At 35.1% G+C, this 57,671-nt stretch carries 48 protein-coding genes and 1 pseudogene (1 of these 49 only partly in view); 30 read left to right on the top strand and 19 right to left on the bottom strand.

The window, feature by feature from the left end; translation table 11 throughout:
* The first annotated feature begins 26 nt into the window (after positions 1 to 26).
* Positions 27 to 1,610, top strand: coding sequence for an FAD-dependent oxidoreductase (locus tag ACFX5D_RS03425; RefSeq protein WP_379856857.1), 1,584 nt, complete (start codon positions 27 to 29; stop codon positions 1,608 to 1,610).
* Between the two features lie 336 nt (positions 1,611 to 1,946).
* Here the strand turns inward: ACFX5D_RS03425 and ACFX5D_RS03420 are convergent, their stop codons facing one another.
* The 11 genes and pseudogenes from ACFX5D_RS03420 to ACFX5D_RS03370 all read right to left on the bottom strand — a co-directional run bounded on the left by ACFX5D_RS03420 (position 1,947) and on the right by ACFX5D_RS03370 (position 11,654).
* Positions 1,947 to 2,351, bottom strand: coding sequence for a hypothetical protein (locus tag ACFX5D_RS03420; protein ID WP_379856856.1), 405 nt, complete (start codon positions 2,349 to 2,351; stop codon positions 1,947 to 1,949).
* 648 nt (positions 2,352 to 2,999) lie between these two features.
* Complete coding sequence (gene proC, locus ACFX5D_RS03415; RefSeq protein ID WP_379856855.1) at positions 3,000 to 3,776, bottom strand: pyrroline-5-carboxylate reductase; 777 nt, start codon at positions 3,774 to 3,776, stop codon at positions 3,000 to 3,002.
* A 50-nt stretch (positions 3,777 to 3,826) separates the two neighbouring features.
* Positions 3,827 to 5,236: a magnesium transporter gene (gene mgtE / locus ACFX5D_RS03410; protein ID WP_379856854.1), complete on the bottom strand. Its 1,410-nt coding sequence runs from the start codon at positions 5,234 to 5,236 to the stop codon at positions 3,827 to 3,829.
* Positions 5,226 to 6,005 carry a 16S rRNA (adenine(1518)-N(6)/adenine(1519)-N(6))-dimethyltransferase RsmA gene (gene rsmA / locus ACFX5D_RS03405; RefSeq protein ID WP_379856853.1) on the bottom strand — a complete coding sequence of 260 codons (780 nt, stop codon included), beginning with the start codon at positions 6,003 to 6,005 and terminating at the stop codon, positions 5,226 to 5,228. Before rsmA ends, mgtE begins: the two co-directional genes overlap by 11 nt.
* Positions 6,006 to 6,063: 58 nt before the next feature.
* Positions 6,064 to 6,306: pseudogene (locus tag ACFX5D_RS03400) on the bottom strand (ORF6N domain-containing protein).
* 196 nt (positions 6,307 to 6,502) lie between these two features.
* Complete coding sequence (locus ACFX5D_RS03395) at positions 6,503 to 6,814, bottom strand: DUF4286 family protein (protein WP_379856852.1); 312 nt, start codon at positions 6,812 to 6,814, stop codon at positions 6,503 to 6,505.
* Positions 6,815 to 6,880: 66 nt separating this feature from the next.
* A complete protein-coding gene (locus ACFX5D_RS03390; RefSeq protein ID WP_379856851.1) occupies positions 6,881 to 8,659 on the bottom strand; it encodes a tetratricopeptide repeat protein in 1,779 nt (592 codons plus the stop codon).
* A 54-nt stretch (positions 8,660 to 8,713) separates the two neighbouring features.
* Positions 8,714 to 9,295 (bottom strand): LOG family protein, encoded by a 582-nt coding sequence (locus ACFX5D_RS03385; RefSeq protein WP_379856850.1) that lies wholly within the window; start codon positions 9,293 to 9,295, stop codon positions 8,714 to 8,716.
* A 29-nt stretch (positions 9,296 to 9,324) separates the two neighbouring features.
* Positions 9,325 to 10,596: a serine--tRNA ligase gene (serS, locus tag ACFX5D_RS03380; RefSeq protein WP_379856849.1), complete on the bottom strand. Its 1,272-nt coding sequence runs from the start codon at positions 10,594 to 10,596 to the stop codon at positions 9,325 to 9,327.
* 233 nt (positions 10,597 to 10,829) lie between these two features.
* Positions 10,830 to 11,369, bottom strand: a complete 540-nt coding sequence (locus ACFX5D_RS03375; RefSeq protein WP_379856848.1) for a DMP19 family protein — start codon at positions 11,367 to 11,369, stop codon at positions 10,830 to 10,832.
* Positions 11,370 to 11,483: 114 nt separating this feature from the next.
* Positions 11,484 to 11,654 carry a hypothetical protein gene (locus ACFX5D_RS03370; RefSeq protein WP_379856847.1) on the bottom strand — a complete coding sequence of 57 codons (171 nt, stop codon included), beginning with the start codon at positions 11,652 to 11,654 and terminating at the stop codon, positions 11,484 to 11,486.
* Positions 11,655 to 11,774: 120 nt separating this feature from the next.
* Between ACFX5D_RS03370 and ACFX5D_RS03365 the strand changes: the two genes are divergently transcribed.
* Both ACFX5D_RS03365 and ACFX5D_RS03360 read left to right on the top strand, forming a co-directional pair.
* Complete coding sequence (locus ACFX5D_RS03365; protein ID WP_379856846.1) at positions 11,775 to 12,104, top strand: nucleotidyltransferase family protein; 330 nt, start codon at positions 11,775 to 11,777, stop codon at positions 12,102 to 12,104.
* Positions 12,073 to 12,405 carry a HepT-like ribonuclease domain-containing protein gene (locus ACFX5D_RS03360; protein ID WP_379856845.1) on the top strand — a complete coding sequence of 111 codons (333 nt, stop codon included), beginning with the start codon at positions 12,073 to 12,075 and terminating at the stop codon, positions 12,403 to 12,405. Before ACFX5D_RS03365 ends, ACFX5D_RS03360 begins: the two co-directional genes overlap by 32 nt.
* A gap of 46 nt (positions 12,406 to 12,451) precedes the next feature.
* On the opposite strand, the gene ACFX5D_RS03355 is transcribed toward ACFX5D_RS03360, so the two are convergent.
* Positions 12,452 to 12,979, bottom strand: a complete 528-nt coding sequence (locus ACFX5D_RS03355) for a hypothetical protein (RefSeq protein ID WP_379856844.1) — start codon at positions 12,977 to 12,979, stop codon at positions 12,452 to 12,454.
* A gap of 620 nt (positions 12,980 to 13,599) precedes the next feature.
* On the opposite strand from ACFX5D_RS03355, the gene metG reads away from it, so the two are divergent.
* From metG to ACFX5D_RS03330, 5 genes are all read left to right on the top strand, one after another.
* Complete coding sequence (metG, locus tag ACFX5D_RS03350; RefSeq protein WP_379856843.1) at positions 13,600 to 15,660, top strand: methionine--tRNA ligase; 2,061 nt, start codon at positions 13,600 to 13,602, stop codon at positions 15,658 to 15,660.
* A gap of 57 nt (positions 15,661 to 15,717) precedes the next feature.
* Positions 15,718 to 16,404, top strand: a complete 687-nt coding sequence (locus ACFX5D_RS03345; protein ID WP_379857213.1) for an HAD family hydrolase — start codon at positions 15,718 to 15,720, stop codon at positions 16,402 to 16,404.
* A gap of 333 nt (positions 16,405 to 16,737) precedes the next feature.
* Positions 16,738 to 18,009, top strand: coding sequence for an OmpA family protein (locus tag ACFX5D_RS03340; RefSeq protein WP_379856842.1), 1,272 nt, complete (start codon positions 16,738 to 16,740; stop codon positions 18,007 to 18,009).
* 184 nt (positions 18,010 to 18,193) lie between these two features.
* On the top strand, positions 18,194 to 18,823 hold the full coding sequence (locus tag ACFX5D_RS03335) for a CatA-like O-acetyltransferase (protein ID WP_379856841.1): 630 nt from the start codon (positions 18,194 to 18,196) through the stop codon (positions 18,821 to 18,823).
* A gap of 39 nt (positions 18,824 to 18,862) precedes the next feature.
* Positions 18,863 to 19,381: a ferritin gene (locus ACFX5D_RS03330; protein WP_379856840.1), complete on the top strand. Its 519-nt coding sequence runs from the start codon at positions 18,863 to 18,865 to the stop codon at positions 19,379 to 19,381.
* Positions 19,382 to 19,777: 396 nt separating this feature from the next.
* On the opposite strand, the gene ACFX5D_RS03325 is transcribed toward ACFX5D_RS03330, so the two are convergent.
* Entirely contained in the window at positions 19,778 to 20,110 is a 333-nt protein-coding gene (locus ACFX5D_RS03325; protein ID WP_379856839.1) for a single-stranded DNA-binding protein, read from the bottom strand.
* 186 nt (positions 20,111 to 20,296) lie between these two features.
* On the opposite strand from ACFX5D_RS03325, the gene ACFX5D_RS03320 reads away from it, so the two are divergent.
* The 5 genes from ACFX5D_RS03320 to ACFX5D_RS03300 all read left to right on the top strand — a co-directional run bounded on the left by ACFX5D_RS03320 (position 20,297) and on the right by ACFX5D_RS03300 (position 26,443).
* Complete coding sequence (locus ACFX5D_RS03320) at positions 20,297 to 21,826, top strand: carbon-nitrogen hydrolase family protein (RefSeq protein WP_379856838.1); 1,530 nt, start codon at positions 20,297 to 20,299, stop codon at positions 21,824 to 21,826.
* Positions 21,823 to 22,173 (top strand): hypothetical protein, encoded by a 351-nt coding sequence (locus ACFX5D_RS03315; RefSeq protein ID WP_379856837.1) that lies wholly within the window; start codon positions 21,823 to 21,825, stop codon positions 22,171 to 22,173. Before ACFX5D_RS03320 ends, ACFX5D_RS03315 begins: the two co-directional genes overlap by 4 nt.
* Positions 22,174 to 22,190: 17 nt before the next feature.
* Complete coding sequence (locus ACFX5D_RS03310; RefSeq protein WP_379856836.1) at positions 22,191 to 24,593, top strand: M20/M25/M40 family metallo-hydrolase; 2,403 nt, start codon at positions 22,191 to 22,193, stop codon at positions 24,591 to 24,593.
* A 76-nt stretch (positions 24,594 to 24,669) separates the two neighbouring features.
* On the top strand, positions 24,670 to 25,500 hold the full coding sequence (locus ACFX5D_RS03305) for an SDR family oxidoreductase (RefSeq protein WP_379856835.1): 831 nt from the start codon (positions 24,670 to 24,672) through the stop codon (positions 25,498 to 25,500).
* 1 nt (position 25,501) lies between these two features.
* Entirely contained in the window at positions 25,502 to 26,443 is a 942-nt protein-coding gene (locus ACFX5D_RS03300; protein ID WP_379851746.1) for a DMT family transporter, read from the top strand.
* 54 nt (positions 26,444 to 26,497) lie between these two features.
* Here the strand turns inward: ACFX5D_RS03300 and ACFX5D_RS03295 are convergent, their stop codons facing one another.
* Positions 26,498 to 28,561, bottom strand: a complete 2,064-nt coding sequence (locus tag ACFX5D_RS03295; protein ID WP_379856834.1) for a M13 family metallopeptidase — start codon at positions 28,559 to 28,561, stop codon at positions 26,498 to 26,500.
* A gap of 119 nt (positions 28,562 to 28,680) precedes the next feature.
* Positions 28,681 to 30,744 (bottom strand): M13 family metallopeptidase, encoded by a 2,064-nt coding sequence (locus tag ACFX5D_RS03290; protein ID WP_379856833.1) that lies wholly within the window; start codon positions 30,742 to 30,744, stop codon positions 28,681 to 28,683.
* 139 nt (positions 30,745 to 30,883) lie between these two features.
* Here ACFX5D_RS03290 and ACFX5D_RS03285 point away from each other — a divergent pair, with 139 nt between their 5' ends.
* The 7 genes from ACFX5D_RS03285 (at position 30,884) to ACFX5D_RS03255 (ending at position 40,596) form a co-directional block, all read left to right on the top strand.
* A complete protein-coding gene (locus ACFX5D_RS03285; RefSeq protein WP_379856832.1) occupies positions 30,884 to 31,549 on the top strand; it encodes an SCO family protein in 666 nt (221 codons plus the stop codon).
* 169 nt (positions 31,550 to 31,718) lie between these two features.
* Positions 31,719 to 31,964: a FeoA family protein gene (locus ACFX5D_RS03280; RefSeq protein ID WP_073211342.1), complete on the top strand. Its 246-nt coding sequence runs from the start codon at positions 31,719 to 31,721 to the stop codon at positions 31,962 to 31,964.
* Positions 31,958 to 34,060, top strand: coding sequence for a ferrous iron transport protein B (gene feoB / locus ACFX5D_RS03275; protein ID WP_379856831.1), 2,103 nt, complete (start codon positions 31,958 to 31,960; stop codon positions 34,058 to 34,060). The genes ACFX5D_RS03280 and feoB overlap by 7 nt, the downstream gene beginning before the upstream one ends.
* Positions 34,061 to 34,066: 6 nt before the next feature.
* Positions 34,067 to 34,192, top strand: coding sequence for a FeoB-associated Cys-rich membrane protein (locus tag ACFX5D_RS03270; protein WP_379856830.1), 126 nt, complete (start codon positions 34,067 to 34,069; stop codon positions 34,190 to 34,192).
* Between the two features lie 477 nt (positions 34,193 to 34,669).
* Positions 34,670 to 37,531 carry a TonB-dependent receptor gene (locus tag ACFX5D_RS03265; protein WP_379856829.1) on the top strand — a complete coding sequence of 954 codons (2,862 nt, stop codon included), beginning with the start codon at positions 34,670 to 34,672 and terminating at the stop codon, positions 37,529 to 37,531.
* Positions 37,532 to 37,602: 71 nt separating this feature from the next.
* Positions 37,603 to 38,124, top strand: coding sequence for a YfiR family protein (locus ACFX5D_RS03260; protein WP_379856828.1), 522 nt, complete (start codon positions 37,603 to 37,605; stop codon positions 38,122 to 38,124).
* An 18-nt stretch (positions 38,125 to 38,142) separates the two neighbouring features.
* Positions 38,143 to 40,596, top strand: coding sequence for a PAS domain S-box protein (locus tag ACFX5D_RS03255; protein ID WP_379856827.1), 2,454 nt, complete (start codon positions 38,143 to 38,145; stop codon positions 40,594 to 40,596).
* Between the two features lie 8 nt (positions 40,597 to 40,604).
* On the opposite strand, the gene ACFX5D_RS03250 is transcribed toward ACFX5D_RS03255, so the two are convergent.
* From ACFX5D_RS03250 to ACFX5D_RS03240, 3 genes are all read right to left on the bottom strand, one after another.
* Positions 40,605 to 41,021 (bottom strand): hypothetical protein, encoded by a 417-nt coding sequence (locus ACFX5D_RS03250; RefSeq protein WP_379856826.1) that lies wholly within the window; start codon positions 41,019 to 41,021, stop codon positions 40,605 to 40,607.
* Positions 41,022 to 41,069: 48 nt separating this feature from the next.
* The gene (locus ACFX5D_RS03245) at positions 41,070 to 41,723 is read right to left on the bottom strand and encodes a metal-dependent transcriptional regulator (protein ID WP_379856825.1); all 654 of its coding nucleotides are present in this window, start codon (positions 41,721 to 41,723) and stop codon (positions 41,070 to 41,072) included.
* Between the two features lie 107 nt (positions 41,724 to 41,830).
* Complete coding sequence (locus tag ACFX5D_RS03240) at positions 41,831 to 43,702, bottom strand: Nramp family divalent metal transporter (RefSeq protein WP_379856824.1); 1,872 nt, start codon at positions 43,700 to 43,702, stop codon at positions 41,831 to 41,833.
* 91 nt (positions 43,703 to 43,793) lie between these two features.
* Here ACFX5D_RS03240 and ACFX5D_RS03235 point away from each other — a divergent pair, with 91 nt between their 5' ends.
* From ACFX5D_RS03235 to ACFX5D_RS03220, 4 genes are all read left to right on the top strand, one after another.
* On the top strand, positions 43,794 to 46,070 hold the full coding sequence (locus ACFX5D_RS03235) for a TonB-dependent receptor (protein ID WP_379856823.1): 2,277 nt from the start codon (positions 43,794 to 43,796) through the stop codon (positions 46,068 to 46,070).
* Complete coding sequence (locus ACFX5D_RS03230; RefSeq protein ID WP_379856822.1) at positions 46,071 to 46,538, top strand: thioredoxin family protein; 468 nt, start codon at positions 46,071 to 46,073, stop codon at positions 46,536 to 46,538.
* A 35-nt stretch (positions 46,539 to 46,573) separates the two neighbouring features.
* On the top strand, positions 46,574 to 47,725 hold the full coding sequence (locus tag ACFX5D_RS03225; RefSeq protein WP_379856821.1) for a lycopene cyclase family protein: 1,152 nt from the start codon (positions 46,574 to 46,576) through the stop codon (positions 47,723 to 47,725).
* Positions 47,726 to 47,846: 121 nt separating this feature from the next.
* Entirely contained in the window at positions 47,847 to 48,257 is a 411-nt protein-coding gene (locus ACFX5D_RS03220; RefSeq protein ID WP_379856820.1) for a BrxA/BrxB family bacilliredoxin, read from the top strand.
* A gap of 94 nt (positions 48,258 to 48,351) precedes the next feature.
* Here ACFX5D_RS03220 and ACFX5D_RS03215 read toward each other — a convergent pair whose 3' ends face one another.
* A complete protein-coding gene (locus ACFX5D_RS03215; protein WP_379856819.1) occupies positions 48,352 to 50,502 on the bottom strand; it encodes a PAS domain-containing protein in 2,151 nt (716 codons plus the stop codon).
* Between the two features lie 352 nt (positions 50,503 to 50,854).
* Between ACFX5D_RS03215 and trhO the strand changes: the two genes are divergently transcribed.
* The 6 genes from trhO to ACFX5D_RS03185 form a co-directional block, all read left to right on the top strand.
* Entirely contained in the window at positions 50,855 to 52,222 is a 1,368-nt protein-coding gene (trhO, locus tag ACFX5D_RS03210) for an oxygen-dependent tRNA uridine(34) hydroxylase TrhO (RefSeq protein ID WP_379856818.1), read from the top strand.
* 185 nt (positions 52,223 to 52,407) lie between these two features.
* Positions 52,408 to 53,700 carry a PSP1 domain-containing protein gene (locus ACFX5D_RS03205; RefSeq protein ID WP_379856817.1) on the top strand — a complete coding sequence of 431 codons (1,293 nt, stop codon included), beginning with the start codon at positions 52,408 to 52,410 and terminating at the stop codon, positions 53,698 to 53,700.
* Positions 53,684 to 54,163 carry a gliding motility lipoprotein GldH gene (locus ACFX5D_RS03200; RefSeq protein ID WP_379851767.1) on the top strand — a complete coding sequence of 160 codons (480 nt, stop codon included), beginning with the start codon at positions 53,684 to 53,686 and terminating at the stop codon, positions 54,161 to 54,163. Before ACFX5D_RS03205 ends, ACFX5D_RS03200 begins: the two co-directional genes overlap by 17 nt.
* Before the next feature lie 9 nt (positions 54,164 to 54,172).
* On the top strand, positions 54,173 to 56,482 hold the full coding sequence (locus ACFX5D_RS03195; protein ID WP_379856816.1) for a penicillin-binding protein 1A: 2,310 nt from the start codon (positions 54,173 to 54,175) through the stop codon (positions 56,480 to 56,482).
* 135 nt (positions 56,483 to 56,617) lie between these two features.
* Positions 56,618 to 57,319 carry a CoA transferase subunit A gene (locus ACFX5D_RS03190; protein ID WP_379856815.1) on the top strand — a complete coding sequence of 234 codons (702 nt, stop codon included), beginning with the start codon at positions 56,618 to 56,620 and terminating at the stop codon, positions 57,317 to 57,319.
* 2 nt (positions 57,320 to 57,321) lie between these two features.
* Positions 57,322 to 57,671, top strand: partial view of a CoA transferase subunit B gene (locus ACFX5D_RS03185; protein WP_379856814.1) — the 5' portion only. 310 nt of this gene lie beyond the right edge of the window; the window shows 350 of its 660 coding nt (coding positions 1–350); it begins with the start codon at positions 57,322 to 57,324; the stop codon falls past the right edge of the window.

Below are 57,671 nucleotides of genomic sequence, written 5' to 3'. Positions count from 1 at the left end.
AAAACCCACCACTAAAAAAGTCTCAAATGAAAACTCCTGATACTACTTCCGAATTTGAAAATGGTACTATAACCTCTGGAAATAATCTTTCTTATTGGTTTTCATCGTCCATAAAACCACTAGCTTTTGAGAAATTAAACCAAAATATTGATACTGATATTTTAGTTATAGGAGGTGGTATTGCAGGACTTACAACTGCGTACTGTCTTGCAAAGGAAGGACGTAAAGTGATTTTGGTTGAAGACGGATTTATTGCAAGCGGTGAAACTGGAAGAACTACTGCTCACCTTACGTGTGCGCTGGACGATCGTTATTTTGAATTAGAAAAAACTTTCGATGAACATACTGCAAAATTAGCAGCCAGTAGTCACATGGCTGCTATTGAATGGTTCGCAGATACCATTAAACATCATAAAATTAATTGTCATTTTAAAAGAGTGGATGGCTATTTGTTTTTACACCCTTCTGATACCAAGGAAACATTAGAAAAGGAATACGAAGCTACAAAACGTGCCGGACTTATTACTGAGATGCTAGATTCTGTTCCGTCCATTGCAGCTGAAAAAGGAAAGCGGTGTCTTAAATTTGCTGATCAGGCCCAGTTTCATATACTTCTTTATATTAAAGGTTTAGCTAGTGCCTTCATAAAATTGGGAGGAGAAATCTTTACACAAACAAAAGCCGAAAATATCACGACTGAAGGTGCTACTGCAAACGGTTTTAAAGTAAAAGCAAATCACATTGTAGTTGCAACTAACACTCCCATTAATGACTGGGTAAAAATACATACTAAACAATGGCCTTATCGCACGTATGTGATAGCTGCCAAAGTTCCTAAAGGAAAACTACCTTATGCATTGTGGTGGGACACTGGTGATTATAGCTCAAAATGGCTAGCAAAGCCCTATCATTATGTCCGTTTGGAAGAGTTTGATGAGCAGTACGACATATTGATTGCAGGTGGAGAAGACCATCGTACAGGTCAGGCAGATGAGGAGAATATCAAAGAGGAAGACCGATACGCTAAACTGGAAAAATGGACAAAGAAACATTTTCCAGCCATTGGGGCTATCGAATTCAAATGGTCTGGTCAGGTAATGGAACCTCTTGATTCATTGGCATTCATTGGCAAGAATCCAGGTGAAGATAATATTTACATTATTACAGGTGATTCGGGTAACGGTATGACATACGGAACGCTTGGCGGAATGATTATCACCGACATAATTACCGGAAAAGAAAACCCCTTGATTAAAATATACAGCCCATCTCGCTTTACATTAAAAACTACTGCTGATTACTTACACGAAGTTGGAAACATGGTAGCGCAATATGGCGACTGGTTTACTCCCGAAGATATAAAAGAAATAGGCGATTTAAAATTAGGTGAAGGTGGAATCATTTCATTTGGATTAAAAAAAATTGCAGCATTTCGTGACGAACAGAATAATGTTCATCTCTCTTCCGCAGTTTGTCCACACTTAGGAGGTATACTACAATGGAATGCTGACGAAAAAACATTCGATTGCCCTATGCACGGCTCCCGTTTTACCAATGAAGGCAAAGTAATAAATGGACCTGCAACTTCTGATTTAAAAAAAATATTATGAACAAAGAACATAAAATTTAACATTGTTGTGATTGTTTGGCAACTTAAGGCACTTGGCCTTTTCGATGGATTGATGAAATATATTTATAAAAATATCTGTTGACCCCACTACTAAAAACAAGATCGTAAAAGCTGTGCGTAGGTTTCTGATTTTATGCTAATTTACAATCCTCTTGTTAAATACAAACGCCTAAAGTTTAACACAAAGTATTTTGTGAAAAGTTGCGCCAATGTCTCTGACTTTTCGCCATTTTACAATCCAGTTACTAAATACAAACGCCTTAAAGCCTCCTGACCTTTTAACAGAATTTCAATAGTGAGTGCATTTGGCAAAAGACTAATCCTCCAAAACATTAACGATAGGTTTATCTGCTTTTTCTGTTTTTAAAAAACCCGAATCATAGATAAAATTACTTGCGCTTGAATAAAGATAATGTGATGCTTTATCAAAAAGTCCTTCCCCGACGGGATTTAAATGAATGAAATCTAATTTTGACCACATGAATTGATTCGCATAAATTTCTCCTGCAGGATTGACATATTGCCAAAACTGATGATTTTTGCTTCTCGTATGACTTTCTGTAGCTAATTTGGATCGCTCCAACATCCAATCTCTCCGGTTTTCGGGACTATTTTGTATTTTATCTAAAATAGTCTTTGCCATGAATTTTTTAAAATATCGCATCAAATCAGGTACTTTACCTTCACGGGATTGAACTATTATATGAATGTGATTACTCAAATTATATACAAGATTTTTAAAGAATTACGTTTCTATAATTAATTATGAAAATTGCGCAAAGTCAGAGACATTTGCGCAGCTTAACGGATTATATTAATGATTTAAAAACACTTTATATAAAGCTAATGAACACTATGCGCAGCTGGTGGAGATTTGATAATGTATTATTTGATTTTGATAAATTGGGAGCGTTTTGTGGGATATGGTCACTTTAAAAAAAGACCTATTGATTCACAATGTAAATTCGTCAAAATAAGATTAGATTTTATTTGAAAACTATTTTTTTGATGCGAATTGATGCGATAATGATCCGTAAATGGAAATGCTTCCGTATAAAACTAACAAAATCATCCTTACTAGCCATTTGGTCTGATTTTTTTAAAGCTTACTTTTTAAAATATATGATTTTTTTTATAAAAAACACAGACTGTTTTTCTTCATAAACTCATGAAAAGGAATAATGAATGATTGCAGATTTTTAATTTCTGATGTAAAAAACACATACACAAACTATACTTTGGTGCGGGAGAGATAGAAGCAATCCACCGCGGCGGAGCGGATAGCTGGACGCCAATAAAAAAAAGGTCTTCTCAACAGTTACGATGAGAAGACCCTTTTTTTTTAATGTGCTCACTCCCCAAATGGCATTTATCCTTTAATTTGTTTTAAAGAGGTTTTGATTCCACGTATCAATGACGAACTGAATCCGTGCATTTCCATTTCGTTTAATCCCGCAATGGTACAACCCTGTGGTGTCGTTACGCGGTCAATTAATTGTTCGGGGTGAATTTGTTCTTCCATGATCATTTCGGCAGCTCCTTTTACGGTTTGTGCTGAAATGGCCAGTGCAGTTTGCCAGTCAAATCCTATTTCGATTCCAGCTTGCATCGAAGCACGAATGTAGCGCAAGGCAAAGGCGGTTCCGCTGGCCGCAAGAACCGTGGCCGCATCCATCAATTTTTCGTCAATTATTGGAGCTGTTCCTAAATCCTGGAAAAGAGCAACTACGTTTTGTGATTTCTCTTTGTCCTTTTCATGAAAAGCAATACAGGTTGCCGATGCGCCAAATTGTGATGCAATATTCGGCATGATTCGGATAGCGCTATTGCCAACACCTATCTTATTTTGTAAATTTTCGATTGACAGTCCACTCACGGCCGAAGCGATTACTTTGTTAGAAATCACAGGAAGAATTTCTGCCAAAACAGTATCTACCTGATACGGTTTTATGGTCAGAATAATGATATCTGCGTCTTGAATTTCATGTTTATTATCTGTAGAAACAGTCACGCCTGATTGTTCTAAATAAAGAATGCTTGTCGTATTTCTTCGCGTTATGGTAATTTGATTTCTTTGTGAAAATTTTGACAATCCTTTTGCAATAGCGACTCCTAAGTTTCCTCCGCCAATTATATGAATTTTCATGCTGGTTGTGGTTATTGTGTTAGTTAATAGTTCACGAATTCATACCCTTCTTATAATAATTTGCCCTTTAATAATAAAGAGGCGATTGAAAAATAAATAACTAAACCCGTTACATCGACTAAGGTCGCTACAAATGGCGCTGATGATGTTGCAGGATCTAGTCTAAGTTTTTTTAATAAAAATGGAATCATTGAGCCTGAAAGCGTACCCCATAAAACGATAAAGACTAATGAAAGTGAAACCGTCATTGCGATAGCAAACCAATGAATTCCATATTGGTACAATCCTGTTTGTTGCCAAATCATAATTCTAATAAAACCTACAATCCCTAAGATAGAGCCCAATAAAAATCCTGATGCAATTTCTTTTTTCATTACAAACCACCAGTCTTTTAAGTCTAATTCTTTCAATGCCATTGCACGAATAATCAAAGTTGCGGCTTGTGAACCAGAATTTCCTCCACTCGAAATGATGAGAGGAACAAAAAGTGCTAAAACTACTGCTTTTTCTATTTCTCCTTCAAAAAATCCCATTGCAGAAGCTGTAAACATTTCTCCTAAAAACAAAACGACTAACCAAGTGGCGCGTTTTTTTACCATTTCGAAAAGTCTCGTTTGCACATAAGGCAATTCAAGGGCTTCCAACCCCCCAAATTTTTGAATATCTTCAGTATCTCTTTTTTCAATTTCATCTTTTATGACGTCAATAATATCATCTATAGTTATTCGACCTACCAAACGTCCCAATTCATCCACAACAGGAATTGCCTCTAAGTCGTACTTGTCCATAATTCGAGCCACCTCAACATCTGCCGTTTCGACATCTACATAATTTAGTTTTCGGATGTAAAATTCACTAATAGGTGTTTTAGTAGTTGGTGCCGTTAGCAAATCCTTTAGCGACAAACGACCCCTAAGTTTGTTGTCATCATCCACCACATAAATAGAATGCACTTTAGAGATGTTCTCTGCCTGAATTCGCATTTCCTTTACGCAAGTAAGCACATTCCAATTCTCATTAACTTTCACCAATTCTTTGTGCATGATTCCACCCGCAGTGTCCTCGTCATAACGCAACAAATCAACAATACCTTTGGCGTGTTCTACATCTTGAAGTTCTGATATTACCTCTGCTTTTCTATCCTTGGAAAGCTCTCCAATAATATCAGCGGCATCATTGGTATCGAGTTCATCAAGCTCTTCGGCAATTTCTTTTGGTGAAAGTCTACTTAATATCTTCTCCCGCAAATCATCTTCCAGTTCCAGAAGAATTTCGGCCGTTTTTTCACTGTCTAATACTTTAAAAATATAGGTAGCTTCATTAATATCAATTTCGTCAAGAATTTCTGCAAAATCAGCATGATGCATATCATTTAACAAAATTTCCAACTGCTGGTTGTCCTTAGTTTGAATGAGTTGAGCTATTTGTTTAATAAGCTCTTTGCTGATTTTAAATTCCATCGGCTTCTATTTTTTGGGTAAGTTCTATGAACTGTTCTACACTTAGTTGTTCTGGTCGAAGATCAAAAACAGGATCCTCTCTCAGTTTATCTGACAAATTTAAGGTTTTTAAACTGTTACGCAAAGTCTTTCTACGTTGTTGAAAACCCGTTTTTACTACCGTGAAAAATAATTTTTCGCCGCAAGGCAAACTATAATCTTCTTTTCGGCGTAAACGCAAAACTCCTGATTTTACTTTCGGTGGCGGAATAAATACGTTTTCATCTACAGTAAATAAATATTCGGCATCATAAAATGCCTGTACCAAAACCGACAGAATTCCATATGCTTTTGTTCCCTTTTTTTCGCAAATGCGCTGCGCCACTTCTTTCTGGAACATCCCGGCAAATTCCGGAATTTGGTGGCGATATTCTAATGTTTTAAAAACAATTTGTGTCGAAATATTATATGGAAAATTCCCAATGATAGCGAATTGTTTTCCTTCAAAAACTTCGTTGATGTTGTATCTCAGGAAATCTTTAGAAATAATTTTATCTTTTAATTTTGGGTAATTTTCGTCTAAATACGTAACTGATTCCGTATCGATTTCTATAACGTAGGTATTGATTGGCTTGTCCAATAAATATTTAGTCAAAACTCCCATTCCCGGACCTATTTCTAATACATCATCATATCCCTCTAAATTCAACGTGTCAGCAATGTCTTTTGCAATGCTTTCGTCTTTCAAGAAATGTTGTCCGAGGTGTTTTTTTGCTTTTACTTTTTCCATTTTATTTTTTTCTCGCAAAGACGCAAAGGCGCAAAGCAGTAGTTTTATATTTTCTATTCTATTTATTGAGGACACTTGAACGCATCAATACACCGTGTTCTGTAAAAATATAAGGCAATTTTCTATTCCCTCCCCAACTTGAAGTCGCAATTTCGTTAAGTTGAAACATAAAATCTTCAGGAAACCTAGTTGAATTTCTTTTAACTTATTCATTCAACCTTTTAGTTTCAACCCCGTAAAGCGCTGCCAAATCACGATTCAGCATTACTTTTTGGTTTCTGATGAAGTAAATTTTATTCATTACCACATCATCGGGAACTAAAGAAATTTCGTTACTCATAAATGAACTTTTTATATTTTTAATAATTGGAAATCATAAATTGTGTCCTCCAATTATATCTATTTTAACAATCCGACTTGATTTCGCAAATTTTGACTTCAAGATTGTGGTTCAAAACGATAACCCGCATATGAATGCTTGGTTTCTCGCAATGACGTTAATAATCCGCAATCAACTCTAATTCCGTTCTAAAAGCAAGCATTTTGTCTCCAAATAACTTCGCTCCTTCTTCACGAAAAGCCGGTGCGTTCTCCAGATAATATTTCTCCAAAGTTTCTTTGCTGTCCGTCGTGTATTGAACAGAATAAGTGACGCCTCCCAATTCTTCTTCAATTAGCACCCGCACCATTCTTGCTGATGAGAATTTCCCTGTAGCCAGAATTTCAGGAATGTGTTTGTGTTGCATCCAAATCATCCATTGATCGTGAACGCTTTGATGTATGTTTGTGGTAACGTTGTATATTATCATTATTGTTAATTTGGTTAATCGGTTTATAGGTTAATCGGTTAAACAATTAACCGATTAAACATTAACTTATAAATTTGTATCGCCTCTCAGTTGCCTGAATGTCTTTCTGGCATCAACAAAATAAATACTGTCCTGATGATTGAAAATTATCTTTTCGTATAATGGTTTTGCTTTTTCGGGCAAAATTAATTGTTTGTTATAAATTTCTGCCGAAAAAAACAATGCTTCGTCAACATAAATCCCATCACTATGATGGTCTATAATACTTTGATATTGGCTTAAAGCCAAAGTAAAATCACCCAGTTTTTCGTAAATTCTTCCTAATCGCAATAACGTAACCGCCTCTATTTCCTGCCCTTTGTAATTTTTTAATATCGTCTGAAATTGAGCTTCCGCTTCCTGATTCCTGTTTTGATATAAAAGATAATCTCCTTTTGCAAATTGCTTCAAAGCCGTTTGTGTCGAATCTGCAACGGTGTTATCATTAATCAAAAGAAAATATTCCAAAGCATCATTTGCAATCAATTGTGTATTAGCCGATTTCAGTTCCTTAAATTGTCTTAATGCCCAGACAAAATCAGTCTTGAAATAACTCGTTTTTGCCGACTTTAAACTGGCTTCATGCGCAATCACATCATTTTTTAAATCCAATTCAATTTGGGAATAATAAATCAACGCTTGATTGAATTTTTCTTCATAAAGCAAAATATCTGCTAATTCCATTTTGGCTTGAGCCACATCATAATCATTCAATTCCAACTCTAGTGCTTTCGTAATTATTGCTTTTCCATCTTCCGGTTTTTTTAAATTAAAAGTAACAAAATGCGCTTGAATCAGCTGCAAAGATAAGGTAAAAGGACTTATTTCATATTGTTTGAGTAAAGCCTGTAATTCTGCATTGATGGCAGCAAAATCTTTTTCTTTAGCCTTCCCTATTTTCATTTTTATCAAATAGGAATTGGCTTGAATCAACAGTTCTAAATCTTTTGTGTTTTCCAAAACGAAACCAAGAATCTCCTTTGCCGCGTCCTGATTGTCTTCCTCAATAGCCAATTGTCCTAAATTGACAATATTAGAGAGTGATTCCGGGTCGCGTTTATAAATTGCTTTTTCTTGGATAAATGCTTTTTCAAATTCTTTTTTCTGTACATAATACCAACTCAAATACCGATTCCAGAAAATATCCTGATTTTTTTGCGTTCTTATAATTAATGCCTTGCGCAAGGTTTCATTAAAACTGGCATCTCCCTCATCAACCATGAAACGAGCCAACTGATTTTGAATCATTATCGAATTTTGTGGATTTGCAAAGGCTTCATTTAAGAAGGTTGAAATCATCATTTCGGCATTACCCAATTGCCCATAAAGCAGTGCTATTTGATAATTAAAATTTAAATTAGGTTCTAATTCCGTAGCGGTTTGGTAGGATTTTAAGGCGTAATCTAACAATACTTTTTTCTCAAAAGAATTAGAAATACCATAAACCTCATTTGGATTTTTCTTGATTCGTTCTAATGCCTGATCGTAGAAATTTTTGGCTTTTGCATCGTTTTTCTGCAACTTAAAGTTATAACCTAACTCAACAAGAAGATTGCCTTGATTGTATTTGTTTAATCGTGTTTGTATCGCTTTCTCTGCAACATCAAACTGCTTTAACTGCTGGTAACAGTCAATTGTTCTTAGAAAATATTGTGTGTTTTGTGGTATGTTTTCTAATAATTCTTCATAACTGATTTTTGCTTTTTCAAAATCACCTTTATCATAATAATACTGCGCCAATTGTTCGTTTTGCGCGAAAGCGAATAGCGATAAAAACAGGTGTATTAAGATAACTATTTTTTTCATTTTTTATCTGTTTTTCTAATTCAGATTTAGGTTTTGGAATAAACATTGGTGTCTTTATTCATTTCCCTTTTTAATCCATTTTCCAACTTCCGGCGCCGTGTAATTTTCCATTTTGTTCAGCAATTCCTCCGCAGTACCACTAACCAAAATCATTTTTTGATTGATTTCTTTTAGAAAACCGCTATCGACCATTTTTTGGATGAATTGCAATAATAAATCATAAAATCCATCAACGTTTAAAATTCCAATGGGTTTCTTATGAAGTCCCAGTTGCCCCCAGGTGAGCATTTCGAAAAACTCCTCTAAAGTTCCAAATCCACCAGGCAATGCAATTACGCCATCGCTTAATTCATTCATTCTGGTTTTTCTTTCGTGCATGCTTTCTACAATGATTAATTCGGTCAAATTATCGTGAGCCACCTCTTTAGACATCAAAAAACGAGGTAAAACACCAAATACGTTGCCGTTTTCACTCAAAACACCATTTGCAACCGCACCCATTAAACCAACTTTTGCGCCACCGTAAACCAAATCAATATTCTTCTTAGCCATTACACTTCCCAGTAAGAAAGCTTGAAGCTCATAATTTTTTTCATTCCCAAAACTGGAACCACAGAACACCGTAATTCTTTTCATCAACAAAATATTTTTCAGTAGTGTTTTAACTAATTGATACTATCAAATCCACAATATGGACGCAAAACCTCCGGTATTACGATTCCTTCCGGAGTTTGGTAATTTTCTAAAATTCCAGCCAAAACTCGTGGCAAAGCCAATGAACTTCCGTTTAAGGTGTGTGCTAATTGATTTTTTCCGTCTTTATCTTTAAAACGTAATTTTAAACGATTCGCTTGAAAAGTTTCAAAATTTGAAACCGAACTGATTTCTAACCAACGGTCTTGCGCGGTAGAAAACACTTCGAAATCATAGGTCAAAGCTGCTGTGAAACCCATATCACCGCCACAAAGACGCAATATTCTATATGGTAATTTCAATTCACGAAGAATATTTTTAACGTGTTCCACCATTCCATCCAAAGCTTCGTATGATCTATCCGGATGTTCTACACGAACAATTTCCACCTTATCAAATTGATGCAAACGATTCAACCCACGCACGTGCGCGCCATAAGAACCTGCTTCTCTACGGAAACATGGCGTGTACGCCGTAGTTAGAACCGGCAATTCATTTTCGTTAAGGATTACATCACGGAATAAATTCGTCACCGGAACTTCAGCGGTTGGAATCAGATATAAATCATCGGTTTTATCATGGTACATTTGCCCTTCTTTGTCTGGTAATTGTCCCGTTCCGTAAGCCGATGCTTCATTTACCATGTGCGGAACCTGAACTTCGTTGTACCCTGCAGCGGTATTTTTATCCAAGAAATAATTGATTAAGGCGCGTTGTAACTTGGCTCCTTTTCCTTTATACACCGGAAATCCTGCGCCAGCGATTTTTACTCCCAATTCAAAATCAATGATATCGTATTTTTTTACCAATTCCCAATGCGGTTGTGCGCCTTCGTGTAAAACTGGAATCTCCCCTTCTTCAAAAACGTTTAGATTTTCCTCTGGTGTTTTCCCATTAGGGACTATATCGGCAGGAAGATTGGGTAACGTATATAATTTCTCTAAAAGTGCTGCAGCAAGTACATCAGCAGTTTCGGCTAATTTCCTACTTTTCTCTTTATTTAAAACTGTTTTTTCTTTTAAAATTGCGGCTTTAGCTTTCTCTCCAGCTTTCATCAATTCGCCAATATCTTTAGATAATTTATTAGATTCGGATAAAATTCCGTCTAACTCTACTTGCGTAGCCCGACGTCTCTCATCCAGTTGTACCACTTCTTCAACAACACTTGTAGCATCGATGTTTCTCTTTGCCAAAGCGGTGATTACTTTTTCTTGATTCTCTCTAATAAATGCGATTTGTAACATAGTTGATTTTTTTAACGCTAACTTTTATAATAATGAAAGCAAATTTAGGGAAATGTTTGGTAGAAATGAGGGAAAGTTTGTCCAAAAGTCGCAAGTCTTAATGCCTTAAAGTCAAATGTAGCGATTATTACCCGATTAGTATTGCATGTGATTTACAATCAATCGAATAAAATCAGCAACCAACTAAACGCAATAAGAATGAGACCTTAAGACTTGCGACTTTTGACTTTAGATTAGTCTCTTTTAATCTCATGCCCTACAAATTCTTCTAAAGTGGCAAACATGTCGTCAACAGAAAGGACTTCGAAATCTGGGTGGGTTTTAAGAAAATCAGCATTCAGCGTATTTAGGTTTTCTTCTATTTCGAAAAAAGCGTCGTTGTTGAGTAAATCTCGAATAGGATTTACTCCTTCCAATTTTCCTTTCAGGAATTTATTCAGCTTAACACTGCTCATTAATTTTACTTTTTTGGAGTGCTGTTGAAACAATTCCAAATGTTTTTCGGCGCCAATCAATGCCAAACCTTCTTCAATCAATTCGTTCAGTTCTTTATCCCAACCCGAATTGTGTACAAATTGAGCAAAATTTCCTTCGGTATATTGCGACGTATAATAATCTAAATAATAACTCATCAAAGCATCTTCGTGAATCAAATCATCATTTATACCTTCCTCTCGCATTAAGTTGATTACCGAAATATTAGAGTGAATAACATCTTTGAGATTTTCACTGTTCATTGCTGTTTCTGAAATAATTATTCTACCGAATTCCATAGGTTTTGTGTTTGAATATTTGCTGCAAATTTCAGGTAAAATAGTGAAGAATCGAAAAGTTTTTTTTTAGCAACAGATTGCACAGATTAACGCAGATTGGATTTGCGTTACCATTTAACTGACATCAGATTCATTACTAATCTTTTTCTGATTCATTTTTGTAACCAACGCTTTTAAACGCAACGCTTTTTCTTTTTTTTCTTCTTGAAGTTTAGCCTTTTTACGATTGAGCAATTTGGTATGTAAAGCCTTATTTTTGGTATTTTTTTCAGGTCCTTTTGCCATGATATATACTCTTCATTGATTACGGTTACAAATATATAAAAGACAGCTCTCTTTCTGGATGTGTTATCTGTAAAACAGAAAACATCTTTTAAAAAAATAAACTATCTTAGCAATATGAAAATGAAAGAGTCTATACAAATGAAATTAGCGGAATTTTTAGCATTATGCAAAAGACATAATGTTAAAAATATTTATGCTTTTGGTTCTGCTGTGACAGAAAATTTCAATGATGAATCCAGCGATATTGATTTACTAATCGAAATTGATACTGAAGACCCAATCGAGCGTGGGGAAAATTTGATGAATATTTGGGACAAACTCGAAGAATTTTTTCAAAGAAAAGTTGATTTATTGACTCATTCATCCATTAAAAACCCAATTCTTAGAAAAAATATAGACTCTACAAAAATTTTACTTTATGACGGAAAAGAGCAAAAAGTATCTTTCTGACGTCTTAATGGCAATAACCTTAATTCGCGAATTTACTATTGACATTACTGATTTCAATACGTATGATAAAGACAGAAAAACTCAAAGTGCAGTCGAAAGACAATTGGTAATTATTGGAGAAGCTCTGAACAAATTAAAACTGATTGAAAATGAATTTGTAATTGAAAATGGCAAACAAATTATTGGCTTTCGCAATCGTTTGGTTCACGCTTATGATAGCATTGATAATTCAATAGTTTGGGCAATAATCAATCGTCATTTAGAAAATTTGAAAACCGAAATCGAAAATTTAGAAAACTAAAGTTGTAATAGCACACAACGAAAAAATAGCTGTTGTGCGATGCTTATTAAAATGGTTTACATTGTTCAATTAATAGTTTTTCAAAATCAAAATTAGTTACACCAAATTCTATTAATTTTTCACAAAAATCTTCAACGCAAAAAACAGTATCATTCTTTGTTTTAAACTCTCTTAATGTAGTATTATGAATCGTTTCGATATTATTTTGAATAAAGTCATTAACATCCGTTTTTAATAAAATTTTATGTCCATAAAAATCCCTTTCAAATTCTTGTTGCTTTGATAAATTAATTTGTTTTATAATTGGAATACATTCTATTATGACAATATCATTCAACTCGTAATTTCCGCTTATATTTTTTTTAAATCCACACCCTTCGATCATTTTATCATTAATATATGGAGTTTTAGTTGGATGTCCTATTTGACTAACTTTGTAAATCTTATATTCAGTGTTTTCAATTAAGTCTTTTATTTTTATATCAAATTCGTTAATCTTTAAAATTTTGACTGGAATATTTTTACCTAAATCGGTATTACGTATTTCTTTGTATTCGTTTTCTTTTATAATCATTTTGATTGCTTTTTAAGGTTATTCTACAAATTTACACGACGAAAAATGATTTAACAAATTGCTTATTTTTGAATTGTTATCCCACAGCAATCGTATGTAATTATTTTATGCTTTTGTTTGTTTTCGATTTTTATTATTTCCTGAAATAGAAAATCTCGATCTTCCTGATTGACTGTACAGTGCTTATACCCTACAATATCCATTTTCGACATATCAAGAACGGATTTTAATCCGTTTAAAATAAAACAAAAGGAATAAAGTGCTATTGGCCGAGCCTACGGCTTTTATAGGTGCGTAAAAGTTCCGTAGGAACGATTCATATTGTAGCAACGGATTTTAATCCGTTGGCAGTTGGCAGGTATCAATAATAAGGAATAAAGTTCCGTATGAACGACACCTATTAAATTATTGGTAAAAATGCATCGAAAACCCAAATGCCCTAGCCCCGATAGCAGTGAAAATCCTTTCTATTATTTCTTTAAAAATAGAAAGATTGTAATGGATAGCGGGAAATAGCTCCAAAAAACACGGACAATTTCTCCTAAGTACAGACAAGTCGCGACTTGTCCCTTCGTCCTTATCATAAAAAATCTTATTTTTGCACTCAATAAAATTGAATCATGATACAGAATCCAAAAAGATATACCATTACAGCGGCATTGCCTTACACGAACGGACCGATTCACATTGGCCATTTGGCGGGTGTTTACGTGCCTTCGGACATTTATTCCAGATATTTAAGATTGCAAGGAAGAGACGTTTTGTTTGTTTGCGGAAGCGACGAGCACGGCGTGGCGATTTCGATGAAAGCCAAAAAAGAAGGCATTACGCCACAGGAAGTAATCGATAAATACGATGGAATTATCCGTAAATCATTCTCTGATTTTGGAATTTCCTTTGATAATTATTCTAGAACTTCGGCTAAAATCCATCATGATACCGCTTCTGAATTTTTTAAAAAGCTGTATGATAAAGGTGATTTTATCGAAGAAGTAACCGAGCAATTGTATGATGCAAAAGCGGATCAATTTTTGGCCGACCGTTTTGTGGTGGGAACTTGCCCAAAATGTGGCAACGAAGAAGCCTACGGCGATCAATGCGAAAAATGTGGCTCTACATTAAACGCAACGGATTTGATTAATCCAAAATCGACCATTACAGGAGAAACTCCGATTATGAAAGCAACGAAACACTGGTTTTTGCCATTGGACCGTTATGAGGATTTCTTGAAAGAATGGATTCTCGTTGGACATAAAAACGACTGGAAACCGAATGTTTACGGGCAAGTAAAATCATGGATTGACGGCGGATTGGAACCTCGCGCGGTAACTCGTGACTTGGACTGGGGAATTGACGTACCGGTTGAAGGTGCTGAAGGAAAAAAATTATATGTGTGGTTTGATGCGCCGATTGGCTACATTTCTTCTACGAAAGAATGGGCTTTGCGCGAAGGAAAAGATTGGGAACCGTACTGGAAAGATCAGGATACAAAACTGGTTCACTTTATTGGGAAAGACAATATTGTTTTCCATTGCATCATTTTCCCGGCGATGTTGAAAGCCGAAGGAAGTTATATTTTGCCGGACAATGTACCTGCGAATGAGTTCTTGAATTTAGAAGGAAATAAATTGTCGACTTCTAAAAACTGGGCGGTTTGGCTGCACGAATATTTGGAAGAATTCCCAAATCAACAAGATGTTTTGCGATATGCGTTGACCTCAAATGCACCGGAAACAAAGGATAATGATTTTACCTGGAAAGATTTTCAGGCGAGAAATAATAATGAATTGGTAGCGATTTACGGGAATTTCATTAATCGTGTAGTGGTTTTAACCAATAAATATTACAACGGTCTTGTTCCGCAACCGTATGAATTTTCGGAAGTGGATGAAGCTACTTTGACGGAATTGAAAGCGTATCCGGCTGTGATTTCAAGTTCTTTGGAGCGTTATAGATTTCGTGAAGCGTTGAGCGAATTGATGAATGTGGCTCGTTTAGGAAATAAATATTTGGCCGACGAAGAGCCTTGGAAAGTCATCAAAGACAATCCGGAGCGCGTGCAAACACAAATGTATGTGGCGTTGCAAATTGCAGCTGCGTTGAGTTCACTTTGCGAACCGTTCTTGCCATTTACAGCTAAAAAATTGTCAAGAATTCTAAAAATAGAACATCCGTTGAACTGGAATTCTGTTGCTCAAAATTCTGATTTGATTCCAGCTGGTCACCAAATTGGAGAAGCCGAATTATTGTTTGCCAAAATTGAAGATGAAGAAATCCAGAAACAAATAGACAAATTGGAAGCCACTAAAACCGCCAACAAAGCAGAAAATAAAATAGCCGAACCACAGAAAGAAGCAATTCAATTTGAGGATTTTGCCAAAATGGATATCCGTACAGGAACGATTCTGGAAGCCGAAAAAATGCCAAAAGCCAACAAGCTTTTGATTTTGAAAATAGATACCGGAATTGATGTACGTACGATTGTTTCAGGAATTGCGGAGAGTTTCAAGCCAGAAGATATAATAGGAAAAAAAGTCACTGTTTTAGTGAATTTGGTACCAAGAAACCTTCGTGGTGTGGAAAGTCAAGGAATGATTTTAATGACAACAAATGCCGAAGGAAAACTGGTTTTTGTAAATCCGGACACGGATGGTGTAGCTAATGGAGAAACTATAAATTAAAGAAATTCAGAACCCTTTTAGGGTTTAAAACCTTAAAAGGGTTATTATATGTATACTATGAGCCTAAAAGTAATTGCGTTCGATGCCGATGATACCTTATGGATCAACGAGACCTATTTTGACGAAACCGAGAAGAAATTCTGTGGTTTGATGGAAGATTATTTATCACATCAGGGAATTTCTAAAGAATTATTCAAAGTAGAAATCGATAATTTAAGATTGTACGGTTATGGAATCAAGGGTTATATTCTTTCGATGATTGAAGCGGCGATGACTATTTCAAACCACACACTTCCTATAGAAATCATTGAAAAAATCATTCAATACGGAAAAGAATTGCTGGAAAAGCCGATTGTTTTACTGGATGGAGTGGAAGAAACTTTAGAAACTTTACACGGTAAGTACAAATTGGTTGTTGCTACTAAAGGTGATTTATTAGACCAACGCCGAAAATTGCATAATTCCGGTTTAGGCCATTATTTTCATCATATCGAAGTAATGTCAGACAAGCAGGAAATTGATTATTCTGATTTGATAAAACGATTAGAAATAAAACCAGAGGAGTTTTTCATGATTGGAAATTCCTTAAAATCGGATATTCTACCAGTTTTAGCCATTGGCGGACATGCCGTTCATATTCCTTTTCACACGACCTGGGCACACGAAAAAATCGACCACAAAGTAGAACATGAAAATTTTAGTACTTTCGAAAAATTAACTGATGTTTTAAACCAATTAAAGTAATCCTAACCTATTGGCCACAAATAGTTAAATCATTTGAAAAGCAAGCGATAATATAATTTATTATAAAAAAAAAATTAATCCTTTACTTCGATGAACTCCTAAAATAAGCAGTATCTCACGTATGAAATCTATTTTTTTATTGCTTCTATAATTTTAAAAAAAATAAATATTTTCTTGTTTTAATGCTCAAAATATTGATTATCAGATTGTTATTATACATAAATCTTTTTTATCGTTACAGAATAATTATTAATCCTTGTATAATTAACAGTTTGGGTTTTTTAATTAAATATTGTGATGTATTTTTGCATAAATTAAAAATTGAAAACAATTATGAAAAAAATCATACTTTCGTTAGTATTTGCTTCTGTTATGACCACTATGAGTGCTCAAACAGAAACTGTAAAAAGCACAGAAGCATCAGTTGAAACTCCTTTTAACAAATGGTCTGTAGAATTAGCTGGTGGTTTTAACAAATACCAAAGACCAGCAACAGCAGGTTATTCAACTTCATTAATAAGTCCATACGTTGTAGACTTAGGAGTTCGTTACATGCTTAACAACAAATTCGGTTTTAAAGCTGATTTTGGTTACAACAGCTTCACAAATAAAGCGGAGTCAAAAAGTTTTGATACTAAGTACTATAGAGTAGACTTACAAGGTGTTGCTAACTTAGGAAGAATCATGAGTTTTGAAACTTGGACTAAATCTATTGGTTTATTAGGTCATGCTGGTGTAGGTTTATCATTCTTAGAAAGAAAAGATCCTTCTTACTTAAAAGACAGAATGGGTAATTTCATGGCAGGTTTAACTGGTCAAATCAAATTATCAGATAGAATTGCATTAACTGGAGATTTTACGACTATCATTAACGCAAAACAAAATCTTGCTTTTGACGCAGCTAGTTCATCTAACACTAGAGGTTTTGGTGGAATTCTTTTTAACGGTACTGCAGGCATTACAGTTTACTTAGGTAAAAACGTAAAACATGCGGATTGGGTTATCGATAATGAAGGTAAATTTGATGCAATTGATGCAAGATTTACAGCTATCGAAAACAAAATGTTAGATTCTGACAATGATGGTGTAGCTAATTATTTAGATCAAGAACAAAATACTCCAGCTGGAGCAATGGTAGATACTAAAGGTAAAGCAATCGACAAAAACAACAATAACGTTCCTGATGCAACAGAAGATTACATCATGAAAAATTACGCTAGTAAATCTGGTGACACAACTGTTGTATACGATAACGAATTGATCAAAAGCTTAATTAATGGTGGTTATGTAGCTGTTTATTTTGATTTTAATAAATCAAAACCAACTAACGTTTCTACAGAAGGTACTGATTTTATCTTAACTTACTTAAGAAACAATCCTACTGCATCAGTTGACATTATTGGTCACGCTGACGAATTAGGAAGATCTGCATATAATGATAAATTATCTAATGCAAGAGCTGTTAATGTAAAAAACACTTTAGTTAAAGCTAAAGTTGATGCATCAAGATTGAATGTAATCGCTGCTGGTGAAGATACTTCAGTTGATAAAGATTCAGACAGCGCAAGAAAATTAGTTAGAAGAGTTACTTTCAAAGTAAAATAAGCTACTTTCTTAATATTATTAAGCCCTAAAGGAAATTCCTTTAGGGTTTTTTTATATCCTAAAACTTCCTTCTAAAGGATATTAACTTCTCCTTTTGAGTGACAATTTACAATTAACCTGAAAAATCAATTTATGGATTAAAAGTATTGCTGTACTTTTGGTTTATAAATAAAATTAAAACATCTTGAAAACACTTTTAGATATCGATAGTTGGAATAGAAAAGAACACTTTCTGTTTTTCAAACAAATGGAAGAACCTTTTTTTGGCGCCACTGTCCAAATTGATTGCACAAAAGCCTTTCAAACTGCAAAAGAGCTAAATAGTTCCTTTTTCATCTATTACTTACACAAAACATTAATTGCTATCAATACGATCGAATATTTTAGATATAGAATCAATGCGGATACAATCTTTATTCATGACTTTATAAATGCCTCGGCAACAATTGGTCGAGAGGACGGAACTTTTGGATTTTCTCTAATAGAATATAATTCTGATTTTACTGTTTTTCAAAAAACTGCCTTGACAGAAATTGAACGTATTCAAAGTACTACTGGTCTTTTCACCAGAAATTTCGAGGAGGACAATGTAATTCATTTTTCAGCAATTCCTTGGTTGAACTTCACCTCGCTTTCACATGCCAGAAGCTATAGTTTTCTTGATAGTAGCCCTAAAATATCTTTTGGCAAAATGATGGTTGCAGAAAATGGGAAAAGAACCATTCCTATGTCGGTTCATGTTCATCACGGATTAATGGACGGATTACATTTAGGTCAATTTGTAGATTATTTTCAAGAGATTATGAATCAGTAAATTAAGTTTTTTTTGTAACTTTACTTAAAACATACTAGCATGTTATCAAAAAATATAGAACAAGCATTGAATATTCAAGTTCGTATCGAGGCTGAATCATCCCAAACCTATCTTTCTATGGCTTCTTGGTCAGAAACACATGGTTTAGAAGGAATTTCAAAATTTATGTATGCCCAATCTGATGAGGAGCGTACACACATGCTTAAGTTGGTGAAATACATCAACGAACGCGGAGGTCATGCTAAAGTATCTGAATTAAAAGCACCAAAAACCAGCTACGAAACGTTCAAGAAAATGTTTGAAGAACTTTACAAACATGAAATTTTCGTTTCTGATTCAATTAATGAATTAGTTCATCTTTCGTTTTCCGAAAAGGATTACGCAACACACAACTTTTTGCAATGGTACGTAGCCGAACAAATAGAAGAAGAGGCTCAGGCTAAACTTATTTTAGATAAAATAAACCTAATTGGAGATGATAAAGGTGGTTTGTATTTATTTGACCGAGATATTCAGCAGATGGCTTCAAACAGTTCTGCATTCAAAGAGTCTAAATAGTCAAACACACTTTAGAATCCATAAATAATTCCACTTGATTTTAACTTCATAGAAATTGAGTAAGAAAAAGAAAAATAAAGACAAGAAAAAGGATAAAAAAGAGCATTCTGAAAAGAACGCCACTAAGGGCAAACTCAAATCAAAATGTTGCGAAAGCTATAAAAAAGGGGAAGACAAGCGATGCAAACGGTGCCCTGGATTTGATTTACGGAAGAAAAATAGTGATCCTTACAAGTAAATTCTTCAACAGGTCGTGGGAAAAATGAATTACCAGAAAAAGAACAGCCACGTCTCGAAGTAGGAGAATGCAGCTGTTTTTCATAAGGTTATCCTATTTTTTTTAAAAATTTTATTTCCTAGCAAATCACTGCTGTGAATGATTGCTGAATCTTAATATTATTTCCCTAAAAGAAGCACGTCATTAACCACAACTTCTGTGAAATAGCGTTTTTCTCCGTTTTTATCCTCGTAACTTCTATGAGCTAATTTACCTTCGATAGCTATTTCTTTTCCTTTAGTCACATATTTTTCTATAATTTCGGCCGTTTTTCCCCAAGCCACTAATTTGTGCCATTGGGTTTCTTCTATCTTTTCTCCCTTGTCGTTTTTATAGCTTTCGTTTGTTGCTATTGTAAAATTGGCAAGTTTTTTTGCTCCGTCAAAATTTTTAATTTCCGGATCATTTCCTACGTGTCCAATTAACTGTACTTTGTTTCTTAATGCATTCATGGCGTGTAAAATTTAAATGTTAGTGTATATCTTTTATTTGTTGAATCGCTATTTGATTTCAACAGGGCAAAGATGCGATGGGTTCCGAAATTTATTCGGTAGATAACTACTTACTTTCGGTTGTAACTGTTTGTAACCGTTTGTAAATGGAATATTTTGATTATATTTGATGAGAATCAACTTCTTATGCAAGCAAAAATAAAAAAAGTAGAATTACGTAACTTACAGATTGAAGACTATAAGGAGTTAAAAAAATCAATGATAAAATCTTATCCAGAGCTAGAAAACTCCTACTGGAAAGAAGAAGATATTGACAAAATACTTTTCATGTTTCCCGACGGACAACTGGTAATTTTAGCAGACAAAAAAGTGGTAGGTGCTGCATTTTCAATAATTGTAGATAAAATTTTAGTTGATAAAAATCCTGATTACGCAAAAATAACAGGGAATTTTACTTTTGCGACACATAATCCAAAAGGGGAAATCTTGTACGGAATTGATGTATTTATTCATCCAGATTATAGAGGTTTGCGACTTGGCAGAAGATTATACGATGCCAGAAAAGAACTGTGTGAAAAATTGAACCTAAAAGCTATCGTTTTTGCAGGACGGATTCCAAATTATAACAAACACGCTGAAGAACTGACTCCGAAAAAGTATATCGAAAAAGTAAAACGGAAAGAACTACATGACCCGGTACTCTCGTTTCAATTAAGTAATGATTTTCACGTGATGAGAATTATGAAAAATTATCTACCAGGAGACATCGATTCAAAAGAATTTGCCGTTCTATTAGAATGGAACAATATTTATTATGATGAAAGCCCCCAGTTAATAAACACCCAGAAAAGCATCATCAGAATTGGATTAATCCAGTGGCAAATGAGATCCTTAATAAACTTGGACGCTTTATTTGAACAAGCAGAATTTTTCATTGATGCCATTTCAGGCTACAAAAGTGATTTCGCCCTTTTTCCTGAGTTATTTATTGCTCCTCTTATGGCAGATTACAATCATTTATCAGAACCTGATGCTATTAGAGAACTTGCCAAATATGCAGATCCCATTCGCAAAAAATTTCAGGAACTTGCCATCTCTTATAATATTAATATCATTTCGGGAAGCATGCCTTATTTAGAAAATGGCACTTTGTATAACGTTGGATTTCTTTGTAAAAGAGATGGAACCTCTGAAATGTATTATAAGATTCACATTACTCCAAATGAAGTTTTACATTGGGGAATGAAAGGCGGTTCCCAAATTAAAACTTTTGATACCGATTGTGGAAAAATAGGAATTATGATTTGCTATGATGTCGAATTCCCGGAACAATCAAGACTAATGGCCGATGAAGGAATGAATATTTTATTTGTACCCTTTTTAACAGATAACCAAAGTGGTTACATAAGAGTCAAACATTGCGCGCAGGCCAGAGCCATAGAAAACGAATGTTATGTCGCCATTGCCGGATGCGTTGGAAATCTTCCAAAAGTGAACAATATGGATATTCAATATGCGCAATCAGCCGTCTTTACACCTTCGGATTTTGCATTTCCAAGCACCGGAATAAAAGCGGAAACCACTCCTAATACTGAAATGACTTTGATTGTAGACGTGGATTTAAATTTACTTAAAGAGCTGCACGAGCATGGAAGTGCCCGAATCCTAAAAGACCGTCGCACTGATTTGTATGAAATTAGAAAAATCAATCCATGAATAAAACCTGCCTTGAATGTGGAGAAAAGATTGTAGGTCGCGAAGACAAAAAGTTTTGCAGCGACGGTTGTCGCAATGCCTACAATAATAAGATAAATAAAGACAGTACGAACTTTATGCGTAACATCAACAATAAGTTGCGCAAGAATTACCGAATTCTATCCGAACTCAATATTGAAGGAAAATCAAAAACGACTCGGGCCAAACTCTTAAGCAAGGGTTTTGATTTCGAGTTTTTTACTAATATTTTGCATACCAAAACAGGAAATACCTACTATTTCCTATATGACCAAGGCTACATGGTTTTGGACAATGATTTTTACATACTAGTTAAAAAAGACATTTAGAACCCAATTCTATTTAAATGAAAAAAGATTATTCCTCAATTTTTGCCAGTTTATTTATCCTAATGATTCTGGGATTCATATACTTTACAATGATGCCACACTGGATTTCTAACGAAAACGAATCGCTTTCCGAATTTTCGACCAAAAGAGCTCTGATACACGTGGAAGTCTTATCAAAACAACCTCATTATGTAGGAACCCCGAATCATCAAGTAGTGGCTGATTATCTTATAAAAGAGCTCCGTCATTTAGGCCTACAAACGTCAATTCAGGAAGGATTTACCCTTAGTGACTGGGGGAATTTGGTGAAATCAAAAAACATATTGGCTCGTATAAAAGGCAACTACAGTTCTAAAGCCTTGCTTTTACTTTCGCATTACGACAGCGCACCCCACTCCTTCTCACATGGCGCAAGTGATGATGCATCAGGCGTGGCAACAATTCTGGAAAGTGTCCGCGCATTTTTGCACACTAACAAAAGACATAAAAATGATATTATAATTCTATTTTCGGATGCAGAGGAATTAGGTTTAAATGGCGCCGCACTTTTTGTAACTCAGCATCCATGGGCAAAAAATGTAGGTTTGGTTTTAAATTTTGAAGCACGTGGTTCTTCCGGGCCTAGCTATATGTTGATGGAAACTAACAAAGGAAATCAAGGACTGGTAAAAGAATTCGCTTCCGCAAAAGCGACATTTCCTGTTTCGAACTCTTTAATGTACAGCATTTATAAAATGTTGCCAAATGACACCGATTTGACTGTTTTTAGAGAACAAGGAAATATTCAGGGTTATAACTTTGCCTTTATAGATGATCACTTTAACTATCACACTGCTCAAGATGACATTAAACACCTGAATAAAAATACATTGGCTCACCAGGGAACTTATTTGATGCCTTTTCTTAATTATTTTTCGAATGCTGATTTGAACACCACACTAGCTGCTGCTGATGATGTTTACTTTACGATTCCCTACACTTTCATATTTTATCCTTTCAGTTGGGTTTTGCTGATGGTGGTAATCGCTTTGACACTATTTATTTTCCTCTTGTTTTTAGGACGAGCCAAACACATTTTGTCATTCCGAGAAATTGCTCGCGGATTTATTCCATTTTTGGGCTCCATAATTATTACCGGATTAATCACATTTTTTGGATGGAAAGCATTGTTGAAAGTCTATCCGCAATACAATGATTTACTCAACGGATTTACCTACAATGGTCATGCCTACATTGTCGCTTTTGTCCTTTTGGCTGTCGCAATTTGTTTCACATTTTATCAGCATTTTTCAGCCAAGAAAGTAACAATGAATCATTATGTGGCTCCATTACTCATTTGGATTATCATTAATGGATTTATTGCTTTTAGTTTACAAGGAGCAGGATTTTTGATTATTCCCGTTTACTTTGCACTAATTTCTTTTGGAATTTTTATTGTGACTCAAAAGTCAAATAAAATACTAAATCTTATCTGCGGCATTCCAGCCTTATTAATAATAGCACCATTTATCCAGATGTTCCCTGTCGGTTTGGGATTAAAAGTATTGTTTGGAAGTGCGCTACTTACCGTTTTAACTTTTGCATTATTGCTCCCTGTTTTTGGGGCTTTCGCCAAAAAAGGAAGGTGGTCCTCCGTATTTTTCATACTCGCAATTGCCTTTTTTGTAAAAGCACATTACAGCTCCGGATATGAATTTGGAAAAGCAAAATCTAACAGCTTGTTGTATGTATATAATAAGGATACCAACAAAGCCAGTTGGATGACCTACGATACCAATCTTGATTCCTGGACCAAAAATTATCTAGGCGAGAAGCCGAAACAAGCAACCGCAATGGAAGATACGCCATTGTTTAGTAAATACAATTCCAAGTTTACGTATCAAGCTGATGCTCCCATAAAAGTTCTCGAAAAACCAACTATTGAATTTCTTGAAGATAGAATTATTGGAAATCAAAGGTATTTGAAAATGAGGATTTCACCCAACCGAAAAGTAAACCGTTATGACATTTTTGCCAATGAAAAGATGACTCTCCACAATTTTAAAGCAAATGGCGCAAGCACTTTAGGCCAAAAAGGTTCTAAATACAAACGAAACGGGAAGAAGATTTTGAGTTACTACGTGATAGATAATTTACCATTGGAAATGCAGTTCAGCATGGATGCCACAACCAATTTAGACATGGCCTTAATGGAAAGCTCCTTTGACTTAATGACAAATCCATTGTTTTCGATGAAAAAAAGAGAAAATTGGATGATGCCAACCCCATTTATTTTGAATGATGCGGTTGTAATTAATGAAAAAATAAAATCCAGTCCAGTAGTTGTGGTTGTAAAACCTGTCGTTACCCCAACTAAAAATTATATTAAAAAAGAACCTCTAATAATACTAACGGATAGCCTTAAAGTTCCAAAAATTTAATGAAATTTGCAACAATAAAAGAAGTCAGCATATTATGACGGCACAGAAGTAAACAAAATTGGTTACAATAAATAAAATGGCAAAAATTAGTATCCTAGGTTGCGGTTGGTTGGGTTTGCCTTTGGCGAAAGCCTTGCTAAAAAAAGGATTTTCAGTCAATGGATCGACGACGAGTTCTGAAAAAATTTCAGTATTAGAAAATGCGGGACTCCATCCTTTTTTAATAAATGTCATCCTGAGCCCAGTCGAAGGGTCGCTTGGCAACAAAAGTGTTTCGGGTATTATTGAAACTTTTTTGCAGGAAAGCAATACTTTAATCATTGACATTCCGCCAAAACTGAGAGGACCCAATAAAGAAAATTTTGTCGGAAAAATAGAATCATTGATTCCATTTATAGAAAAATCCTCTGTTGAAAATATTATTTTCGTTAGTTCTACATCTGTTTATGGAGAACAAAATGAAATTGTGACGGAAGAATCTCCATTGAATCCAGATACGGAAAGTGGCAAACAACTAGTTGCGGCAGAACAGCTTTTGCAAAGTAACGATAATTTCAAAACTACTGTACTCCGTTTTGGGGGATTAATTGGCGACGACCGACATCCCGTAAAATTTCTTGCTGGTCGTGAGAATATTGATAATCCGGATGCACCGATAAATTTGATTCATCAGGAAGATTGTATTGGCATCATTCTAAAAATTATTCAAAACGATTCTTGGAACGAAACCTTCAATGCAGTAACGCCTTTTCATCCTTCCCGCTCCACTTATTACGCTCAAAAAGCTGCTGATTTGAATTTGGTTTCACCAAAATTTAATCATAAAAATACTTCTGTTGGAAAAACCATTTCGACTAACAAGATCGAGACTATTTTAAATTACACTTTTACCAAACCAAATTTATAACGTGAGAACTAAAATTAAAAATGCGGTTTCGTCTAAAGTGAACTCGATTGGATTACCAATATTAGCTTTATGCTGGGTCAGTCTTTTTTGGGGCACCACTTGGATTGCTTCGAAAGAAGGAGTAAAACACATGCCTGCTTTACAACTCGCCGCTATCAGACAATTTATTGGCGGTTTTCTCTATATTTCCTTTTTCTTGTTCAAGAAGACTCCTTGGCCGAAAGGAAAACAATGGAAAACAATTATAATCCTGAGTATCCTAAATTTTGTTTTAAGCAACGGACTTAGCACTTGGGGAGTAAAGTATATCAGTAGTGGTTTAGGAGCTATCATTGGCGCTATTGTACCGTTATGGATTGTTATAATAAGCTTTTTTAGAGGAGAAAGACTGGCAAGATTAGCTGTAATTGGTTTAATAGTGAGTTTTGGTGGTATTTGTCTAATTTTTTACGATCATCTGAGCGATTTTATAAAACCCGACTTTAGATTTGGTATTTTTATTTCACTTATTTCAACCTTAACATGGGCTTTTGGAACTTTGTACACTAAGAAAAAAGCGGCAAGTTTTAATCCTTATTTTAGTTTAGGATTACAGATGTTTCTCTCCAGTATTTTGCTTTTTGCTTATACTGGAGCCACTGGCACATCAGTAGCCTTAAGTTCTATCCCTGCCATTTCCTGGTGGTCAATTGCTTATTTAGTTGTTTTTGGCTCTGTTCTTACTTTCATTGCTTTTATTTATGCGCTGCAACATTTACCAGCACAAATAAGTAGTATTTATGCATATATAAATCCAATTATTGCTGTTATTTTAGGCGCTGTTATTTTTGGAGAAACGCTCAATGCTTCCATTGCGATAGGTGGTGGTGTAACCTTATTTGGATTATATATGGTGAATTATTCGTTGAGAAAAGGACGGAATCAAAAAGTAGCTAACAAATAAAAAAGGTCCCATCTGCATACACAAATGGGACCTTTTGTTATTATAAAATAATTATTACCAGATTCGTACTCGTTTTTCCGGTGCAATATACATTCCGTCATTGGCTTGAATATTGAAAGCCTGATAGAACGTATCTACATTTTGCAAAGGAACATAAGCACGATACATTCCTGGTGAATGTGGGTCTGTTTTGACTTGGTTTTTCAATGCTTCATCACGTGTTTTTGAACGCCAAATTGTAGACCAAGAAATGAAGAAACGTTGTTCTGGTGTGTATCCGTCAATTAATCCCGGATTTCCATTTTCTTTCAGATACAATTGCAAACCATCATAAGCTGCATTCACTCCACCTAAATCTCCAATATTTTCTCCAAGCGTAAATTTACCATCCACAAATGTTCCCGGTATTGGCTGCAAGGCACTATATTGTGCGGCAAGCGCTCCTGTTAAAGCGGAAAATTGTTTCAAGTCTTCTGCTGTCCACCAGTCTACTAGATTTCCGTCAGCATTGTATCTCGCTCCTGAATCATCGAAACCATGTGAAATTTCATGACCTATAACGCCTCCAATTCCACCATAATTTACCGCTTCATCGGCTTGATAGTTGTAGAAAGGCGGCTGTAAAATAGCGGCTGGAAATACAATTTCATTATTAGATGCATTGTAATATGCATTTACAGTTTGTGGTGACATCCCCCATTTTTCTTTATCAACTGGCTTGTTCAATTCGGCTATGTTTTCATCAAAACGCCATTTTGCCATGTTTTTTGCATTGTCAAAATACGTTCCGCCTTCTTGTGGACTTTTAACTGTCAAGGCCGAATAATCTTTCCATTTATCAGGATAACCAATTTTTATTCTTGATTTGTGCAATTTAGCAAGCGCACTAATCTTTGTTTCCGCTGACATCCATGACAAATTATTGATACGGTTCTCGAAAGCTAAAAATATGTTTTTAATCATTTTTTCTGCTTTGACTTTGGCTTCAGCTGGAAATTTTTTCTCTACATATAATTTTCCTAAAGCTTCTCCTACTGCTACATTGATCGTTTGAAGCGCTCTTTCGTCACGTGGTCGTTGACTTATTGCACCTGTTAAAGTTCTTCCGTAAAACTCCCAATTGGCATTTTCTATATTTGTTGATAATTGGCTAGAAGCCCTATTCAATAAACTCCAACGCATGTATGCTTTCCAATCTTCTACTTTATTTTCTTTAAAAATAGTTTCTAAAGCAGCCATGTATTTAGGTTGAGATACGATTACTGTATCTGCTTTTGCCAAACCAATTTTTGTAAAATAAGTATTCCAGTCGATAGATGGAGTTAATTTCTGAAGATCCTTAATGCTCATTGGATTATAGGACTTACGACGGTCCCGTCTTTCTACTCTGTCCATCCTTGGTTTAGACATTGCAATTTCAAGCGCTAGAATTTTTTCCGCATTCGTTTTTGCAACGGCTGGTTTATCGCCAAGATATCGCAACATTTTAGCAACGTGTAATACATATTTTGCACGCTTCTCCTTTGAATCGGCATCATCAGAAACATAATAATCTCTGTCTGGTAAGCCTACGCCTCCAGGGCCTAAATTAATTACGTTTCTATTACTGTTCTTTGCGTCCGTTCCAACACTGGCACCCATAAATCCAATACCACCGATAGGTTCCATTTCGATTAATAATGCTTCTAAGTCTTTAGTGTTTTTTACTGCATTTATCTTTTTTAAATAGGGTTTTAACGGATTTATACCTAATTTATTTCTTCCAACAGTATCTAATATCGATTTGTATAGATTGATCGCTTTTCCTTGATCCGTATTGGATTTATACGCAGGATTTGTTGTGGCCTCTTTTAAAATTGCCAAAGCATCATTATCAGTCTTTTGACGTAATTCATCAAAACTTCCCCATCTTGTTCGGTCACTTGGAATCTCCGTATTGTTCAACCAAGTTCCATTCACATACCGAAAGAAATCATTGTTTGGTTTTACACTTTTATCCATGTAATTAACGTTAATTCCTGGCTCTTTAGTTATCGGAGTGTTTTGTGCCTGACTAATTGTAAAACCTAAAATTGCGGGAATTACAAAAAGGAAATGCTTATTCGTGTGTTTTTTCATTTTTAATAGTTAATTAATTATTAGGGTAATCTCCCAATACAATTTTTAATTTATAATAGGAGATAAATCGATTTTATGCCGTGTTGTGTGAATTGTATTTTTTTTTAAAATAATATCAATTACCAAATTTTCACTCGGTTACTTGGTTCAACATACATTCCATCACCTTTTTGAATTCCAAAAGCTTTATAAAATTCATCTAGATTTTGAATTGGCACATAAGCACGATACATTCCCGGAGAATGTGGATCTGTTTTTACTTGGCTTTTTAAAGCCTCATCACGCATTTTTGTACGCCAAACAGTTGTCCAAGAAATAAAGAAACGTTGTTCAGGAGTGAAACCATCGATTAATCCTGGATTTCCATTATCTTTTAAATACATCTGCAATCCATCAAAAGCAGCATTTACTCCGCCTAAATCACCAATATTTTCACCCAAAGTAAATTTACCGTCCACATGAATTCCAGGCAATGGCTCCAGAGCGCTGTATTGATCCGCTAACGCTGTCCCTAGTGCAGTAAATTGTTTTAAATCCTCTGCTGTCCACCAGTCTACAAGATTTCCCTCCGCATTATATCGAGCACCGGAATCATCAAATCCATGAGAAATTTCGTGTCCTATCACCGCTCCAATTCCACCATAATTAACTGCTTCATCCGCTTGTTGATTATAAAAAGGCGGTTGCAAGATAGCTGCAGGAAATACAATCTCATTATAAGAAGGATTGTAGTAGGCATTTACTGTTTGTGGTGACATTCCCCACTCCGTTTTATCAACTGGTTTTTTAAGTTTATCTAGCGATTCTTGAAAATTCCAACGAGAAAGATTTTGCACATTTTCAAAAAAACTTCCTCCCTCTTGCGTAGTTGCAATTTTCAAAGCAGAATAGTCTTTCCATTTATCTGGATACCCAATTTTGATGGTAATCTTATTTAATTTCTCAACTGCTTTAACTTTAGTTGCTTCAGACATCCAAGTTAAATTGTTGATTCTGTTTTGGTAGGCTAAAACCACATTTTTGATCATTTTCTCTGCTTTTGCTTTTGCTTCAGCGGGAAACATTTTTGCAACGTATAATTTCCCTAAGGCTTCCCCAATAGTGCTATTAACGGTTTGCAAAGCTCTGTCTTCACGAGGTCTCTGTTTGATTGCGCCTGTCAATGTTTTTCCATAAAAATCAAAATTAGCGACTTCTATTTTAGTTGACAATTGACCACTGGCTTTATTAAGTAAGGACCACTTTAAATATTCTTTCCAGTCCGCTACCTTGTTTTCTTTAAAAACAGTTTGCAGCGCTTTCATGTACCTTGGTTGGCTAACGATTACCGTATCTAATTTTGCAAAACCGATACCTGTAAAATAATTTTTCCAGTTGATTGCAGGAGTCATTTTCTGTAAATCGGCAATAGTCATCGGATTGTATTGCAATCTGTCATCTCTACGTTCTACTCGATCCAGTCTTGGCTTAGACATTGCTGTTTCTAAAGCCAGAATTTTAACGGCACTTTCCTTTGCCTTTGCAGGGCTTTCACCAATGAACTGTAGCATTCTCTCTACGTGAAGTACGTATTTATCTCTTTTTTCTTTAGAATCTTTATCCTCAGAAGAATAATAATCTTTATCCGGCAACCCTAATCTTCCTACTCCAAGACTTACAGCGTTTTTTTTGCTGTTTTTTTCATCGGCACCAACTCCAATTCCAAAAAAGCCAATCCCACCTACTGGTTCCATTTCAACCAATAATTTTTGTAAATCCTGAATGTTTTTTACCGCATCAATTTTTGCCAAATATTTTTTTAACGGTTCAATTCCTTTTTTATCTCTTGCTACGGTATCCAAAACCGATTTGAAAAGATTTATGGCTTTCCCTTGATCCGTATTTGATTTGTACATTGGATTTTTTGAAGCTTCCTTCAAGATCGTCAGCGCATCCTTATCTGTTTTTTTAAGCAATTCATTAAAACTCCCCCATGAAGTTCTGTCACTTGGAATGTCTGTTTTATCAAGCCAAGCCCCGTTTACGAATCGGAAAAAATTATCGTTTGATTTGATTTTTTTATCCATATTCGAAATATCAATTCCTGTATTCGTTTGTGCAGAAACATTCTGAGCCTGACTTACCGTGAGTCCAAATATTGCAGGAATCACAAAAAGAAATTGTTTGTTAAACTGTTTTTTCATTTTATATAATGGTTTAGACGTTTCTACAAACTTATTGATATTTTTTTTAATTTTTTGTTAAATTTTACATTGAAACTACTTTTTGTTAAATACTCCAAATTAAGAGCTCCTTTTCGTATTTTTGCACCAAATTACTCTTATGAAATCTATTTTATATAAATACCGAAAGTTCCTTGGTGTTTTATTAGTCTTTTCTATTATAACGATTTACTTGTTCTATGTGGCGCTTAAACCAAGCAAATCACTACCTGTTTTTAATCCCGCAGATGTAAACCCGGAATTAGTAGATAGTAGCGTTCAATATAAAAGCAAATACCACACGATTGCTGATTTTTCGTTCGTAAATCAAAATGGAAAAACCATTACACAGAAAGATTATGAAGGAAAAGTTTATGTTGCTGATTTTTTCTTCACAACTTGTGGTTCAATATGCCCAAAGATGACGACTAATTTAGCCGAAGTTCAAAAAGCAATCATAAATAACCCTAAGGTAATGTTGTTGTCACATACCGTTTTTCCAGAAACGGACAGTGTTTCAGTCTTGAAAGCCTATGCTCTAAAAAATGGCGTCGTTGATAGCAAATGGAACTTAGTTACCGGTGACAAGAAAGCTATTTATACAATGGCTAGAAAATCCTATTTGGCTGTCAAATTAGGAAAACCGGAGCAATTGTATGATATGGTTCATACCGAGAATTTTGTCTTGGTTGACACCAAAAGAAGAGTACGAGGTTTTTATGACGGCACGAAAAAAGAAGACATGAAACGTTTGATAGAAGATATCAATTTTTTGTGCACAGAATAAAAGACAATTAAAAATTTAGGTTCCAACCGTTACATTTCAGTATCAGTGCAATAAGTAGCTACAAAACAGTAGTTTTAATTTGCCGAAAAAAGGCACAAAAATGATAATTATCATTTGTTTTGGTATTATAATATGTACTTTTGCAATCTTAATTCAATCTAAATAAGATTTGCGAACTACGATACATTCTCTCAAAAAAGGCGAAAAAGCTATTATCAAAGATTTTGATATTGACACCGTTCCATTGAAGCTATTAGAAATGGGTTGTTTACCAGGAAACATGGTCGAATTACTTCAAATTGCTCCTTTTGGGGACCCTCTGTATTTGAACATTAATAATGGCTCCCATGTTGCCATACGTGTGGAAACGGCGAGAGAAATCGAAGTTGAAATAATCAAAACCAACTTATGGTAAGCAATCGCAACATTAACGTGGCTCTAATAGGAAATCCGAATGTAGGGAAAACTTCTGTTTTTAATCAATTAACCGGTTTAAACCAACAAGTAGGTAATTATCCTGGAATAACCGTTGAAAAAAAGATAGGATTTTGTAAGTTGCCCAACAATGTGAAAGCTAATATTCTGGATTTACCAGGCACATACAGCTTAAATGCAAGTTCCATTGATGAGAATGTTGTTATCGAATTACTATTAAATAAAAATGACAAACTGTATCCAGACGTCGCGCTTGTGGTTACCGATGTAGAAAATTTGAAACGCAATTTATTGCTTTTTACCCAAATAAAAGATTTACAAATCCCAACGATCTTAGTCATAAACATGGCTGATAGAATGGAATACAAAGGAATAACACTCGACATTCCTTATCTTGAAGAACACCTAAAAACCAAGATTGCGTTGATTAGTTCCCGAAAAGGTTTTGGAATTGATGCGTTAAAAAAATTGATTGTCACGTACAAAACAATCTCCTCGGAACCCTGTTTGAACGCATCCATTATTGATCCGGAATATTTCAATACGTTACGCAAAACATTCCCGAATCAATTATTATATAAATTGTGGTTGGTAATTACACAGGATGTGAATTTCCTGAATTTAGATCGGAATGAAATTAGAAGTTCGTTTACCAAATCACACTCGGATTTGAAACGTTTACAACAAAAAGAAACCATAAAACGCTATCAGTTTATCAATGATGTGCTGAAAGTAGGATTGAAAATTGATGAAACTGTCGCTAAGGATTTCCGTAGCAAACTGGATCGTGTTCTCACCCATAAGGTTTGGGGTTACGTCATTTTCTTTATGATTCTGTTTGTGATTTTTCAATCTATTTTCGAATGGTCGAAAATCCCAATGGATTTTATCGATAGTACTTTTGCTTCGCTGAGCACTCTTGCTGCTGAAAAATTGCCTGCCGGAGTTTTAACTAATTTAATTTCACAGGGAATCATTCCAGGAATCGGGGGGATTTTAATATTTATACCACAAATTGCCTTCTTGTTTATGTTCATTTCCATTCTGGAAGAAAGTGGCTATATGAGCAGAGTAGTTTTCCTTATGGATAAAATCATGCGAAAATTTGGTTTGTCCGGTAAAAGCGTTGTGCCGCTTATCTCCGGAACAGCATGTGCGATTCCTGCAATCATGGCAACCAGAAATATAGAGAATTGGAAAGAAAGGCTTATTACCATACTTGTAACACCATTTACAACGTGTTCCGCAAGATTGCCGGTGTATGCCATCATAATAGCATTAGTAATTCCTGACACGCGTGTTTTTGGAATATTGAATATGCAGGGAATGACCTTGATGCTGTTGTATCTTTTGGGTTTTGGAATGGCAATTTTATCGGCTTATATTTTAAATAAAATTCTAAAAATAAAAGGGAAAACATATTTTGTTGTTGAAATGCCTAATTATAAATTACCGCTTTTTAAGAACGTGGGAATTAATGTAATTGAAAAAACGAAGGCATTTGTTTTTGGAGCAGGTAAAATCATTTTGGCCATTTCAATCGTTCTATGGTTTTTAGCTTCTTATGGTCCTGGGGGGAATTTCAACAACGCTGAAACAATTGTTATTGAAAAAACGAAAGACAAACCGTTGTCAAAAACAGAATTTGAAAATGCAGTTGCTTCACAAAAATTAGAAAACTCCTATATTGGTTTAATGGGTAAAACAATCGAGCCTGCGATTTCACCTTTAGGTTATGATTGGAAAATAGGAATTGCTATTATCAGTTCATTTGCGGCCAGAGAAGTATTCGTGGGAACATTAGCGACCATATACAGTGTTGGCGGAAGCGACAATGAAGTGACCATAAAAAACAAAATGGCTGCTGAAATCAATCCGGCAACCGGAGAAAAGATATTCAATTTTGCATCCGGAATATCATTATTATTGTTTTATGCCTTTGCATTGCAATGTGCCAGTACACTCGCCATCACAAAAAAAGAAACCAATAGCTGGAAATGGCCTTTGGGACAACTGATTTTCATGAGTGGCTTTGCTTATGTTGTAGCATTAATTACCTATCAAATTTTAAAATAAACGAGTATGGATATTCAAGAAATCATTGCCTTTATTGCACTTGGAATTGCACTAGCTTTTTTAATTAGAAAATTCGTCTTGAAGAAAAAATCTAAAAAAAATTGTGGCGATGACGATTGCGGCTGTCATTAAAAGTGTTTTCTAAATTTAAGTACTTACCACCATATTAACTTGCCTTGATTTTAAAAATACAAGTCCGCATAAGTTTTTCCTAAAAAACTAAAATCTAATCTTTTATTCAAGCTATTTAATATAAATTAACTAAATTTACATAGCACAAAAGTATTGTTTTAGACTCAAAATCAGTCACTTCCATTTTTAAACTTTCAAAATAATGACCTCTGATTTGAATTTGAATTTATTAAACATTTTACACATAATATCAAGACGTTTAGCTTTACTCCTTCGTGGCAATTGCAATTAAATAAATACAACTAAATTGGTAATTGGCATTTTCTAATCATTTAAAGGAGAAAACTACAAGAAACCTCGATTTTATACCTATTCATTGGTCACTAAATTATTTATTTAAGTGACTCATTGAATACTTCTTACATTTAATATGTTGCAATTGATTTCAAGTCAAAAATGAACCAATATCAACTAATTATGAAAAAATTTGCGTTACTACTATTTACACTAAACATCACATTTCTTTTTGCTCAAAAAGAGATTAGTGGTTTTGTTATAGATAACGCCGGTATGCCTTTGTCTGGAGTTAATATTATTGAAAAGGGAACTAGCAATAATGTTTCCAGCGATATTAATGGGGCCTATCTTATAACCGTAAAAGAAGGAGCCACTTTGGTCTTTAGTTACTTTGGCTTTTCAAAACAAGAATACGAAACGACTGATTCTACTTTAAATGTTGTCTTTTCTGAAGGTGACGGACAAAGTGCAAGCGACGTAATCATCACCGGTACAAGAACCGCGCCCAGAAGTAGCACTACAACTGCTCTTCCTATTGATGTATTGTCATCTTCAGAAATAACATCCTCGGGACAAATCACTTTTGATAAAGTATTACAATACAAAATCCCCTCTTTCAACACCGTTCAAACTCCTGTAAATGATGCCACTTCGTTACTTGACCCTTATGAAATTAGAAATATGGGACCTAGCAGAACCCTCCTACTTGTTAACGGAAAACGGAAAAACTTGAGTGCTCTACTTTATGTCCAAACATCACCAGGTCAGGGAGAAACTGGTGCTGATCTCTCTGCGATCCCAATTGACGCTATCGAACGCGTCGAGATTCTGCGTGATGGAGCATCACCACAATATGGCTCTGATGCCATTGCCGGCGTAATAAATATTATTTTAAAAAAAACGACCGATAATGGATCCGCAACCCTAAGGACAGGAATTACGTCTGAAGGAGATGGCAAAATGCTAGGAGTGAGTTTGAACAATGGATCTACAGTAGGCGAAAAAGGTTTTGTTAATTATACTTTAGATTTTTCCAAAGTAAACCTAGCAAACAGACCCGGAAAAGTAGATGCAGAAGGCGATTTTAATGATTTTGTTAAAATAAACCCAACGACATATCGAAGCTATGTTAACACTGACAATACTCTTGGCGGTACCGATATAAGCGGAATGAATGATAATCAAATAAATACTGTTTTTGAAGATTATAAAGACACTCCCGACTATAACGCAAAATTCTCCATTATAAATCAAGGAAACATCACTGGACGAAAAGCCGTTGATGATTTTTTAAAAGAAAAACCGGACGGTGGCAATATCAATGGTTCTCCGGAAACAGCGGCCATAAAATTCGAGATAAATGGCAACTTTACTTTAACCAATGAAACCCAACTGTATTATAATGCTGCTTATGCATACAAAAAAGTAAACTCGTTTGCGAACTACAGAACGCCTTATTGGAGATCCATAAAAAACCCATTTGAAAATAGCAGTATTCCAAATTGGAGTATTTCCTCTGTTTATCCGACCTATTTAAAAGATTTCTTTGGTGATGGCACAGTGGGCTTCTACAAAGGATACCATCCCACATTTACTGGAGACTTAAACGATTATAATGCCACCTTAGGATATGTATCCATTAGAACCGGATGGAACGTTGATTCCAGCATAACATTTGGCGGTAATTCGCAAACTTACACGGTAGAAAACTCCCAAAACAGATCGGCTACAAAAAACTCTGACGGAACAAATATCTACCGGGAGAACAGTTCCATATCATTTAAACCTGGAGGAGCTTCATTTAAACATATTGTGGGCAACTTGGACATTTCTAAAATACTATCTGACAAAATAAGCGTTGGTTTTGGATCTGAGGTTAGAACGGAAACCTTTACAATTACTGAAGGTGATAAGGCTTCATGGGATGGAGAAGGTGTCGACTCCTTTTCGGGCAACAGACCAGAAAATTCAGGAAAATGGAATCGATATAATTTAGGAGGTTATTTTGATTTAGCGTACGATTTCAATAAAGATTTCTTCGTAAATGGTACCATTCGTTATGAAAAATACAGTGACTTCGGGTCAGCAACTGTTTGGAAATTAAGCTCCAGATATAAATTTAACAAAGATAAAATTACGCTAAGAGGCTCCGTTTCTACTGGTTTTAGAGCGCCCACATTACATCAAATTTTCTCGCAAAAATCACAAAATTCCTTTGTAGCTGGTCAGGGCATACAAATTAACGGATTGATAAATAATATTTCAGCACAGGCACGACTTTTAGGAATACCCAAATTAGACGCAGAAAAATCAATTAATATATCTGTTGGTGTTGGAGCCAAACCTTTAAAAAACATAAATTTTACAATAGATTATTACAACATTAAAGTAAAAGACAGAATCATCTTGGGAGACAATGTAGCCACCCAATTTGGAAGCGTTGCCTGGTTTGAAAACTCCTTTAATTCCAGAACGTCAGGCGTCGACGCCGTTATGAATTACAGCCCAATAAAACTAGGAATAGGAGAAATAGGATTCAATTTATCAGGAAACGTAACATTCGAAAACAAAAGAATTTCGCCGGTTGCCAGCGATAATTTTGGCGCAACACTTGACGCTTTGACGTTTACGTCAAGACCCAAAACAAAATGGATTTTGGGCGCCAATTATAAAATTAAAAAATATGATTTGTCCCTTAACAACACTTATTTTGGAAAAACAACATTCAAACAAGACGGTTTGGATTCTAATTTAAGAACGGAATTTACTCCAAAACTAGTTACTGATTTAGGAATTAATTATGCTGCGACTGATAAATTAACAGTGGCTATCAACATCAATAATTTGTTTAACGTCTTGCCTCAATGGAAATTTAAGGCAGAAAATGCTGCCGGCACAACAATTTTAAATGATCCAGCGCAAGTCAAATCACAATTTAACCTGATTACATTCAATGGCCGTTATTCTCAAATGACCTATGAAGGATATCACTTTAGTCAACTGGGAACTTTGTTCAATTTGTCATTAAATTATAAATTTTAAAATTAGCATTATTTAAATAAACAGGATTAATTTTTCCAATTCACGTCGAAACTTCGTTAAAATAAAATGTCATGACACTTACAAATAACATCTTTTTTTGGGGAGTAATCATCACAATGATGGTAGGAAATCCAATAGCAGCACAAGAGAGTGCCGGGGGAAAGGAATATGCTTTAAAAGCTGCTTTCCTGTATCGTTTTATAGATTATGTTAATTGGAAAGATTATTCCAAGAATCAAACTTTTAAGATCGCCATTCTAGAAGAAAGTCCAATTACCGCCTCTTTACAAGGTATTCCTAAAACTAAAAAAATTGACATTAAGGAATATAAAAATTTAGATGAGATCAGCTTTTGTAACATTCTGTTTGTTCCTTACGACAGTACCGTACCAATTGAAACCATTCTTTCTAAATTTTCAGGAAAGCCCGTATTGATCGTAACAGAGCGAAATGGAAATGGAAAAAAAGGGGCGCATATGAATTTTGTTATAGTCGACAATAAATTAAAATTTGAAGTAAATCTAAAAGCAATAAATAAAGCCGGAATTGGCATCAGTTCGTTTCTATTACAGCATGCTATTATTGTCCAATAATACGAAAAAACATTATAAATGATGAATCTACGTAATATCTCGATTAAGAATAAATTGGTACTAATGCAGGTTTTTACCTCCGCGTTTGTATTAGGAATATGTATTACCGCATTTGTACTTATAGACATTAAAGGATTCAAGGACCGAAAAATTGTCAGTTCAATTGCTATTGCGAAAGTGGTAGGCTTCAATAGTGTTTCCGCTTTAGAATTTCTTGATAATGCTGCGGCAAATAAAATACTATCGGAACTAAAAGTGCAAAATGATCTTTTAAATGCAAATATATTGGACAGAAACGGAAAAGTCTTTGCATCCTACGCTAAAAAGGGGACCAATCCAAAATATCAGTTTGTTGTACCTGCGATGGATCAAAAAAGCTTTTTGTTTACCAGTAAAAACCTTTTTGTTTACAGCAAGATCAAAAAAGATAGTAAAACAATAGGATTAGTATGCATCCGCTTTGAATTATCGGAATTGAATAAAATAAAAATGGATATTTTGAGTCTGGGAGTTGTTTTATTAATTGTCGGGATAGGACTGGCATTTTTAATTGCCATTATCATAAAAAAATACATATCAAAACCCTTGCTGAACTTGGTAAAAGTGATACAGCAAATAAAGGATACAAATGATTATACAACCCGTACGATTGTTGAAGGGAAAGACGAAATCAGCACCCTTTCATTAGGACTTAATGACATGCTTTCCACTATTGAGAAAAGAGATAATGAAGTGGCACAATCCAAAGAACAGTTAAATGAACAAAACACACTATTACAATCCGTTATTCAAAATATGGGTGATGGATTAGTCGTTGCTGATGAAAATGGAAAATTCATCATTTGGAATCCTGCTTCTGAAAAAATAATTGGCATTGGACTGCTCGATATACCCGAAGAGAAATGGGCTGACACCTACGGCATATTTTGGCCTGATACTAAAACTATTTTAGGTACTGATGACCTTCCTATAGTTAAAGCATTACATGGCGAGGAAGTGGAAGACATGGAAATATTTGTACAAAATTATAAAAAAACTGTAGGCAATTTTGTCATGATATCTGCCAGACCCTTAAAAGACTCGGCTGGTAAGATCAATGGGGCAGTAGCTGTTTTTCATGATATCACGGAACGAAAAAATTCGGAAAATGAAATTAAAAAACTAAATGAGCAACTGGAACAAAAAGTAACAGAGCGGACTGCCCAACTAGCAGAAGCCATCGAAACCCTTCGTAAAAGCGAAGAAAAATATCGTGAAATTGTTGAAAACATAAGTGATGTTGTGCATACTTCCGATTACAAGGGTTATTTTACCTATATCAATCCTGCCTGTAAAAAACTAACTGGTTACACCCAAGATGAACTTACAGGAAAACATTTTTCAGAGCTGGTTGCTCCCGAGTGGAAAGACCGTGTGGCGGAGTTCTATTTAAATCAATTTAAAAACAAAGTAGATGAAACTGTATTTTCATTTCCCATTCTTACCAAATCAAGAGAACTAAAATGGGTAGAACAAACGGTGATGCAGTTAAGAGAAGGTAATAGGATAACTGGGCATAAATCTATTCTGAGAGATATTACGGCACGCAAAGCTGCGGAACAAAAACTTAAAGAAAGCGAAGGTCAATTACAAACTATATTTAACGAGGCGCCAGATGCTTTAATTGTAATAAATGACGAAGGAATCATTATGAGATGGAATCCGCAAGCCGAAAAAATATTTGGCTGGACAATTATAGAAGCCTTAGGTAAAAAAATGCATGAATTAATTATGCCAAAACAACATCGAGAAAATCATTTAAAAGGGCTTCAACATTTTATAGACACCGGCGAAGGACCCATCCTTACTAAAACATTTGAAACCACAGCAATTAACAAACAAAATATTGAATTTGATATTGAGTTGACAGTATCACAAGCTACCATTTTAGGCAAATACATTTTTATTGCTTTTGTTAAAGACATTTCAATAGGCAAAAAACTAGAAAACGAGAAAATAGAAGCCGATAAATTAGTGCAACTTAACGAATTAAAATTGAAATTGATATTAGAGAATATTGGTGAGGGCATTATTGTTACTGACAGCCAAAAAAGAATTGTTTTATCCAATCATATGGCGGAAGAAATTATAGGGATTAAACAAGACTCCTCAGCCCCCACTACTCTAGATTGGTCAACTAAATATAATTTATATTATCCTGACGAAAAAACCGTTTTCCCAGCCCAAAATCTTCCTTTGGACAAAGCCTTAAAAGGAGAGTCAACTGATGACGTTGAAATAATAATTGAAGATTCAGAAACTAAAACTAAAAAACGGGTCGTCATTAGCGGCAGACCAATTATAGATGACAATAATTATGTTATAGCAGCAGTTGCTAACATAAAAGACATCACCTATTACAAAGAACTGGAAGTAGCTCTCGAAGAAAGTGAGCAGAAATACCGAAAATTAATTGGTTTTAAAAAGGGATAAAAACAGACTTACTTTACATACCCGATTTTTATATAATAGTCTTTTTTGTTACCGACGACACCTTGCTTCGGATAAGGAAAAACACCCACAGTTTTTATTTTTCGCTGCTTTACGGGAAGATATTTAGAAAACCATTGTTTGTTTTCCTCTATGTTTTTCATCGAAAAGACGATCGTTTTTTCCTCAACTAATTTTGAATCTTTATAGAGTGACACAATGGCTGAAGCCTCGCCAGCCCATACACAGGTCACTCCCTCCGGACAACGGGAATCACTTACTAATTCTTTAAAAACAATTTGACAGCCACTTTTTTTAAGGCATTTCTTTTGGGTGATTTTTACATATTTAATATTTTCCTTTGGCGTGTTTTGTGCAAATGCCAGAGAATTAAATACGATTAGAAATAGCAGTAATACCTTTTTCATAATTGAATTATTTTTAATTTAGTTCTTTCAAAGATAACGCCATATTTTCTAATTCAACTTCACAAAAAGATTACTGGCAATTTTATTTGAGATCGTCATATCATTAGTATCTACATTTATTTTTACTGAAAGGTCGAAACTTTCTTTTGCTATGATTTCGATTTTAGAACCCAATGCAATTCCTTGCTTATCTAAATATTTAAGAAATTCTGAAGAAGTATCTTTTACGCCAACGCATATTCCTATTTGATTTTCATGTAATTCAGAAAGCAGTTGCTTTTCAATTTTGATGATTCGTCCGTTCACATCCGGAATGGGGTCACCATGTGGATCTTCTGTTGGGTTTCCCAGAAAATCATCGAGTTTATTGATGAGTTTTTCAGATTTTATGTGTTCCAATTGTTCTGCAATATCATGCACCTCATCCCAAGAAAAATTAAGTTTTTCGACCAGAAAAACTTCCCAAAGACGGTGTTTCCTCACAATCATTTTTGCAGATAGTTTCCCCTTTTCAGTTAGCGAAACCCCTTGGTATTTTTTATAATTAACGAAGTCTTTTTCGGCTAATTTCTTAAGCATATCAGTAACTGAAGATGCTTTGGTTTCCATTTTTTCGGCAATCGCATTGGTGCTTACCTCTGAATCCGAAATAATAGTTAAATGATATATAGTTTTAAGATAGTTTTCCTCTGAAAAAGTCATTTGATTTTATATTGATGATTAAGGTATTCTTTTTTTTTTTTTAGCCTCAAGAAGCGAACTGGCAAGGTAAATAGCTTTCAATTTTGAAACAAGATTGACCAAAAAAATTAATTTTTTACGACTAGTAATGGAATTGTTATTTTGTGTCGCAATTTATCAACAGTAGTTCCAAAAATTAAATCCTTGAATCCAGTATGTCCGTGCGTTCCCATGACCAAGATATCAAAATTTCCTTCATTGATGATGTTAGGAATCACTTTACTTGGTTTCCCAAATCCCAGTTTTGTCTGTACTTTAAATCCTTTTTCCGATAATATATTTTTGTATTCGTTTAATAATTTTTCGTCGATTAAAGTTTCATGATCATCAATTTTTTCGCCATATACTAGTGCTCCAACAGTTTCTACCACGTGAATTAAGGTGTATTTCGCATCAATTCCACCTAATTGAAAAGCGTTGTTTAATGCTACTTCATCAGCGCTGGAAAAATCTACCGAAACAGCAATTTCCTTTTTGCTATAGATTCCCGTTTTAGAAAATTGCAATTTTAGATTGTGCGGCGAATGGTTTAGAATGCTGGTTTTTGTTTTGACAATAAATGGGTTGAATACAATATAAAGCAACAAAATCAAGAAACCAAATGCTAAAGGAACTACCGTAAACCATAATATAATGGGTTTATCAGCAGTTTCAAGCCAACCGTTTATTTCATCAAAAACTAATTTTGCATTCAGCGAAACGATAATGGTTGCCACAATCCAAGAAGTAATTTGGGTAACTTTACCAATGTGAAATCCCTTCATTTTTGATTTGTCGCTTACAAAATGAATCAGCGGAATAATCGCAAAACCCAATTGCAAACTCAAAATCACCTGACTTAAAATCAGTAATTTTCCTGTGACGCTTTCGCCAAAAATAGAGATTACAATTACGGCTGGAACAATGGCGATTAATCGGGTGATTATTCTTCGAACCCAAGGTTGGATTCGTAAATTTAAATAGCCTTCCATAATAATTTGACCGGCTAATGTTCCGGTAACGGTCGAACTTTGTCCTGCCGCAATCAAAGCCACGGCGAATAATATTGGTGCCCATTTACTCCCTAAAAGCGGTGCTAAAAAGCGGTGCGCATCTTGAATTTCGGCGACTTCGAACATGCCGTTTTTATAAAATGTGGCTGCAGCCAATATTAAAATAGCGGCATTTACAAAAAAGGCCAGATTTAACGCAATAGCGGAATCAATGAAATTGTATTTTAAAGCTTGCTTAATCCCCGCATTGCTTCTATCGAAATTTCTGGTTTGCACCAATGAGGAATGCAGGTACAAATTGTGTGGCATAACCGTTGCCCCAATAATCCCGATGGCGATATAAAGTGCTGCTTCGTTAGGCATGGAAGGAATCAATCCTAATAAAACCTTGTCCACCTCAGGCTGGGCAAAAATCATCTCAAAAATAAAAGAGAACCCAATGATTGCAACCAATACAATGATAAAAGCTTCCATTTTTCGGATGCCTTTATTGATTAGAAAAAGCAATAAAAAAGTATCTAAAACAGTTATTATTACCCCTTCAATGAGGGGAATATCAAATAGTAAATTGATTCCGATAGCCATTCCCAAAACTTCGGCAAGGTCACAGGCAGCAATAGCGATTTCGGCAAGAAAATACAGGATGTAATTGATAAATGGGGAATAGGTTTCCCGTGACGCTTGCGCCAAATCGCGTTGAGTAACAATTCCCAATCGTGCGCTCAAACTTTGCAACAACAAAGCCATCATATTACTCATCAATAAAACCCAAAGCAAGGCATAACCAAACTGGCTTCCACCGGCAATATCAGTGGCCCAATTTCCCGGATCCATATAACCAACACTGATTAAATAGGCTGGTCCAAAAAAGGCTAATATTTTTCTGAACACTGATTTTTTATCCTGTGTAACTACCGATCCGTGAACTTCTTCTAAAGATTTTCCCATGGCTGTTTTTAAATTATTGATACAAAAGTAATTAAAAAATTTGTTTTGCAAAATATAATTTTTAGCTTTGTCTAAATTTAATTTAAGCATCGTGAAAAAAATATTTATTTTATCCCTTTTTCTTGTTGTAGACTTCAGTTATGCACAAGAAAAAACTTTTGTTTCAGGATTCGTCTCATCAGAAAAAAAAGCGATTCCTAATGCAAGTATTGTTATAATGGAAACTAATTATAAAACTAAATCCGATAGCTTGGGCAACTATACATTAAACAATATTCCAGAAGGCACTTATAAAATTCAGGTTGTAGCCAACAGTTTTCAAATATCCAGAAAAAATATAATCGTCAAAAAAGAGGGAAACACAATTGTAGATTTTGAACTCTCCAATACTGAAAACCAACTGAACGAAGTAGTTGTTTCAGGAACTTTAAAAGCGGTAAAAAGACTGGAAAGTGCCGTCCCAGTTGAAGTTTATTCCCCTATATTTTTCAAAAAAAATCCTACCGCAAGTATTTATGAAGCACTTCAAAACGTAAACGGAGTCCGACCGCAACTTAATTGTGGTGTTTGTAATACCGGTGACATTCACATTAACGGACTGGAAGGGCCTTATACTTTGGTTTTAATAGACGGGATGCCCATTGTAAGCAGCTTATCAACAGTATACGGATTATCCGGAATCCCAAATTCCTTGGTAGAAAGAATTGAAATTGTAAAAGGTCCTGCATCTTCATTATACGGCAGCGAAGCTGTGGGTGGTTTAATTAATATCATCACTAAAAACCCGATAAATGCACCATTATTTTCCGCGGATGTTTTTAGTACTTCATGGCTGGAAACCAATATTGACGTAGGTGTAAAATTGAATGCTGGTAAGAAAGCAACGGCGTTATTAGGTCTAAATTATTTCAAGTACAACAATAGAATTGATAACGATAAAGATGGATTTACCGATGTTTCGCTCTCCAACCGAATTTCACTTTTTCAAAAATGGACTTTTGATAGAAAAGAAAATCGATTGTTCACTATTGCTGCACGTTCGGTCTATGAAGATCGTTTTGGCGGAGACATGCGCTGGGAGAAAAAAGACCGTGGAGGAGACGAAATTTACGGCGAAAGCATCTATACAAAACGGGCGGAACTTATAGGAAGTTATCAATTGCCATTTCAAGAGAAACTGATGCTTTCATTTTCTGGAAACGTCCATTACCAAGACAGTCGTTACGGCCTGACAAACTATATAGCCAACCAAAAAATTGGTTTTATGCAATTAACTTGGGATAAAAAATCAGGAAAAAATGACCTGCTCACAGGAATAGCAGCCCGTTACAATTATTATGATGACAATACTCCTGCGACAGCAGCTCTTGGAGATAACAATCCGGAGAAAACTTGGTTACCCGGTATTTTTGTTCAAGACGAAATCACGTTCACTGAAAAACACAAACTATTATTAGGAATGCGTTATGATTACAACTCCTTTCACGGAAGTATTTTGACACCACGATTAGCCTATAAATGGAAATTGAATGACAATAATATTCTTCGTTTAAATACTGGAACGGGTTTTAGAGTAGTAAATTTATTCACTGAAGACCATGCAGCCTTAACAGGTGCTAGGGAAATTGTAGTTGCTAATAACTTGAAACCGGAACAATCTGTAAACGTAAATTTTAATTACATCAAAAAAATAAATTTTGGCAATGGTACATTTATTGGAATTGAAACGGCACTTTTTCATACCCGATTCAGTAATAAAATTGTTTCCGATTATAAGACTGATCCCAATAAAATAATTTATGACAACATCAACGGATACGCAATAAGCCAAGGAATAAGCACCAATATAGAAATCAATTTCCCTAACGGATTAAAAATCATAGCAGGCGCTTCCTTACTTAATAATAAAAATGTTGAAAACGGAATTAAAGAAACACCTTTTCTAACCGAAAATTTTACTGCAACATGGAGCGTATCCTATAAAATAAAAACGATCGATTTGAATATTGACTATACCGGAAATGTATATGGACCAATGAAATTACCATTATTAAGTCCTTTAGACCCTCGAAGTCCAAATTCACCCACATATAGTTTACAAAACATACAACTTACCTATTCTGGTTGGAAAAATTTTGAGTTCTATGTCGGAATTAAAAACATTTTGAATTTTCTGCCAAAACAGAATAATCCATTTTTGATTTCCAGAACAAATGACCCTTTTGACAAAAATGTAACCTACGATTCTAATGGACAAGTACTGGCCACACCACAAAACCCTTACGGATTAACATTTGACACTACTTATGTCTATGGACCTAACCAAGGTATTCGCAGCTTTTTTGGACTGCGTTATAATTTAAAGTAAATGAGAAAAAAACTTCTATTACTGTTACTTTTATTTTCGGTGATTCCATCTGGTTTTGCACAGCTAAACTTGGTTTCTTTTGAACAAATAGATAGTCTGCAAAATATTGAAAAAAGGAAAGTTGTCGTTTTTATTCATACCAATTGGTGCCAATTCTGTCATGCAATGAAAAACACGACTTTCAAAAACGAAAGCATCATAAAGGAACTAAACAATACTTTTTATTTCATTGCTTTCAATGCTGAAGAAAAACGAACAATCATCTTTAACAACGCTATTTTTAAGTTTAAATCTACGGGAAATACTTCCGGAATTCATGAACTGGCGATGCAACTAGGAACCATTAACAAACAGCTGAATTATCCTGCTTTATGTGTTCTAAACAGTAAAAACGAAATCATTTTTCAAGATAACAACTACATAAAACCAAAAGAGTTTAAACTCCTTTTAGAGAAACTAAAAGAATAAAATGTCTATTTTTGGTGTAATTGTTAAAATTCCCAATGAAACACTTCGATTACATCTTTACTGGAACTGGACTATCGGCTTTGATGACCATTTATAAAATGGTGCTTTCGGGACAATTCCAAGACAATAGCATGCTGCTCATTGATGAAAACGCTAAAAAAACGAACGATAGAACGTGGTGTTTTTGGGATAAAAATGGCACTGTATGGGAAGATTCAATTTCAAAAAAATGGAATTCCGCTTTATTTGCCAATGAAGACTTTCGTCGGAATTTAGATTTAAAACCGTATCAATACAACATGGTACGCGGCTTGGATTTTTACAACCAAGTATTTGATTTGATTTCGAAACAAGAAAATATCACTTTTGTCAATCAAAAAGTAATCGAAATTGAAGAATCCGAAAATATAATTTTGATACAAACTGATTCGGAAAGCTTCTCCTGTTCAAAACTATTCAATAGTATCTACAACAAACGAAAAGCCGAAAATCAAACTAAATATCCTGTTTTACAGCAGCATTTTATGGGTTGGTTTATAAAAAGCGAACAGCCTGTTTTTAATCCTGGCCAGGCTACATTTATGGATTTTTCAGTAGAACAAAGAGGAAATACGCGCTTTATGTATGTATTGCCCACTTCCGGGACCGAAGCTTTACTGGAATATACTTTGTTTTCTCAAAATCATCTTGAAAAAGCGGAATATGAAACTGAAATCAAAAAATACATTCAAAATCTTGGTATTACTACTTACGAAATCATAGAAAAAGAACAAGGAAGTATTCCTATGACCTGTTATCCTTTTTGGAAATTAAACACCAAAAATGTCATTAATATAGGTACCGCCGGCGGTTGGACTAAAGCCAGCACTGGGTATACTTTTAAAAATTCTAATAAAAAATCTACTGAATTGGTTTCCTTTCTTCAAAGAGAAACCGACTTTACCAAGTTTCATAAAAGAACCAAATTCTGGTTTTATGATTTATTACTTTTAGATATTTTAGACCGTAAAAACGAAATCGGCTCCACCATTTTTTCTTCATTATTTAAAAAAGGAAATTCGCAATTAATTTTCAAATTCTTAGACGAAGAAACTTCATTAAAAGAAGACATTCAGGTCATTCTAAAATGCCCCAAAATGCTATTTATTAAAGCTATTTTTCATGTCGTTTTCAAAACAATGAAATAACAATCAAACAATAACAAAACTTTATAATTCAACTACTATTCTTGAATGTAAACTTTGTAACTTTGCAAGCCCGTAGTTTCGGGATAAACAAAAAACGTTAAACTTTTTAAATAAAAAAGATATGTATCCAGAAGAAATGGTAAAACCGATGCGTGCTGAATTAACTGACGCAGGTTTTCAAGAATTACATACCGCTGACGCAGTTGAAAACGCAATAAAATCGGAAGGAACCACTCTTGTAGTCGTAAATTCTGTTTGTGGTTGCGCAGCAAGAAATGCACGTCCAGGAGCAAAAATGAGCCTAGACAATACTAAAAAACCAGCTCATTTAATTACGGTTTTTGCAGGTGTTGACAAAGAAGCAGTAGATGCAGCCAGAGGATTTATGTTTCCTTTTCCTCCATCATCGCCAAGTATTGCATTATTTAAAGATGGTGAATTAGTTCACATGTTAGAGCGTCATCACATTGAAGGTCGCCCGGCAGAATTAATCGCTGAAAACTTAAAAGACGCTTTCAACGAATACTGTTAATCCAGTAAAAAATTAAATTCAAACCATCCACTAGCTGGATGGTTTTTTTATATTTATAACGCTTATTAAAAAAGTGCGCTAAGATTTTTTTTAATCAAATCGCTGTTTCGCCACCTTTTCTAAATCCTATAAGCTGCCTGTATTTTAACTCTGTTTCTTTTAATTCTTGTTCGAGTTGTTTGTATTTACTGATGTCTTTAATGGTGACAACTGCAGCAACAACTTTGTTATTTTGATCCACTAGTGGTCTTCCACTAATGAGCACCCGTTTTTTTTGCTGAGCAACTGGATTCCACAGCACTACTTCCACATCATCAGTGATTTCACCGTTCAACGCCCGTTCCATAGGTAAATTTTGCGAAGGAAAAATAGTTTTTTCATCCGGAAAATACAATTCAAAATGGTCCGTCAAATGAGATGATATTTTTTCATCTTCTTCAATTCCAAAAATTTCATTGGCCATTTCATTGGCTAACACTATTTTTTTATCGGCATTGGCAACAATAACCCCTTCCCCAATATTTTCTACTATCAGTCTCAATTTTTCTTCATTTTCATAGAGATCATTTATGGCAGTTTGTTCTTCATCTTCTAGTTTGACCATTTCTGTAACATCCCGCCCAACGGAATAAAATACCCCCTGCTCCAGATCCATATTGCTATTCCAATCCAACCATTTATAGGATCCGTCTTTGCACAAAAATCGCGTTCTAAAGTTGACAACAGGTTCACCTTTTAAATGTTTAGATAATATTTCAGTAGCTGTTGCCTTGTCATCAGGATGAATTAAATCCATAAATTTCACTCGATCCATATCCTCCTGATTATAACCAAGTGTTTTGGTGAACGCCTTATTAATTTTAATAAAATGGTCTCCTTTAGCCACAGTAAGAATATCGAATGCCATATTAAAAAACATATTGGATATTTTTAAGGATTCCTCATTTTGTATTTTTTCCGTAACATCGCGAGCCACAGCATACATCATCCCTGTCTGGACATCAATTGCACTGGACCATTCTAACCATTTATAAGATCCGTCTTTACAGAGCGCTCTCGCTCTATAATTCAGCATAGTCCCGCCATTTTTTAATTTTTCAATTGCTTCAGTAGATGCTTTAAGATCATCTGGATGTGAAAAAGACAGAAATGGTTTGTCATTTATTTCTTCTGGACTAAAACCTAGAATTCTTGTAAAAGCCGGATTCACTTTTATAAAGTAATCTCCTTTGGCGACCACAAACAATTCATACGATAAATTAAAAAATTTATCGGCTTCTGCTATGGAATTTTCATTTGCTTTCATATCCGTAATATCTCTTGCAACGGCATATAATAGCCCTGTTGAAACATCCGGATAAACGGACCAGAGAATCCATTTGAACGATCTATCCTTACATATATATCTATTTTCAAATTTTAACGACACAATACCTGTTTGAAGTTTTCCAACCTCTTTTTTGGTAATTTCAACATCATCAGGATGAACGTACGAAAGAAAGGAATGACTTAAGAGCTCGTCTTCAGAGTAACCTAAAATTTTACTGACCGCAGGGTTTATTTTTATGAATTTATCAGCTGAAGCAATAATCAACATATCTAATGACATATTAAAGAATTTATCAGCTGATTTAGAGGATTCTTCCAGTTTTTTTCTATCTGTAATATCGGTAGAAATCCCTCCCACGGCATAAACCCTGCCATTAGAATCAAATAAAGGAAATTTGACGGCAATATAAGTATGTGGCCCATCCGGCAGCTCAATCGTCTCTTCTGATTTTAATTCTTTAAGTGCTTTTACCACTTCGAAATCAGAATTCCGATAGGCATCAGCCACATTCTTAGGCAGAAAATCTTCATTTGTTTTACCTATAATTTCTTCATTCGAAATCTGAAATAAAGACTCAAATTGCTTATTAATCAGCAAATATTCGCCATTTATTTTTTTTATAAAAATGGGATTAGTGGTATTATCAATTATGGACTGAAGGAGTTGTTTGTTTTCTAAAAGTAGATTTTGAGAAATAGCCTTAGCTTTTAATTGCGCCCGAATAATAAAGTACACCACGATTAACAAAACAACCGAAAGAAAAAAAAGGAAAATTTCTATCCAATTCAACCTCGAATCCATCGTCTCATCTCTTTCCTTGCTAAGTCGTGAAATAAAAATCCAGCCTGATGCAATTACAACAAGTACATTGATGACAAATCCTAGGAATATTTTCTTTTCAAAGGAGATTTCCATAACTCTAAAGTATTAAATTCAACGTCTGACAAGCTTAACAAAAATAAACTTACACACTTGAAAGTTACTCAATTATTTTTACTTTTCAATCATGGTTGTACGATATTATCATGCCATATATTCAGAGAAATGAACCAATAGAGCCAATTTACCGAAAATTTATACACCATTTTTCCAACAAATAGTTCCTTTTTTTAGAGCTAATCCAGCTATCATTCCAATCTATGCTAAAAGCATAGGGTTTTCCCGTCCATCTGAACTAAAAAACTTAGACCTTTCACAACTTTGCAACTCAGCAACTTTTTCTTTACTTTTGCAAAAATAATTTTCTCAACTTAAAACTGTTTATAGCATGCAACTGTATAACACATTAAGCGCAGAAGAAAGAGCCATCATGATCGATGATGCCGGGAAGCAAAGGCTAACTTTGTCTTTCTATGCTTATGCGCACATCCAAAATCCAACGCAATTTCGCAACGAATTATTTCTGGCGTGGAATCCTTTAGAGGTTCTTGGTAGAATTTATGTCGCCACTGAGGGAATCAACGCCCAGTTATCACTTCCGGCTGATAATTTCTATGCGTTCAAAGATGCTATTGAAGCCTATGATTTCATGAAAGGCATTCGGCTGAACATTGCGGTAGAACAGGATGACCATTCATTTTTGAAACTAACCGTAAAAGTCCGCGATAAGATTGTGGCTGACGGTTTGGTTGATGAAACTTTTGATGTTACAAATATCGGAATTCATTTAAAAGCCAAGGAATTCAACGAATTACTGGACGACCCAAACACCATTGTGGTCGATATGCGTAATCATTACGAAAGTGAAATTGGGCATTTTACCAAAGCCATAAAACCAGATGTTGATACCTTCCGTGAAAGTTTACCAATCATTGAAGAACAACTTTCTGAACACAAACAAGACAAAAAAATACTGATGTACTGCACTGGAGGAATTCGATGCGAGAAAGCCAGCGCTTATTTTAAACACAAAGGTTTTGAAAATGTGTACCAACTTGAAGGCGGGATTATTGAATACACCCGTCAGGTAAAAGCCGAAGGTTTAGAAAGTAAATTCATCGGGAAAAACTTTGTCTTTGATCACCGCTTGGGTGAAAGAATCACGGACGATATTGTTTCTCAATGCCATCAGTGTGGAAAACCTTGCGACGTGCATACCAATTGCGTAAATGAAGGCTGTCATTTGCTTTTCATCCAATGCCAAGAATGCAAAACCGCTATGGAAGGTTGCTGTTCTTCAGAATGTGTGGCTGTAATTCACTTACCGGAAGACGAACAAAAAGCCATTCGAAGAGGAATAAAAAACGGCAATATGATTTTCAAAAAAGGAAAATCAGATGTTTTAACTTTCAAAAATAACGAAAAAACTCATGGCCTTTTTGTCGCAGATAAGCCATCGCGAAGCATCGCGACTGCAGTAAAAAAAGAACAAAAAATCAAGAAAATATACATCGGAAAAGGAACACATTTCTTTCCAAAACCAAGTATTGGCCAGTTTCTTATCGAAGAAAACGAAATCAAAATTGGCGACACGATTCTAATTAAAGGTTCCACAACCGGCGAGCAAAAAGTAATAATCGAAGAAATGCTTGTTAACGATTTAGCTAAAGAAAAAGCAGCTCCTGGAGATACTTGTACTTTTAAACTGCCATTCAGAATTAGATTATCAGATAAATTATATAAAATTTTAGATTAAATAAAAGATAAAAAACCCTGGTAAATCAACCCATTATGAACCGAATCATGATGGGTTTTTTTATTAAAAATTTATGATTCTTTGACGATTTCAGCCATTGTAACTTAAAATTAAAAAATGCTATCTTTACACATTAATCTTTTTAAGAACTTAAGTTGCATCCTTGCAACACTACATATAAAATTATGGCATGTACAAGTTGTTCAACTTCTGATGGTGGCGCACCTAAGGGTTGTAAAAATAATGGGACTTGCGGCACCGATAGCTGCAACAAATTAACGGTTTTCGATTGGCTTTCTAATATGAGTTTACCTAATGGCGAGGCTCCTTTTGACTGTGTTGAAGTCCGTTTTAAAAACGGAAGAAAAGAGTTTTACCGCAATACTGAAAAATTGACGTTAAGCATGGGAGACATTGTTGCTACGGTTGCTTCTCCGGGTCACGATATAGGAATTGTTACACTGATAGGTGAATTAGTCCGTATTCAAATGAAGAAAAAAGGAGTAAATCCTAACAGCAACGAAGTTCCAAAAATCTACCGAAAAGCATCCCAAAAAGACATTGACATCTGGTCAACTGCTCGCGATAAAGAAGAACCTATGAAAGTTAGAGCGCGTGAATTAGCGATTGCTCAAAAACTGGAAATGAAAATCTCAGATATTGAATTTCAAGGTGACGGTTCCAAAGCCACTTTCTACTATACAGCAAACGATCGAATTGACTTTCGTGCTTTAATTAAAGATTTTGCAAAAGAATTCAGTACTAGAATCGAAATGAAACAAGTCGGTTTTCGTCAGGAAGCTGCACGTTTAGGCGGAATTGGTTCTTGCGGAAGAGAATTATGCTGCTCTACTTGGCTAACCGATTTTAGGAGTGTAAACACCTCCGCAGCCCGCTACCAACAATTGTCTCTGAATCCACAAAAACTAGCTGGGCAATGCGGTAAATTAAAATGCTGCCTGAACTATGAGTTAGATACTTATATGGATGCTTTGAAAGGATTCCCTGATTTTGAAACAAAATTGGTAACTGAAAAAGGAGATGCTATTTGTCAGAAACAAGACATTTTTAAAGGATTAATGTGGTTTGCGTACACTAACAATTTTGCTAACTGGCATGTATTGAAAATTGAACAGGTTAAAGAAATAATTGCTGAAAATAAGTTGAAAAACAAAGTTTCAGCATTGGAAGATTTTGCAATTGAAATTGTCGTGGAGCCAGAAAAAAACTTTAACAATGCTATGGGCCAAGAGAGTTTAACACGATTTGACCAACCAAAAGCAAAGAAAAAACATCCTAAAAAACGCAAACCGGCAGGAGAAAATTTAATTGTTGCAAATAACAACAATACTAAGCCCGCAAATAACAACAGACAAAATTCTGTTGACAAAAACACCGCTGACAAAAACACCGCTGACAAAAAACCAGTAATTGCAAGGAAACCTATAATTATCACCAAAAATGAGCCTAAAAAATAGCGCTTTATTGCTTTTGGTTACATTACTTCTTTTTTCATGCGATAAGAAAAGAGTTTTTGATGAATACAAATCTGTCGGGAGTGCTTGGCACAAAGACAGTATTGTAACCTTCGATCTGCCCGAATTAGATTCAACGAAACGCTATAATTTATTCGTCAATTTGAGGGATAACAACAATTATAAATATAATAATCTGTTTTTAATTGTTGCTATTGAAAGTCCTAATGGTTTTACAAAAGTAGATACTTTGGAATACCAAATGGCGAATCCGGATGGATCGCTGCTTGGTGATGGATTTTCAGACATCAAAGAAAGTAAACTCTTTTATAAAGAAAACGAAAAATTTAAAGGGAAGTATAAAGTTCACATCAAGCAGGCAGTTCGAGAAACTGGAAAAGTTCCGGGTGTAATGCTTTTAGATGGGATTACAGAAGTTGGTTTTAGAATAGAAAAAAAAGATTAAAATAGTATTATGGCTGTCAAAAAAAACAACAATCAGACTAAAAATATAGAGAAAGACACAACCTATTATAAGAAGAAATTTTGGAAAATCTTCTTTTACGGAATAGGTGCTATCGGTTTATTTTTCTTATTTGCTTCATGGGGACTTTTGGGCTCGATGCCCTCTTTTGAAGATTTAGAAAATCCAGACTCCAATTTGGCAACAGAAATCATCTCTTCTGACGGGGTAGTACTGGGAAAATATTTCGAAAAAAACAGGTCTCAATTAAAATATTCAGATTTACCAAAAAACCTAGTTCAAGCTTTAGTGGCAACGGAAGATGCACGTTTCTACGAGCATTCAGGGGTGGACGGCAGAGGAACTTTGAGAGCTATTGCCAGTTTAGGAACAAGTGGTGGTGCAAGTACATTAACGCAACAACTTGCTAAACAATTATTTCATGGTGAAGGTTCTAAATTTTTACCTTTTAGAATAGTTCAAAAAGTAAAAGAATGGATCATCGCCATTCGTCTGGAAAGACAATACACTAAAAACGAGATAATTGCAATGTATTGTAACGTTTATGATTTTGGGAACAATTCTGTAGGGGTTAGTTCTGCAGCAAAAACCTATTTTTCAAAAGAACCGAAGGATTTATCCATTGACGAATCCGCAATATTAGTTGGAATGTTTAAAAACTCCGGACTATATAATCCGGTTAGAAATCCAGAAGGGGTTAAAAATCGCAGAAATGTTGTGCTCTTGCAAATGGAGAAACAAAATATCATTACAGAAGATCAAAAAGTAAAATTACAAAGTTTACCAATCACTTTGCATTTTAAATTAGAAACCCATAAAGAAGGAACCGCTACTTATTTTAGAGAATACCTGCGTGATTACCTGAAAAAATGGGCTGAAGAAAATAAAAAACCAGATGGTTCTGATTATGATGTCTACAAAGATGGTTTAAAAATCTACACCACCATAGATTCTAGAATGCAATTGCACGCTGAAGAGGCCGTAGCTGCTCATATGGCAAATCTTCAAGAAGAGTTTTTCATTCAATCAAAAGGAAATAAAAATGCTCCCTTTGTTAATATTTCATCTAAAGAAACACAGCGCATTCTGACCCAAGCCATGAAATCTTCGCATCGTTGGGAGGTTATGAAATCACTGGATAAAAACGACGAAGAAATTATAAAATCGTTCAACGAAAAAACGAAAATGACCGTCTTTTCTTGGAAAGGAGAAAGAGATACGATTATGACTCCTATGGATTCTATCCGATACTACAAACATTTTTTACAGTCTGGTCTTATGGCTATGGAACCACAAACAGGAAATATCAAAGCTTGGGTTGGGGGTATAAACTACAAATATTTTCAGTATGACCACGTAGGACAGGGCGCAAGACAAGTAGGTTCCACATTCAAACCATTTGTTTATGCCACAGCAATCGAGCAATTGAATATGTCCCCTTGCGATTCCATAATAGATTCACCATTTACAATTCCCGTGGGACGTCACCATGTTACGGAATCTTGGACACCAAAAAATTCAGACAACAGATATAGAGGAATGGTTACTTTAAAAAGAGCTTTGGCTAATTCCATCAATACGGTATCTGCAAAATTAATGGACAAAGTTGGTCCTGAAGCAGTTGTAGAACTAACCCACAAATTAGGGGTAAAGTCTGATATTCCTGTACAGCCATCTATTGCATTAGGAGCGGTAGAAATTACTGTTGAAGATATGGTTGCCGCTTATAGTACTTTTGCTAACCAAGGTGTTTACACGAAACCGCAATTCCTAAGCCGAATAGAAGATAAAAGTGGTACCATAATCTATGAACCTATCCCTGAATCACATGATGTTTTAAATAAAGATATCGCATTTGCTGTGATAAAACTGCTTGAAGGAGTAACCGAAGGTGGATCTGGAGATCGTTTGCGCACAACCTATGGAGGAAGTGGGGATAATCGTTGGACCGGTTATCCGTATCAATTCAAAAATCCAATTGCAGGTAAAACAGGTACTACTCAAAACCAGTCCGATGGTTGGTTTATGGGAATGGTCCCTAATCTAGTAACAGGTGTTTGGGTAGGCTGCGAAGACCGTTCCGCTCGATTCAAAAGCATTACTTATGGACAAGGTGCAACTGCAGCATTGCCAGTTTGGGCTTATTTCATGAAACTCTGTTATGCTGATCCAGGTCTTAAAGTCTCTAAAGAAGATTTTAACAGACCGTCGAATCTGTCCATAAAAGTAGATTGTTATTCTGCACCAAAAGTAAAAGATACTACCGAGATTCAACAAGATACAGAGGAATTCGAATTATAAATAATATCGTAATTCCAGCGAAAATAAGAATTAGTAGCTATTTCCAGCTGTACACTATATCTTTTTATCTTATCTCGTTTTGAGAACGAGACAAGATAAAAAGGATGCCGTTTCCATCTGGGCTAAAAAAAATATATGATCAATAAAACAGTAAACAACGTTCAAGACGCACTTCAAGGAATTGAAAACGGCATGACTATCATGCTGGGAGGTTTTGGATTATGCGGTATTCCAGAAAACTGCATCTCCGAATTAGTAAAAAAAGAAACCAATAACCTAACTTGTATTTCAAACAATGCAGGTGTTGATGATTTTGGTCTTGGTTTGCTTTTGCAAAAGCGTCAAATTAAAAAAATGATTTCCTCTTATGTAGGAGAAAATGCTGAATTCGAACGCCAAATGCTTTCTGGAGAACTAGAAGTTGACCTTATACCACAAGGAACATTAGCAGAACGTTGCCGTGCAGCGCAAGCTGGGATTCCTGCTTTTTTTACACCTGCCGGTTATGGAACTGAAGTAGCCGAAGGCAAAGAAGTCCGCGAATTCAATGGAAAAATGCATGTTATGGAACACGCTTTCAAAGCTGATTTTGCCATCGTAAAAGCGTGGAAAGGGGACGAAGCCGGAAACTTAATTTTCAAAGGAACCGCAAGAAACTTCAATCCATGTATGGCTGGAGCAGCAAAGATTACCATTGCCGAAGTAGAAGAATTATTGCCTGCAGGAAGTTTAGATCCAAATGAAATTCATATTCCGGGCATACTTGTAAATAGAATTTTTCAAGGTGATAGGTATGAAAAAAGAATTGAACAAAGAACCGTGAGAAAAATTTTCTAATTATGGCTTTAGATAAAAATCAAATTGCAAAACGCATTGCAAAAGAATTAAAACACAACTATTACGTCAATCTCGGAATCGGAATCCCAACCTTAGTGGCTAATTATGTTCCAGAAGGAATAGATGTTGAATTTCAAAGTGAAAATGGTGTCTTGGGCATGGGTCCCTTCCCTTTTGAAGGCGATGAAGACGCTGATTTAATCAACGCAGGAAAACAAACCATCACTACTTTGCCCGGAGCAAGTTTCTTTGACTCGGCATTTAGTTTTGGAATGATTCGTGGGCAACATGTTGACTTAACGATCCTTGGTGCCATGGAAGTTGCCGAAAACGGTGATATAGCCAACTGGAA

It is taken from the genome of Flavobacterium fructosi (genome assembly GCF_042787335.1).
Lineage (GTDB): Bacteria > Bacteroidota > Bacteroidia > Flavobacteriales > Flavobacteriaceae > Flavobacterium > Flavobacterium fructosi.
The sequence above is the reverse complement of the archived record's forward strand: the minus strand, read 5'-3'. Positions and strand labels throughout refer to the sequence as shown.

Bases quoted from the DNA above. Each gene is read 5' to 3' on its own strand.
- ACFX5D_RS03425 (WP_379856857.1), top strand. From the start codon at position 27: ATGAAAACTCCTGATACTACTTCCGAATTTGAAAATGGTACTATAACC.
- proC (WP_379856855.1), bottom strand. From the start codon at position 3,776: ATGAAAATTCATATAATTGGCGGAGGAAACTTAGGAGTCGCTATTGCA.
- mgtE (WP_379856854.1), bottom strand. From the start codon at position 5,236: ATGGAATTTAAAATCAGCAAAGAGCTTATTAAACAAATAGCTCAACTC.
- rsmA (WP_379856853.1), bottom strand. From the start codon at position 6,005: ATGGAAAAAGTAAAAGCAAAAAAACACCTCGGACAACATTTCTTGAAA.
- ACFX5D_RS03395 (WP_379856852.1), bottom strand. From the start codon at position 6,814: ATGATAATATACAACGTTACCACAAACATACATCAAAGCGTTCACGAT.
- ACFX5D_RS03390 (WP_379856851.1), bottom strand. From the start codon at position 8,659: ATGAAAAAAATAGTTATCTTAATACACCTGTTTTTATCGCTATTCGCT.
- ACFX5D_RS03385 (WP_379856850.1), bottom strand. From the start codon at position 9,295: ATGAAAAGAATTACGGTGTTCTGTGGTTCCAGTTTTGGGAATGAAAAA.
- serS (WP_379856849.1), bottom strand. From the start codon at position 10,596: ATGTTACAAATCGCATTTATTAGAGAGAATCAAGAAAAAGTAATCACC.
- ACFX5D_RS03375 (WP_379856848.1), bottom strand. From the start codon at position 11,369: ATGGAATTCGGTAGAATAATTATTTCAGAAACAGCAATGAACAGTGAA.
- ACFX5D_RS03370 (WP_379856847.1), bottom strand. From the start codon at position 11,654: ATGGCAAAAGGACCTGAAAAAAATACCAAAAATAAGGCTTTACATACC.
- ACFX5D_RS03365 (WP_379856846.1), top strand. From the start codon at position 11,775: ATGAAAGAGTCTATACAAATGAAATTAGCGGAATTTTTAGCATTATGC.
- ACFX5D_RS03360 (WP_379856845.1), top strand. From the start codon at position 12,073: ATGACGGAAAAGAGCAAAAAGTATCTTTCTGACGTCTTAATGGCAATA.
- ACFX5D_RS03355 (WP_379856844.1), bottom strand. From the start codon at position 12,979: ATGATTATAAAAGAAAACGAATACAAAGAAATACGTAATACCGATTTA.
- metG (WP_379856843.1), top strand. From the start codon at position 13,600: ATGATACAGAATCCAAAAAGATATACCATTACAGCGGCATTGCCTTAC.
- ACFX5D_RS03345 (WP_379857213.1), top strand. From the start codon at position 15,718: ATGAGCCTAAAAGTAATTGCGTTCGATGCCGATGATACCTTATGGATC.
- ACFX5D_RS03340 (WP_379856842.1), top strand. From the start codon at position 16,738: ATGAAAAAAATCATACTTTCGTTAGTATTTGCTTCTGTTATGACCACT.
- ACFX5D_RS03330 (WP_379856840.1), top strand. From the start codon at position 18,863: ATGTTATCAAAAAATATAGAACAAGCATTGAATATTCAAGTTCGTATC.
- ACFX5D_RS03325 (WP_379856839.1), bottom strand. From the start codon at position 20,110: ATGAATGCATTAAGAAACAAAGTACAGTTAATTGGACACGTAGGAAAT.
- ACFX5D_RS03320 (WP_379856838.1), top strand. From the start codon at position 20,297: ATGCAAGCAAAAATAAAAAAAGTAGAATTACGTAACTTACAGATTGAA.
- ACFX5D_RS03315 (WP_379856837.1), top strand. From the start codon at position 21,823: ATGAATAAAACCTGCCTTGAATGTGGAGAAAAGATTGTAGGTCGCGAA.
- ACFX5D_RS03310 (WP_379856836.1), top strand. From the start codon at position 22,191: ATGAAAAAAGATTATTCCTCAATTTTTGCCAGTTTATTTATCCTAATG.
- ACFX5D_RS03305 (WP_379856835.1), top strand. From the start codon at position 24,670: ATGGCAAAAATTAGTATCCTAGGTTGCGGTTGGTTGGGTTTGCCTTTG.
- ACFX5D_RS03295 (WP_379856834.1), bottom strand. From the start codon at position 28,561: ATGAAAAAACACACGAATAAGCATTTCCTTTTTGTAATTCCCGCAATT.
- ACFX5D_RS03290 (WP_379856833.1), bottom strand. From the start codon at position 30,744: ATGAAAAAACAGTTTAACAAACAATTTCTTTTTGTGATTCCTGCAATA.
- ACFX5D_RS03285 (WP_379856832.1), top strand. From the start codon at position 30,884: ATGAAATCTATTTTATATAAATACCGAAAGTTCCTTGGTGTTTTATTA.
- feoB (WP_379856831.1), top strand. From the start codon at position 31,958: ATGGTAAGCAATCGCAACATTAACGTGGCTCTAATAGGAAATCCGAAT.
- ACFX5D_RS03270 (WP_379856830.1), top strand. From the start codon at position 34,067: ATGGATATTCAAGAAATCATTGCCTTTATTGCACTTGGAATTGCACTA.
- ACFX5D_RS03265 (WP_379856829.1), top strand. From the start codon at position 34,670: ATGAAAAAATTTGCGTTACTACTATTTACACTAAACATCACATTTCTT.
- ACFX5D_RS03260 (WP_379856828.1), top strand. From the start codon at position 37,603: ATGACACTTACAAATAACATCTTTTTTTGGGGAGTAATCATCACAATG.
- ACFX5D_RS03255 (WP_379856827.1), top strand. From the start codon at position 38,143: ATGATGAATCTACGTAATATCTCGATTAAGAATAAATTGGTACTAATG.
- ACFX5D_RS03250 (WP_379856826.1), bottom strand. From the start codon at position 41,021: ATGAAAAAGGTATTACTGCTATTTCTAATCGTATTTAATTCTCTGGCA.
- ACFX5D_RS03245 (WP_379856825.1), bottom strand. From the start codon at position 41,723: ATGACTTTTTCAGAGGAAAACTATCTTAAAACTATATATCATTTAACT.
- ACFX5D_RS03240 (WP_379856824.1), bottom strand. From the start codon at position 43,702: ATGGGAAAATCTTTAGAAGAAGTTCACGGATCGGTAGTTACACAGGAT.
- ACFX5D_RS03230 (WP_379856822.1), top strand. From the start codon at position 46,071: ATGAGAAAAAAACTTCTATTACTGTTACTTTTATTTTCGGTGATTCCA.
- ACFX5D_RS03225 (WP_379856821.1), top strand. From the start codon at position 46,574: ATGAAACACTTCGATTACATCTTTACTGGAACTGGACTATCGGCTTTG.
- ACFX5D_RS03220 (WP_379856820.1), top strand. From the start codon at position 47,847: ATGTATCCAGAAGAAATGGTAAAACCGATGCGTGCTGAATTAACTGAC.
- ACFX5D_RS03215 (WP_379856819.1), bottom strand. From the start codon at position 50,502: ATGGAAATCTCCTTTGAAAAGAAAATATTCCTAGGATTTGTCATCAAT.
- trhO (WP_379856818.1), top strand. From the start codon at position 50,855: ATGCAACTGTATAACACATTAAGCGCAGAAGAAAGAGCCATCATGATC.
- ACFX5D_RS03205 (WP_379856817.1), top strand. From the start codon at position 52,408: ATGGCATGTACAAGTTGTTCAACTTCTGATGGTGGCGCACCTAAGGGT.
- ACFX5D_RS03200 (WP_379851767.1), top strand. From the start codon at position 53,684: ATGAGCCTAAAAAATAGCGCTTTATTGCTTTTGGTTACATTACTTCTT.
- ACFX5D_RS03195 (WP_379856816.1), top strand. From the start codon at position 54,173: ATGGCTGTCAAAAAAAACAACAATCAGACTAAAAATATAGAGAAAGAC.
- ACFX5D_RS03190 (WP_379856815.1), top strand. From the start codon at position 56,618: ATGATCAATAAAACAGTAAACAACGTTCAAGACGCACTTCAAGGAATT.